This is a genomic window from Amycolatopsis balhimycina FH 1894, assembly GCF_000384295.1.
GTDB lineage: Bacteria > Actinomycetota > Actinomycetes > Mycobacteriales > Pseudonocardiaceae > Amycolatopsis > Amycolatopsis balhimycina.
The window spans coordinates 2525484-2583154 of record NZ_KB913037.1 but is presented as its reverse complement, the minus strand read 5'-3'; the positions used below and the strand labels follow the sequence as shown (position 1 = coordinate 2583154).

Genomic DNA, 57671 nt, shown 5'->3' with positions numbered 1-57671 from the left:
GCCCGTCCAACAACGACATGCCTGCCTCCCGGTGCCGGTGTGCGTCCCGGACGAAACCCTATGCCCGCCCGCGTCTCCTTGACAGTCCCGCGTCCGAGGGTGTTGTCTTAATGTCGTAGGACAATAGGAGGGTGGGCAGGTGATCGAGTTCGTCCTCGACGGCCGCTCCCGGGTTGCCACGTACATGCAGCTCGTCGTGCAGGTGAAACAAGCGCTTCGGGTCGGCCTGTTGTGCCCCGGCGACCAGCTGCCGAAGGTGCGGGAAGTGGCCCAGGAGCTGGCGATCAACCCGAACACCGTGCTCAAGGCCTACCGCGAGCTCGTGCTGGAAGGGCTGGCCGAGGGCAAGCCGGGGGTCGGCACGTTCGTCACCGGCAGCCTGGCCGGCCCGTCCTTGGGCAGCCAGGCGCAGCTGCGGGACGAACTGGTGGCCTGGCTGGAGCGCGCCGACGCCGCGGGGATGTCGGCCGACGACATCGCGGCACTGATCGAGACCACGATTCGCGGCACCCGGGTGCCGCACGAACTGGGATAGGGAGTCCGGAATGGAACTGGCGCTGGAAGCCCGCGTGCTGGGCAAGCGGTACGGGCGCGCCTGGGCGTTGCGGGACTGCGCGCTGGAGTTGCCTGCCGGGCGGATCGCCGCGCTGGTGGGCCCGAACGGCGCGGGCAAGACGACGTTGCTGCACCTGGCCGTCGGGCTGCTGCGGCCCGACGCGGGGGAGGTGCGCGTGTTCGGGCGCGACCCGCGGTCCGTCCTCGCCGACATCGGGTTCGTCGCGCAGGACACCCCGCTCTACCGGGACTTCACCGCGGCGGAGCTGATCACCATGGGCGCCAAGCTCAACCGCCGCCGCTGGGACACCGCGCTCGCCCGCGAACGGCTCGCCCGGCTCGGCATCCCGCCGGACAAGCCGGTCGGCAAGCTCTCGGGCGGCCAGCGGGCGCAGGTCGCGCTGGCGCTGGCCCTGGCCAAGCGCCCCCGGCTGCTCCTGCTCGACGAGCCCATCGCGAGCCTCGACCCCCTCGCCCGCCGCGAGTTCATGCAGACGCTGATGGGTGCGGTCGCCGAGAGCGAGACCACCGTACTGCTGTCCTCCCACCTGCTCGCCGACCTCGAACGGACCTGCGACCACCTGGTCGTCCTGCAGGCTTCGCGCGTCCGGCTGACCGGCGCCGTCGAGGAACTGCTCGACGGGCACCGCACGCTCGTCGGCCCGCGGGCGGGCAGCGAATCCATCGCCGGGGTGGCGGAAGTGGTCCGGGCGAGCCACACCGAACGCCAGTCGACGCTGCTGGTCCGCCGCGGCGACGGCCCGATCGATCCACTGTGGACGGAGCACGAAGTGACGTTGGAAGACGTGGTGCTGGCCTACCTCGACGATGCCGGCGCCCGGGTGAGCGCGGCCGCGTGGGAGGTGCCCGCATGATCTGGCTGACCTGGCGCCAGCACCGCAAGCAGGCGCTGTTCACCTTCGGTGCGCTGATCGCGCTGGCCGCGATCATGGTGCCCACGGGCCTGGCCATGCACGCGAAGTACGACAGCCTCGGCCTGCCCGGCTGCCGGGCCGCGCTCGGCAGCGCGTCGATGATCACGCAGACCGAAGCGACGGCGCGCTGCGAAAGCCTCGGGCACCAGTTCCAGCAGCAGTTCAGCGGCATGGTGTTCGTCGCGGTGCTGTTCGTGGTCCTGCCGGTCCTGGTCGGCGTCTTCTTCGGCGCGCCGCTGGTCGCCCGCGAGGTCGAGCAGGGCACGCACCGTCTCGTGTGGACACAGGGGGTGAGCCGCCTGCACTGGGCGCTGGTCAAGTTCGGCCTGCTCGGCGCGATCACCGCGGTGCTGGCGGTCGGTTACGCGCTGGGGGTGTCGTGGTGGTTCCAGCCGCTGGTCTCGGCGAGCACCGGCCGGCTGACCTACATCTCGTTCGATGTCCAGGGGATCGTTCCCGTCGCGTACACGCTGTTCGCGCTGGCGCTGGGCGTCTTCGCCGGGACGTACTGGCGGAAAGTCCTGCCCGCGATGGGGATCGCCCTGGTCGGGTTCGCGGCGATCCGCGTGGCGATCGAGGTCCTGGCCCGGCCGCGGTACCTGCCGGCGCGGACCCTGTCGTTCGCGCCCGACAGCAGGCAGACGCCGAACTCCGCGTCGGGGGATTGGGTCCTCGACAACGGAGTCCGCAATGCCGCGGGCGAGCTGGTGTTGCCGGGCGCGCAGATCGGTCCCTGCCCACCCGGCGGCTGCGGCGCCACCGAGGCCGGGCCGGGCGCCTACAACTGGCTGCGGTACCAGCCGGGGGACCGGTTCTGGACCTTCCAGGGCATCGAGACCGGGATCTTCGTGCTGCTGGCGGCGGCGCTGGTCTTCTTCGCGATCCGCCGCCTCCGCACCATCGCGTGATCCGTGCGGTGGCCGGCTTACGGCTTGCGGCCGACGACCCCGGCGACGCAGCGGGCCGAGCCGCTCAGCGGCGTCAGCCGGGGGCCGTCCGGCCACCACTCGTCGCACACCGCCAGGCCCGGCTCGGACGTCGCGTTCGGCTGGACCAGCTCGAGGCCGTCCATCATCGCCTCGATCTCCGTGCGGGTGCGGAAGCGGCCGGCGCCGAGGGGGCCCTGGACGAGGATCTGCTCGATGCGCTTGGCGATCTCGGTCAGGTCCGGCACTTCGGGGTCGAAGAAGTGCGACAGCACGACGTACGAGCCCGACGGCAGCGCGTCGATGTACTCGCGCATGATGTCGACGACGCCGTCGCCCTCGAAGTGGTGCATCGTGCCGACCTGCAGCAGCGCGACGGGCTCGGAGAAGTCGATGTGCCGCAGCACGTCCGGGTGGCTCAGGACGCCCTGCGGCTTGAAGATGTCCGCCTCGACCATGTGGGTGAAGTCGTTTTCGACGAGCAGCGCGCGGCCGTGCGCGAGCACGACCGGGTCGTTGTCGATATAGACGACTGTGTTGTCCTTGTCGATGCGCTGCACGATCTGGTGGGTGTTCTCCGCCGTCGGCAGCCCGGACCCGCAGTCGACGTACTGCCGGATCCCGGTCTGGTTCGCCAGCATCCGCAATGCGCGGTTGTGGAACCCGCGGTTGCCGCGGGCGATGTCCACCGCTTCCGGGACCGCCGCGCGGATCCTCTCCATCACCACGCGGTCGACTTCGTAGAAGTTGTGGCCGCCGAGGAACCCGTCGTAGATGCGCGCGATGCTCGGGCGGTCGGGGTCGACTCCCACCGGCTTCTGGCTCGGAGACAGCGCGGGCGGGGTGTCGGACATGGCGACCTCGCAGGACTTCGGCGGGCGGCGTTGCGCCACCCAGCGTAGTAGGCCGCGTCCGGGCGGTAAACGCGAGGTCGCCCGTTCAGCCGCTCGGGCGGAGCCGCTGGTCCGGGATGTCGTCACGGGCGCGGAAGCGCTGGGCGCGTTCCCGGCGCAGGCGTTCCAGGTGCTGGTCGATCCGGCGGTCGAGGTCTCGCACGGCCTCGGACAGCTCGGTCAGGTCGCGGCGGAACGCCGGGTGGCCGACGGCCGGCGTGTCCGTTTCGTCCCCTGACCTGTCCACTCGCCGCGCCTCCCGGATCGGTCGCTGGGTTCCCCTCTTCGGGTTACTGCCCCATCGGCCGGTTGCCAAAACGCGCTTGCCGAAACAGCGACGTGCGGCGCCGGGCGGCCGCGAAATCCCTGGTGGGAATTTCGACCAGGTGGTAGGAATTGGGGACAGCCGTGGCGGGCGGCCGCCACCGTGACCTCAGGAGCCGGGATGAGCCTGCTTTCCGTGCAGCTGTATTCGGTCCGCGACGCCTTCGCGGCCGATCCCGCCGGCACCCTGCGGCGGCTCGCCGCGATCGGCTTCACGCAGGTCGAGCCGTACGGCGTCGTCGAGAACGCCGAAGCGCTGCGGGCCGGCCTGCCCGCGAACGGCCTCACCGCGCCGACCGCGCACGCCCGGCTGATCGGGACCGACCAGCCCGCCGTGTTCGCGGCCGCGGCCGAACTGGGCATCGGCCTGGTGATCGACCCGATGGTCCGGCCGGAGCAGTGGCAGGACCCGGCCGGCATCGCGGCGACGGCGGAGGCGCTCAACGCCGCCGCCAAGCTCGCCTCCGAACACGGCGTCCGCGTCGGCTACCACAACCACTGGTGGGAGCTGGAGTCCCGGATCGACGGCCGCAGCGCCTTGGAAGTGTTCGCCGACCGGCTCGACCCGGCTGTGGCCCTGGAGATCGACACCTACTGGGCGGCCGCGGGCGGCGAAGACGCGGCCGCCCTGCTGCGGCGCCTCGGCGACCGCGTCCGCGCGATCCACGTCAAGGACGGCGGCCTCGCCACCGACGCCACCGGCCAGGTCCCGGCCGGGCAGGGCCGGATCCCGGTCGCCGAAGTGCTCGCGGCCGCGCCGGACGCGCTGCGCGTGGTCGAGTTCGACGCCTTCGACGGCGACCTCTTCGAGGCCCTCGCCGCCAGCCACGCCTTCCTGACCGGCGCCGTCCGGTGACCGGCGGCCCGGTCGGCGTCGGGATCGTCGGCGCCGGCACCATCAGCGGCACCTACCTCGAAAACCTCACGAGCTTCCCGGACGTCCGGGTGCTGCGGATCGCCGACCTCGACACCGGCCGCGCGGCGGCGCGGGCGGACCGGTTCGGAGTGCCGCGTTCGGGCACGGTGGCCGAACTGCTCGGCGACGCGGATGTCGAGCTGGTCGTCAACCTGACCGTCCCGGCTTCACACGTCGAGGTCGGGCTCGCCGCGCTGGAGGCGGGCAAGCACGTCTGGGCCGAGAAGCCGCTGGCCCTCGACCGCCAGACCGGCCGCAAGCTGCTGGATCGCGCACGGGAGAAGAACCTGCGGGTGGCCGGCGCGCCCGACACCGTCCTCGGCGCCGGGCTGCAGACCGCCCGCCAGGCCGTCGACGCGGGGCGGATCGGGCAGCCGCTGACGGCGATCGCGCTGTTCCAGGTGCCCGGGCCGGAGAGCTGGCACCCGGCCCCGGAGTTCCTGTTCCAGGCTGGCGGCGGGCCGCTGCTCGACATGGGCCCGTACTACCTGACGACGCTGGTGCACCTGCTGGGCCCGATCCGGCGCGTCACCGGGGCCGGCGGCCGGGCGCGGGAAACCCGCGTCATCGGGTCCGGCCCGCGGGCCGGGACCGCGTTCCCGGTGACGGTGCCGACCACGGTCACCGCGCTCGTCGAGTTCGAGGCGGGCAGCTCCGCCCAGCTCGTGCTGAGCTTCGATTCGGCGCTGAGGCGGGTCGGGTTCGTCGAGCTGACCGGCACGCTCGGCACCGCCGTGCTGCCGGACCCCAACCGGTTCGACGGCCCGACACGGCTGTACCGGTCCGGGGACGGCGAGCCGGAAGAACTGGCGGCTCACGGGCACGCGGCCTCGCGGGGCACCGGCACGCTGGAACTGGCCAGGGCGATCCGGGCAGGGGTGCCCGAACGCGCGTCCGGCGAGCTGGCCTACCACGTGCTCGACGCGCTGCTGGCGATCAAAGAGTCCTTGAACCGCGGGCAGTCCGTGGAGGTCGGCAGCGCCACCGCCGTCCCGCCCGCCCTGCCGGCGGGCTGGGACCCGTACGCGAAGAGCCTCTAGAACGGGACGGTGAGCACGTTCTGCAAGTAGCTGCGCAGCGAGCCGACGAGGTCGACGTCGCCGGGCATGGTGAGCCACTGCACCTGCAGCCCGTCCATCAGCGCGATGAACGTCAGCGCCGCCATCCCGGGTTCGACGCCCGCCCGCAGCTCGCCGCGGGCGGCGAGGGCCGCGAACGACTCGTGCACGCCGGCGCGCGCGGCCTGGTAGTGGCGCACGAAGTACTCGTGCGCCGGGTGGTCCGGGGCGACCGCTTCGGCGGCCAGCCGCGAGTAGAGGTCGACGATGCCGGGGTGGCGGACGTTGTACCCGGCCAGCGCGACGAAGTGGCGCAGGACGTCCAGCCCGGGCGGCACCGTCAGCTGTTCGCGCTCGGAGTCCTCGGCGTCCCGCCGTTCGAGCACGGCGGCGAGCAGGGCCTCCTTGGTGGGGAAGTGGTAGAGGAGGCCGGCGTGCGAAATCCCGACGCGCTTGGCGATCGCGCGCAGGGAAGAGCCGTGGTAGCCGAGTTCGCCGTACACCGTGGCGGCCGCCGTGATGATGTCCTCGCGGCGGATCCGGCCCTTCAGGTAACCCCCGGTCACGGGGTCGCGGTCGTCTCGGCGGCGTGCACGGCCCCATCATGCCGCACCGCGCGTTCGCACAACCTGAGTGATCGGACGAACAATTTGATTGTGCGAACGCGTGCGGCTTGCGAGCATCACGGCGTGAAGAGCGCGGAACGGCAACGGGTCATCGTCGAACGGTTGCGTGCCGCCGACCAGGTCGGCGTCGCCGAGCTGGCCGAGGCGACCGGCGCGTCGGAGATGACCGTCCGGCGGGACCTCGACCAGCTGGCCTCCCGGGGTGTGTTGCGGCGGGTGCACGGCGGGGCCGTCCCGGCGTCGCCGTCGGGGATCGAACCGCCGTTCGCCGCCCGCGCGACGGCCGCGATCGAGGCGAAGCGGGCCATCGCGGTGGCGGCGGCCGAGCTGATCCGCGACGGCGAGACGATCGTGCTCGACAGCGGCACCACCGCGCTGGAACTGGCGCGGCTGCTGCGCGGGCGCACGATCACGGTGATGCCGCTTTCCCTGCACGCGGCCCGCGAGCTGGCGGACTCGCCCGGTGTCCGGCTGCTGCTGCCCGGCGGTGAGCCGCGGCCGGGGGAGCAGTCCCTGGTGGGGCCGCTGACGCTGGCGTCGCTGCGGGCACTGCGGTTCGACGTCGCGGTGCTGAGCCCGTGCGCGTTCGACGTCGGCTCGGGGCTCACCGCCTTCGACCTCGGCGACGCCGAGGTCAAGCAGCAGGCCCTGGCCGTCGCGGCCCGCGTGATCGTGCTCGCCGACAGCGCCAAGTGGGGCCGCGCCGCGCTCGCCCACGTCTGCCCCGCCGACCGCCCGGACGTGGTGATCACCGATCCGGGCGCGCCCGAGGACCAGCGCGCGGCGCTGGCCGAACGCGGTGTGCTCGTGCACGTCGCCGTCCCTACGGAGAGCCGATGACGACCGCCCTGTCCCGCCCGCGCGCCGCCCGGTTCGCGACCTTCATGTTCTTCGGCCTCAACGGGTTCGGCATGGGCATGTGGGTGGTGCACATCCCGAACGTCGAGCGCGCGACCGGCATCTCGCACAGCACGCTGGGCGCACTGCTGCTGGTGCTCGGCGGCGCCGCGTTCGCCGGCATGCAGGTGGCGGGGCCCCTCGCCGACCGGCTCGGCCACCGGCGGCTGGTGCCCGCCGCCGGGATCTTCCTCGGTCTTTCGCTGTGCGGCCCCGGATTCGCGAACTCCTGGTGGACGCTGGGACTCGCGCTCGCGCTGTTCGGCTTCGGCAACGGCGCCATCGACGTCGGCATGAACGCGCACGCCGTCGTGGTCGAGCGCGCCTACCCGCGCCCGATCATGGCGGCGTTCCACGCGATGTGGTCGATCGGCGGCGCGATCGCCGCGGTCATCGGCGCGGCGACGCTCGGCGCGGGCGTGCCCACCGGCGTCACCCTCACCTGCACCGGCGCGCTGTGCCTGCTGCTTTCCCTGGTCTCCGCGCGGTTCCTGATGGAGCCGTCCGACGCGCCGGCGCCGGCGGGCTCGCCGGAGACACCGCGGCCGGCGCGCCGCCGCCCACCGGGCAAGACGGTGTGGCTGCTCGGCCTGCTGGCCCTCGCGCTGATGCTCTCGGAGGGCGTGGCGAACGACTGGGCCGCGCTGCACATGGAAAAGGTGCTCGGCACGTCGGCGTCGACCGCGGCCCTGGCGTACGGCGCGTTCGCGGTCGCGATGACGACCGGCCGGTTCCTGACCGACCGCGTCGCGGCCTGGGCGGGCCCGGCGGCGATCGTCCGCTACGGCGCGGCCTTGGCGGCGGCCGGCCTGACGACGGCCGCGGCGGCTCCGTGGGTGCCGCTTTCCCTGGTGGGCTGGGCGCTGTTCGGCCTCGGCCTCTCGGGCGGCGTCCCGCAGCTGTTCACGGCGGCGGGCAACCTGGACACCCGGGCGTCGGGCGCGTTGATGGCCCGCGTCGTCGGCCTGGGCTACGTCGGCTTGCTGGCGGGTCCGGCGCTCATCGGCGGGCTGACCCGGTGGATGCCGCTGAACGTCACCTTCGCGGTGCCCGTGGTGCTGTGCGTGCTGGCCGCGGTGTTCGCCGGGGTGCTGAGCCCGAAGCCGCAGCCGGCGGAACAGCCCGTCTGCTCCTGACCGGCGGTGCTCACCCCGCTGCCGCCCGGCCCGGGCCGCGAGCGAATACGAGAACCCGATCATATGAGTTTCATATGATCGGGTGTACTGTCGGGGTATGACATCAGCACAGAGCTACCGCCGGATGGTCAACGCCGGCAACAAGATCGTCGTGGGACTGCAGCGGCTCGGTGTCGCCTTCGGCCCGATGCAGCTGCTCACGGTGCCCGGGCGGCGCACCGGCGTCCCGCGCACGTTCCCGATCGCGGTCATCCCCCTCGACGGCGACCGCTACATCGTCCAGGCCTACCCGAAGGCGGCCTGGGTGGCGAACGTGCGGGCCGCGGCCGAAGTGACGCTCACCCGTGGCCGGCGCTCGTCCGCCGCACGGCTGGCCGAGCTGCCGGTCGAGGAGCGGCGGCCCGTCCTGCGCAAGCTGGTGGAGACGAGCCCGCCGAGCGTGGGGAAGCGGTTCGTCACGACCGGCCTCGCGGAAGCGCCGACACCGGACGGGGTCGCGGCGGCAGCCGGCCGTATCGCGGTCTTCCGCGTCGAACGGGCCTGAGTCAGTTTCGCGCCGGACGGGCTCCTTCGAGCGCGCGCAGCACCTGCTGGGCGGCATGACGCGCGAGCGGGCCCGGGCGGATCGCCCGGTCGCCGTCCGGCTGGCTCGCCGGGGCCCCGGCGAGCAGTTCGACCAGCGCGACGGCGAGTTCACGCACCTTGACGTTGAACTCCTGGCTCGCCCGCCGCGGCGTGGCCCAGGCTTCGTCGGGGTCGCAGCGGCGCAGGGCGATGACGATGCCCTTGGCCTCCTCCAGCGCGGCTCGCGACTGCAGGAACTCCAGCATCTGGCCGGTCCGGTCCGGCCGCGCCGCTTCGGCGACGACCAGTGCCATCGCGGCGAGCCTTTCGTGGCGCCGCAACACGTTCACCGTCTCCTGGGTGGCGGGACGGTCGAGTGCCACGGACAGCACCAGGCTGCTGTCGGCGTCCCAGATGGCCGGTACGGCCGCGACACCGCGGACGCGCGACCAGTCCGCGGCGAGGGAAGGGTGGTACTCGATCAGGCCGCTCAACGTCAGCGACGGCCAGCGTTCGTCGGCGAAGACGTCGGGGTCGATCCGTTCCAGCAGCTCCGCCAGCAATACGGTCACCGGGGCCTGGTCGGCGATCATGGCTGTTGCGGTCAACGCAAACCCTCCTCGGCACGGTGGAGGTGGGGCCGCGCTCGCGGCCCCACCTCGGGCGGGTCAGGCCTTGATCTCCTTGCGGTCGCCGGCGCCGTCGATTTCGATGCGCCGCGGCTTGGCCTTTTCGGCGACCGGGATGCGCAGGGTCAGCACGCCGGCCTCGTAGCCGGCGGTGATGTGCTCGGTGTCCAGGGTGTCGCCGAGGAACAACTGGCGGGAGAACACGCCCAGCGGCCGTTCGGAGACCTGCATCCGGACGTCGTCACCGGTCGGAAGGGGCCGTCGCTCGGCCTTGACGGTGAGGACGTTGCGCTCGACGTCCAGCTCGATCGCGCCGGGATCGACACCGGGCAGGTCGAAGCAGACCACGAACTCGTCGCCGGCGCGGTAGGCGTCCATGGGCATCGCGGACGGCTTCGACCAGGTGCCGGGGGCGCCGAAAACCTGCTGGGCGAACCGGTCGAGGTCGCGGAACGGGTCGGTGCGCATCACCATGGGGATCCACCTCCTGGTGCTTTGACGACTCTGGTGTCAACACGCGGTTCTGTTCTAGCATGTCGTCAAAACGATGACAAGAGACAAGTCGTCGAAAGGATGACGTGATGGAAGGGATCGATCCCACCGGCGCGCTGCGCCGGCTCCAGGAGGTGGTCGCGGCCGCCCGGACGGGCTCGGCGGACCCGGACCAGTTGCTGACCGCGTTGTCCGGGCTTCGCCTGCTGCGCGAGGAACTCGCGGGCTGGGAACCGGAGCTGATCACCGCGGCGAGGGCGGCCGGTGCCAGCTGGGTGGCGCTGGCCCCGGCGCTGGGCGTCGCGAGCCGCCAGGCCGCGGAACGGCGTTACCTGCGGCTGCAGCCGTCGCACACGGGGGAGAGGACGGGGGAGGCGCGGGTCGACGCGGAGCGTGACCGGCGGGCGGGCGACCGGGCCGTCGCGGACTGGGCCCGGCGCAACTCCGCCATCCTGCGCCAGCTCGCGGGCCGGGTGAGCGCACTCGACGGCCTCGGGCCGGCGGCCGACCGCATCGGCGCGGCCCTCGGCGACGACGACCCGGCGCGGCTGCTCCCGCCGCTGGCCGCCGCGCAGCCGCACCTGACCGGCGCCCTGGCCGAGCAGCTGGGGGAGATCTCGGCCCACACCGACCAGCTCCGCCGCGACGCCGCCGGGAACCGCCGCGCACGGGATTGAGCAGGTGTCTGAGACAGCACCGGCGCGGGTACCCACCGGACATGGCACGTGACGAGATCGCCGAGCGGGCCGAGACCCGCGCCGAACTCCTGCCCGAAGAGCAGGCCGTCGACAGCGCGGACCCGCAAGGCCAGGCACGCGAGGTGCTGCGCGACTCCGACCGCCGCACCGAGCACCCGGAAGCAACGCTGGGGCGCCGCCGTCCCGAGGAAACGACCTAGCCGCCGCTGTGTGCCCGATCAGACGATGCCGCAGCGGGCGCCGTTGAGGGTGAACCCGCCGGGAGCAGGGTTGCCGTGGTCGAAGGCGCCGTTGAATCCGATGTCGACGGTCGCGCCGGGAGCGAGGGTCAGGTTGTAGGAGACGGCGTTCATGGTGACCCGGGAGCCGCTCTGCGAGTAGTCGCCGTTCCAGCTGTGCGTGACCCGCTGGCCGGCGGTGAAGGTCCACCCGGCGGTCCACGGCGAGAGCGTCTCGCTGCCGGTGTTGGTGACGGCGACGCTCGCGGTGAAGCCGTTGTTCCACTGATCGGTCACGGCGTAGTGCACGGTGCACGAAGCGATCCGGACGGGCGGGGGCGCGGCTTGCGACGTGGACGGGGTCGACGGCGCGGAGGAGGTCGCCGAGGCGGAGGTGGCGCTCTGCCGCAGCACAGTGGGTACCGGCGCCGGACTGGCACTGGAGGCAGGGGTGCTGGGCACGGCCCGCGGAGTCGTGGTCGCGGGAGCGAGCGGGTCGGCCGCGAGCGCGGTTTGCCGCGCCGGCGAGCTGTCGGAGGTGACGGCAATGATCACGAGACTGCCCAGAACCACAACGGCACCACAGACAGCGGTGACCCACCGAATCCGCCGCCCGGCCCGCTGCTGAGCGGCGGCGGCCTCACGCGCGCGCTGCTCGAGCCGTTCCCGGTAACCCTCACCGGTGTCGTCTTCACGAACCCGCAGGGTCGGAACGGACCCATCGAGAGAGCGCGGAACAGCCCCGGTCTCCCGAAGAAGCTCATCAACGGAGAACGGATCATCGTCCCGCCGGCCGGCGCGCGCCATACCGGAACCTCCAGTCCCTGCGGGCGCTCGAACGCGCTGGCTTGCCCGGCGAATCCTAGGAAGCCGGAACGGTCTTGTAAACCACGAAAAGTGCCGGGCATCCCAGCCTCGTCCGCTGACCCGGAACCGCACCCCTGCGGCATGGACGTGATGCCCTCTGCCGTCGAGTCCGGCGAGAGCGTTCCGGGCGTACTTCCGCGGCGTTCGCCGAGGTGGGGAGGCTGAATCGATACGGGAGGCGGGGAACTCGCCGATCTTGCCAGAGCGTCCGCGGGCGTCGACCCGCACCCCCCTGAACGCCGGGGTCGGGTGGCCGTATACTCTTTCTTCAGCAGGTCCGAGTGGCGGAATGGCAGACGCGCTAGCTTGAGGTGCTAGTGCCCTTAACGGGCGTGGGGGTTCAAGTCCCCCCTCGGACACAGTATTACCCCACGGATCGCGAAACGCGATCTTGACGCTGGGGCTATCGTGGCTCAGCTTGAATCGATCTCCTGTAGTCGCCATCCGACGCTGTCACAGACGATGATCTTTCCTGAGTCGCGCAGCGCTGCTGCCACACGTCTGTGTCGTATTCGGTCAAGCTCCGGTGTGGCATGGCCGTCGTTGCCTTCATCTCCGAGCCGGATGCTGATCTCCTCGACGAGGTGGTCCTCGCGGATGTAGAGCGTCTTCGCTCGCCCTTGGCCCGCGCGTTGGGTGCTGGTGTGACTGTGGCGGCACCGGTAGGTCGGACGCCGATGGTTCCAGTGCGAGTCCAGCCGCCGGTCGCAAACACCGCAGTGGATCAAACCGGCCAGGGCGAAGCGGTGAGCGTGGCCGTCGGTGGTTGGTCGGGCCGCCCGGATCTGCTGAGCGGCGATGAAGTCCTGCTCGGTGACGAGCGCACGATGTGCAGGCTTCGCCGACAGGGCCGGCGTTGCGGCTGGGCCGCTGGTGTCGGTGGCGCGGCGGTTCCAGGTCTGGCGGCCGGTGTAGCGCGGATTCGTCAGGATCACGGCGACCGTGCGCAAAGTCCAGGCCCCGCGTGTCCGGTGGCGGTTGCGGTCCGCGCCCAGCGGACCAGCCCTGCGTGCGCGGGGACGACCGGGTCACGCAGCGCGTGCCAGATCTCGACGGGACCAGCCCCGCGTGCGCGAGGACGACCACACCCCAGGCTGCACCTCACGCACGTTGATAGGACCAGCCCCGCGGGTATGACTGCCGGATGCCGCCGGCCTTGAGTCGGTCGGTGGGACCAGCCCCGCGTGCGCGGGGACGACGGCCCGTACGAGGACGGCATCGGCTGCGAGCGCGGACCAACCCCGCGTGCGCGGGGAGAACTGGAACAAGATCACCGGCTTCCTCGGCGGCGTGGGACCAGCCCCGCGTTCGCGGGGAGACACAGCCGCCGAGACGGTGAACGCCTGATATGCAGGAGCAGCCCCGCGTGCGCGGGGACGACGAGGACACCGACGAATGCGGCGCCGGCCTCCACGGATCAGCCCCGCGTACGCGGGGCTGACTGCAAGTGGCAGCCCTGACAGGCGGCGAAGAGGGGACCAGCCCCGCATGCGCGGGGACCACGCCACCTACCGCCGTGGCGTCCCCTACATCATGGGACCAGCCCCGCGTGCGCGGGGATCGCGAAGACCAAGGGGCTCGGCGCGATCGAGGGCGGGCCAGCCCCGCGTACGCGGGGACAACAAGCCCATGGCGGGCGCGTGATGCGCGAGAAGGGACCAACCCCGCGTGCGTGCGCGGGGGACAACAGCCAGGTGTCCGAACCGGACGCCCGCGCGACGGGACCAGCCCCGCGTGCGCGGGGACAATTGGGAAGAGCCGCTGGCCCGTGGCATTACCGGCGGACCAGCCCCGCGTGCGCCGGGACAACGTCGCCAATAACCCCGTCGAGCTGTCCAAGCGGGGACCAGCCCCGCCTGCACGGGGACGACGGCCTGCCCCGCTGCGCCGCCGCCGTTGACGAATGGACCAGCCCCGCGCGCGGGGACGACGGACGCTCGACCAAGCATCCCGACCTGACCATGGGACCAACCCCGCGTGCGCGGGGACGACCCGCGCTGCAGGGCGATCAGCCCGCCGAGCGCCGGACCGGCCCGGCCTGCACCGGGGACGACATCCCGCCACCGATCCCCGACGGCACTGCCACGGGACCAGACCCGCGTGCGCGGGGACGACGGCGACTACACCGGCCGCAAGGACGGCATGCACGGACCAGCCCCGCGTGCGTGGGGACAACCGCCACGTCCCGGTGTCCGGGTCGATGTCGTGAGGACCAGCCCCGCGCGCGAAGACTACAGCGGCGAGCTGGACGAGGTGCCGACGACCTGCGATCAGCCCCGCGTGCGCGTGGACGACTTCGATCCATACGGGCCTGCCGACTTGGTCGAAGGAACAGCCGCCGCTTATGCGGGGACGACCTGCGGCTGCTGAGCATCGCCGGCGTGCTGCTGGGATCAGCCCCGCGTGCGCGGGGGCGACACTTGCTAACCTGTGAATCTACCAGGAGAAACAGTGTTTCTGTTCAGTTTGGTCGGACGTTCGCTGGTTGTCCCGGAAGTACCGGCACCGTGGGTGCTGAACCACGCCACGACGTCCCCCGCTCCTTCGCCCACGGCGCCCGGCGCTTCGCCACCCGCACCGTCCTTGTCGGCGAAGTCCCGCTGACCGACAACATGATCCCCGCCGGAGACACCACGTGTTCCTGAGCAAACTCACTATCAACGTGCATTCGCGCACCTTCCGCCGCGACTACGCCAACGTCCACGACATGCATCGGACCCTGATGTCGGTCTATCCCGACGTCCCCGCCGACACCCCGAAACGGCAAGCCCACGGTGTGCTCTGGCGCCTGGACAGCAACCGTGGCAGCTACGTCCAATATGTCCAAAGTCACACACGCCCCGACTGGGGCAAACTCCCCGACGGACACCTGACCGCACCCGCCGAAATTCGCACCCTACAGCCGGTTCTCGACGCCATCACCGCCGGCCGGAAACTTGCATTCCGCTTCGTCGCCAATCCCACCAAGTGCGACAACAAGACCCGCCAGCGCATTCCTCTCCGTCAACCGGCCGACCAGATCGACTGGCTGATCCGCCAAGGCCAAACCCATGGCTTCGTCATCCCCGCCACCGCAGCCGGACCCGACATCGCCATTACCCCCACCGCCACCATCACCGGACGCAAAAATGAACCAAGCAAGATCACCATCGAACCCGTCCGGTTCGACGGACACCTCATCGTCACCGACCCCGCCGCCTTCACCGACGCCTTCAGCAACGGCATCGGACGCGCCAAAGCCTACGGCTGTGGGCTGATTAGCCTCGCATCGCCGCGAATTGATTAAACTATAACTAAAACGGTCAGCTGCCTTTGTGGCTTATGGTAATGCCGCTGCTGATATTGACATCGTCGTTGCAATTCCCTGCCGCCGCGGGGATGGTCCTTGGACGATCAACGATAGTGGCTTAGCTTTGAAGTGCTCCTCGCGCCTGCGGGGATGATTGTAAGACGAGGTGCAGGTTGTCGCCGCCGCCGAGTTTACTGTGGCGATGAGGATGATCCGTAGGGTAGTTCGGCGCCTGATACGTCGCGAGCTCGCGCATACGTGTGAATGAATCGCGCCAATTTTCATGTCTATTCGTACGGTAGGCGTGCTCTCCGTGCTCGCGGGAATGAGCCGCTCGTGCAACTCCGGTGTGCGGCGTTCGTAATTGTGGTACTGTGTCCGGGATTGCTCCTCAGGACGGTCCGTTCGCAGTGATCGACGCCATGTGCTCAGGTAATCGCAGGGATGGCCTGTCCGGATCGCCGCCGTCAGGGATCCAGTCATTGTGCTCTACGCGCTGCCGGGAATGACCGCGGATCAGATTCGTCGCGGCCGAAGTTGCGTCGTCGCCTCGTGGCTTCGGGAATTGTTCGTGGCCAGGCTGGAGTCCGCCTGTTGATTGGCGTGGTCCTCGGGCCTTTGGATGACCCGGACTCTGATTTGTCCGCGTCCGTCCAGTCGGCCCGCAGTTAGCCGGCGTATCCCGAACAACGCGGACACTGTCGTCAACGGACCAGCCCCGCGTGCGGGGACAATTGCTGCCATTCTTGCCGGCCAAGGAGGGCCGGGACCAGCCCCACGTGCAGGGGACAAACCAAGCCATCGAACTCGGACCGCTTCTGAAGGGGGATCAGCCCCACGTGCGGGAACAACGATCTCGACGCGGCCGCAGCGGTCGTGTCTCGGGTACCGTCCCTCCTGCACGACTACCACGAGAAGGGCAGTCAGCGAACGGATGGCGGAGCAGCCCCGCTTGTGCGTGGACGACCGCCCACGAAGGCTACGCCGGCGCCTGCTCGCCGGGAACCAGGGCCGTCTGCGCGGGGTACGACACCGCGGGCGAGTTGTCTTCCGCATGGAGCTGGGACCAGCCCACGTGCACGGGACTACCTCACCTGGACGGTGGACGGCGGCCGTTCTGACAGAGAACCTGCCCCGCGTGCGCGGAGAGGACCTGGACGTCGGAGTGAGCGCGTCGATATCACCGGGACTAACCCCGCCTGCGCGGGGACGACTATCGCACTCCGGCCATTCCGGCAGCGATCGCGGGACCAGCCCCGCGGTGAGCGGAGACGACCACCTGGCTTAGCTCCTTCTCAACCACGTTCAGGGAGCAGCCTCGCGTGCACGGAGGCGGCATCCGGAGTTCCTTGTTGCTGTGATACGGGTCGAGACCAGCCCCGCGTGCGCGGCGACAACCTAGCTACGAAACGCGCCTGGGCTACCTGCCGGGACCAGCCCTGCGTACGCGGGGGCAACGATCGGCAAGAGCGAGCAGCGGGTGGTGGTGGAACCAGCCCGCGTGCGTGGGGACAACTCGGCTCCGAGCTGCGCGGCGATGCTGCGGCTCGGACCAGCCCTGCGCGTGCAGGGACAACGGCCTGCTACCCCGCGACGGACTCATGCTGGCAGGAGCAGCCCCACGAGGGCGGGGACGATCATCGACCCAACTTCGCTGTTGATGCTACCGGGGGACTTGCTCCGCGTGGGGACAATGACGTCCGGAAGTCGAGATATCCGCCAGTCATGGGGACTAGCCCCGCCTGCGCGGGGACGATGAGCGGCGCGAACGGCCCTGCTGATTGAAGGAGGGGCCAACCCGGCGTGCGCGGGGACGACCGCCGGACCAGCTCCAGGCCGGTGATGACCTCGGGACCACCCCGCGTGCTCGAGGACGGCAACGCCTCGATCGGCCGCCATGGACAGGCGACCAGCCCGCGTGTGCGGAGACAATCCGGCGCCAGAGCTCGCAGTCTTGGCCGCGGAAGGGACCAGCCCCGCGTCCGCGGGACGATAGCCAGGTGGATCGTCGGCCACAATATCCACGCAGGACCAGCCCTGTGTGCCCGGGGACGACGGGTACGCCACGAACTACGCGGACGTGGGGCTAGGACCAGCCCAGCGTGCGCCGGGAAGACTTGAACCCGAGGAAGGTGTCCGGCCACGGCCAGGGACCAGCCTCGCGTGCGCGGGGACAGCCCCGCCTGCGCGGCGACGACAAGCCGGTGCTGGTGCCAACAGCGACGGGTCGAGGATCAGCCCCGCTTGCGCGGGGACGACATCGCCCCGCCGACGACGAACACCTTCGGGTCTGGGTCAGCCCCGCCCGCGCGGGGACGACTAGATCGGCCGAACCGTCGACACCGCCGTGTTCGGAACTGTCCCGCCTGCACGGAGCGACCCCGCGTCCGCGGGGAGCACGTCAACGTACCGCCGGCGCCGGTGTAGATGTCTGGATCATCCCCGCGTCCGTGAGGAGTACAGGATGCCTCACGCACTGGAGTTGATCACGTCCAGATCATCCTCGGCGTACGCGGGGGTTTCGGTTTCAGCAGGGCTGTGGGTACGGCGAAGCAGGAACCAATTCCGCGCACGCGGGGATGACTACTCCAAGAACGTCTACCCGGCGAAGGTATCTCAGGAACCAGCCCCGCCGGTGCGAGGACGACGACACCGACGGTATGCCGGTCATCGAGGAGGCCGGACCAACCCCGCTTGCGCAGGGACGACACCGGGACCGATGGTACTCGGGGCATTCTCGGGCCAAACCCGCTTGCGCGGAGACGACAAGCGAAGCCCGCCGATGGTCTTGCGTCGGCGAAGACAACCCCGCCTACGCGGAAACGAGGACAGCGGCGTCGATTACGGCACCACGAACCCCGGATCAATCCGCTTGCTCGGGGACGACGGAATCGCGCCGAACCTGACCGAGCAGCTGCCGGGACCAGCCCCGCGTGCGCGGGGACGACGCTGCACGGCAGACCGACGATCGGACGATCATGGGACCAATCCCGCGTGCGCGACAACGACCCGATGTTCTTCACCGGCATGTACGCCGGGGCGGGACCAGCCCCGGGTGCGCGGGGACGACACTTTCGTGAAATAGGCGTGGCGCTGTTGTCGGCGTCAGCTCGACTCATGCTCCGACCGACGCGCCGGCCATGACCTCGATCGGCCAGCCGTGGAGCTTGCCCGCGACGTCGCACACGTTGCTTTCGGTGCTGCTCTCAACTGCCGCAACCGACGGAGTGCTGGTAGTCGCACGCTCGCCCAGTCAAGCTTCTGAGAGTCCTCCTACTTCTGCTTCGTGGCCGTCCAGCCGTGACCGTGGCGCCGACGTCGAAGTCTGAGGCGGATCCACGCTGGGACAAGTCCGCACACCAGGGTAAAGAATGCGGCGCCGATCAGCGCGGTCAGCCATCTGGGCAGGCCGCTCGGCGGACCGAGTGTCAGTACTGACACGAAGTCGAGCGCGGCCCATGCCAGCATGAACCAGAACAACCAGTCCTGATAGACCGGCGCGTCGAACAGTCGCAGCACTGCGTTCATCCGCTTCGGCAACGGCGCCGGCGGACCCGGAAATGGAGTACCGACATCGTCGCCAGTCCGGAGTGCGGTCCCTCTTTGTTCTGGCGTCATTCTGTCGGAAGGGACTGTATCGCCTGATGAATTTGATGCGGTCGGGCCAGAAACTGCGCCTGGGTCGCTACTCTTCTGACGGTTCTTCGGCAGCGGACCGGGAGTCGGACGATCGCCCATTTCTTTCTTGCTGGTATCAGTTATGGGCCGTGTGGCAACAGTCGCCATCGCGAGATCCGCGTGTAGTCCGATATCGCCCAGCTCGGGTGGCAACCGCGCGCGAATGACAGCAAACGACATGCGGCCACGGCTAGTCGTAGCCTGGTAGGCGGCTAGGTACAGGTCACCGTTGACTGCCAACGCAAGCTCAGTGACCGAGGGCGCTAGCGCGACTCGCGCTAACTCTCGACTGGTCCATGTTTCAATCTCAGTCCAGCGAAGGGAAACGCTGTCGCCAACGGTCAGGAAGGAGGTCTCATCGAGCGCGATCAATCCCATGGGATTCGACTGCGCGTCGGTATGCCGTGACTCCTGATCGGTCGCTGGCGACGAGACAAGATAACCTGCGTTTCCGACCGTCAGTAACGCATCGGCAGAAAGCCACGCCGAGGTGAATGCATTGGCGGGCGAGTAATTTATTTTATGCCTTTTTTGAAGGCCGAGCTTGTTGTCCAGTCTGGTTACGGAGGCGCTGTGGTCGAGCAGCCCGCCGTTGTCGAAGATCCAAAGACTGCCATCTGGATGCCGGCATAGGCAGCTGTTCCCAGAGAGACCGCCACCGACTGTCGTGATCTGGCCATCGCGAAAGAGCCCCACGCCGGATCGACGGAGAAACACGATCGATCCGTCCTCGTTGGCTAGCACGTTCCGCTGGCAGTCAGGCACCGGTGCAGCCATTGTCACCCTGTGCGCCTCGAAGTCGACGTCGAGAATTCCGTGTTCAGTCGTCACCAGCAGACTGTTCTGGCCGTGACAGGCGATCCCGAGTTGACCGGATTCGATGCCGGACAGAACGACCTGCGCGTCCAAACCGTCGACAGCTTCAAGCAGGGGGCCGTCAGTCATCTCGCTCGGCGGCCCGAAGCGGATGTCGGGTATCTCGGCGGGCGCGAACAACTGGGCGAGGGGCGTGTACGGCTCACCGTAGAACGAGGCCCGATCGCGAACCAGGTTGAACAGCTCCTGTGGCGGCACCAGTCCGCCGAGCATGGCTTCCCAGTGTTCGATGCTCAGGAGGAGCACTTCGAGCCGGTCGCCGTCGGCTATATCGTCGAGAGCTTCTGGGCTGTAGCCCGACATGGAGAGGAATACACCGTAGGTGCCGGACAAGCGCTGCCGGACGCGTTTCTGCAGCTTGGCGATACGTCCGGTGTCCGCCTTGGTCTTCTCCCACTTGGCCTCGACGACGAAGCGGACGCCGTCGATGGCGAACGCGACGTCGATCTCGCCGGCGGCTCGGACATTGGCCGTGGCCTGGATGCCCCAACATTGTAGGAGTTCAGCGATCATGTTGTTGAAGCGCTGACCACGTGTCTGAGGTGTGTGCCCGGTTAGCTGCTGTAGCTGCCCGTACTCACTGATGAGTTGCCGCCATCGGTCCATGTCAGGTAACACCCGGACAGTCTTGCGCATCCGCACGGCTACCTCACTTTTGACCCCAACTCGCGGCGAACGCAGTTTCAGATAGTGCGCTCGGCGGAGAGCTATTGTCGCTCTCCGCCGGACCGGCCCCGCGTGGGCGGGGGGACACTACGCGCCCTGTCCTGGTGTGTTGATGACGCAGGGACCAGCCCCGTGTGCGGCGGCGACGCGTACAACCATGCGACGCACCTCTTCTGGCGGGACCAGTCCAGCGTACGCGCGGACGGCCCTACGCCGAACGGATTCCACGTCCAGTCGGGACCAGCCCCACATGCACGGGGGCGACCGGTCGATGCTCTTGGTGTTGCCCAGGATCGCCGGACCAGTCCCGTGCACGGGAAAGACCTCGGCTTGCCGGCCGAGCTGGTCGTCCGCTTCGGATCAGTTCAGCGTGCGTGGGGAAGGCTCAACGGATAGGAGCGGACCGGGTTCGTGCCGGGACCAGCCTCGCTTGCGCGGGGGCGACTGCACGCTCGCGACCTGCTCGCTCCCGGCGATAGGACCAACCCCGCTTGCGCGAGAACGACGGGAGTTTCTGATTCGGGCCCCTCCAAGTCCCGACCAGCCTCGCGTGTGCGGGGGACGACCCCGATGGGATCTCCGCGCAATCCCGCTACATAGGACCAGCCCCGCGTGCGCGGGGACGACATCCTGCCCGGCTCGGACGAGTTCAACGCTCTGGGACCAGCAGCCCCGCGTGCCTGGGGACGACGACCCGTCGAGCCCTACGTACTTCAACGGCCCGGGACCAGCCCCGCGTGCGCGGGGACGACCCGATGATCCGCCACGACACCACACCGTTGAGGGGACGAGCCCCGCGGGCGCGGGGACGACGACCTCGTCACGTTCCCGCCCGACGTCGCGGACCAGCCCCGCGTGCGCGGGGACGACACGGGGATCAGCTGCCCGCGCCGGGGACTGCGGCGCTGCTCGTGCACTATTCCTCGTTGTGAATGGCAGGCGGCCAGGTTCCTCATGGCTGTTTCGTCTGGGCTGCGCGCCAACGGGCGTTCAGTTCTTTCTTCCACCCCTTCGGGGGCGGCCACGCCACGCCCCAGACGGCAAGTTGCGCGCGGGTGAAGCCACCTGCGGAAGTGCGAGCGTCTTCGATCTCTGCCGGAGACGGCAGCAGAGGATGATCTTGCCGGCGTAGTGCGCTGGACGGCGGCTCTGTCATCCCGTCCTGATGGCGCGGCTCGGTCGACAGGCCGGGAACGGGACGATGTCGGGACGTTCGCTCGGTCGGCCGGAAGTCCGCGGTGTCGTGAATGTCGACCAAGCCGACCGTCTCGGGTATCTCGACTTCCGTGCGTCCACGCCAACGCACCCACAACGCCACGCACCCGGCGTCGACCTCGGCCAGCAGCTTCCGCAGAGACCATGCTTTCCCGAACTGGTCGATCTCGATCGCCACAGCGGGCAACTCCGCCGGCCGCGTACAGACCACACCCAGCCGAGCACGCTTGATGCCGTTCCCCGATGGCCGCGCGATCCGCCCCTGAACCTCACGCGCGACAGTCCAGCCCTTCTCTCCAGCCCAGCACGCCGTTCGGTCGGTCAACAATCTGGTCGCCTGCGGTGCGCTCAGCCCGCTCAACCGCACCGGCTCCAGGTACCGGCGCAGCGATGCTGCCAAAAGAACAGTTTCGTCGCACACGGAAGCCATGAGGCCACGATAGTTGCGACCGCCTCCGCCCGTCAGCGAAGGTGATCCGTTCGGTCGGCAGGCATCGCGCCTCGCCGCTGGACCCGCGGGCGAAGACTGGTCGCGGCAGGCCGACCTGATGGGATGCGCCGCGCCGCTGCCGTCCGACGGCGACGTGGTCGGCCAGACCCTAAAAGAGAGGCTTCTACACGAGACCCAACCACCATCCCAGAGTGTCAACAACCAGAAGCAGCAGCACACTCAAGAGCCACACAAAGCCATGGCGCGTAACGCCTCCTCTCCCGGCTACGACATACTGCTGAACTCAAGAAGGAGGAATCATGCGCGGCGTCGGTGTCTTCCTGCTGGTGGCCGGTGTCGTCGGCTCGCTCGTTCTTCGATTCAGCCCGGAACCGCTGTCCGTCCTCGACTTCCTCCCGCTCCCGGTCATCTTCCTCGGCGGGTACCTGTACTTCCGCGGCGGGCAGCACGCCGCCCTCCACCTCTCCCGGCAGCCTCACAGCGGCGGGGACTTCGTCCTCTACCTGCGAGCGTTCAGCACTGATCCGACCGCGCTCGGGAGTACGTTCCGCAGCATGTTCTGGGCGGGGCTCGCGACCATGAGCACCGATGTGGAATGTATGGCGACGGCGCTGCTTCCGTTCGGCCGCCTGCACGTGATCGGGCGGCCGGGAGAGGGTCTGCCGCGTCCCGGCGGGAAAACTGTCTACTCGGGCGACGAGGCCTGGAAGCAGGTCGTCCAGGAGATGCTGCTGACCGCCAGACTGGTGGTCGTCCGCCCGGCCGCGAACCCCGGCGTGCTGTGGGAGCTCGCCAGGGCACGCGAGATCGTTCCCGCCGACCGGCTGCTCATCGAGGTGCGCGGCCTGTCCAGCCGTCGGTACCGCGAAACCGTTCAGGCGATGGCAAAGTTCGGCTTCACCATGCCCGAGCGGCGTCCGCGGCGCGGCGGGTTCATCCGGTTCTCCCCGACGTGGCAACCGGAGCTCCTTCCGCTGTCCGGCCCTCTCGTGCGCCGGGGACTGGTCAACGTCTACCGGAGGATGGCGGTGTTCGCGCTCCGCCCGGTCTTCGACCACCACGGCGTGTCGTGGACGCGGCCTTCGGTGTCCGCCGGCAGCGTGGCCTCCCTGGCCGTCATGGGACTGATCGGCCTGGTCATCGTCATCGGGTTTGTCGTCGGTGTCTTCTTCAGCTAGTGCGCGTCTCCGGACGTTGGCGGGGAAATTTGCCGGTGTGAACACACCACGGATCGGAACTCGTCGGCACCTACACAGACACCGGGATCAGCTCGTCACGACGGTTGAGCCGGGAACAAGTTCTCCGTCCTGCCATCTCCACGTGGTGCGTGCGGTACCGCTGGGACAGCAGGTACTGTCGGCATGGCGGTACCAAAGCTCCTCGACGACGACCGTGCCGCGGGCGATCGACGCCCCACCGGTGAGGGTTGCGTGGCCCGCGTCCTCCGGATTCTTCCGGGTCCCGATCGAACCCAAGGCGCGAAGGGATCCATTCGCCGTTCCGATCACGGCGTAGCCGAAAGCCAGCTGGCCGCTCGCGGTCCCACCGTTGTTGTCGCACTCGAGTCCGACCGCCGCTTCCGGCCGGCCGTCGCCGTCCAGGTCGCCGTAGGCCATCACCCGGTGGACACTGCTCAGTGCAACGTGAACCCGGCCCCACTGGGCCGACATTGCTTCGCTTTCGCCGTTCTGGAGGTGCACCGGCTCCTGGATAGAACAGAACTGCGCGGGCAGGGTGGCGTTCGCCCAGTCGACCTTGCGGAGGTCGTCCGGCGCCGGTCCGAGCGCCTCCGGGGCCGTCGCGGTCGGTCCTGGCACCGATGTCGGCGGTTCCACGTTCGGTGGCCGGTTCGGGATTTTGGGAGCGGCCGGCGAACTGCACGAGGTGACGGTGATCAGTGTGGCCAGGGCGACGAGTCGTGCCCGGGAACGAAGTTTCACTTGAGTTGCCTTTCACTCGCATGGTGGGTCGAACGGGAGGTCCGGCAAGTAGTGGTTCCAGTCGTTCTCGGAAATCGGCCGGGAGACTGCGCAGTTGCGGCCGAGGATTCCCGCGGCGTCGGTGTTCCACAGCGTGGTGATCGATTCACCCACGGCGGCGAGAACCCGGCCGTCGGGGCTGAACGCTATGTCCTGGCCACCCCGGTGACCGCCGGTGGCGAGGTCCGCGACCTCGTCGACGTGCGCCGGGTCGGTGATGTCCCAGACGAGCACGCTCCCGTTGTCGTCGGCGGAGGCGAGCAGATGACCGGCCGGGTAGACCGACAGGCTCCGCACGGTTCCCCCGTGTCTCGACGACGAAGAAACGAGCTGCGCAGGAGAACCAGGCGAGAGTCGCCAGACGGTGACGGTTCCGGCCGAGTCGCCGGTGACCAGTGTTTTCGAATCGCCGGCGAACACCGCCGATTTTATTCCGGCGGAGGTGGTGATCGTGGACATCCGCTCCGGGTGCGCGAGGTCCCGGATGTTCCAGATCGTCAGTCCCTCGCGGGCGGCCACGGTGACGAGTGAACTGTCCGGGGAAAACGCCACGTCTCCCTCCCCGACTGCGTCGCGGCGGATTTCGCCGGCCAACTTCGGCTTTCCACCCGACACGGTCCACAGTTGCAGCGGAGTCACGTAGCCGGCAAGCGCCAACACCTTCCCGTCCGGGCTGAACAGGGCGGTCTTGGCCCCGTCCTCTTGGCGCCCTTCGGGGGTGAGCGAGCGCGGCTTCCCCCGGTCGGTCACGTCCCACAGGAGCGCGGGTACGCCGGTCGCCAGCACCTGTCCGTCCGGGCTGAACGCCGAGGTCTGACCACCCTGGTTGAACGTCGTCACGGAGGAAAGCCGTGCCGGGCGCGCACCATCGCGCAGGTCCCACAACGTCGTCGGAAACCCGGCCGCGAGGGTTCTGCCGTCCGGCGAAAACGCCGGGCCGAACGTTCCCACCGGCAGCTGGGCCATCGCGGCGGAACGCACCGCGCCCGCGACCGGCCACACCCGCACGGTGCTGTTGTCCTTGCCGACGGCTTGGTCCCCTGCCGCGCCATCGGTGCTGCCTGACGCAAGATAACGCGAATCACTCGTGAAAGCCAGCACTCGCACGCCGTCCGTGTGGCCGGGCAAAACCGCTTGCTGCCGGACCCGGAACGGATCGCTCACGTTCCACAGGCTGATCGTGCCGTCCCCCGCGCCGGTGGCGAGCGTCTTGCCGTCCGGGGCGTAGGCGACCGCGGAAATGCCCAGGGATGGCCCGGCCATCGTGCTGTACGGGACGGCGTGGCGGGGATCGGCGACGTTCCACAACCTGGCTGTGTCATCGAGGCTGCCACTGGCAAGGGTGCCGTCGTCCGGTGAGAAGGCCAGCGCCGTGACCCCGTTGGAGTGTCCGTTGATGGATGACGCCAAGACCGGGTTCGCGGGATCGGAGAAGTCCCACAGGTTCACAGTTGAGTCTTTGCCGGAACTGGCGAGGTGCCGTGCGTCGTGGCTGAGCGCCATCGCCGCGTCGGAACCGCCGAAGTCCGGTCGCTGCACGACGAGGCGAGGCTTACCGGGGTCCGCGATGTCCAGGACGGACAAGACACCGCCCCCGAGCACGAGGAGCACTGGCGCTCGTGGATCGAACGCGAGCACGCCGACACCTCCGTTCGCGATCGGCGCGCGCAGAACCAGCTTCGCCGACTCCGGCCGCTGGACATCGAAGAGGCGGACAGTGCCGTCCGAACCACCCGTCGCGAGCAGGTGGTCGTCGGGGCTGAACGCGACCGCCGACGTCGACTTGCTGCCCTCCAGGGCGGCGACTGATCGGGGGAGGTTCAGGTCCTGGAGCTTGACACCGAAATCGCCGGCGATCGCCAGGATGTCGCGCTTCGGACTGAAGACGACACCACGGGACAAGCCAGGCGCGGGGAAGACCACCGGGAGCTTGGCGCTGTTCAGCAGCGCACCGACGACCTGCGTGCTCGGCGAGAGCCGGTAGGCCTCGGCGAGCAACTGGCGCGCGAGGTCGGGCTGGGTGTCCTCCATCCGGGCCGCCTGGGCAACGAGCTGCCGCGACGTGGCGTTCATCGTCTGCACTTGCGCCGTGTTCCGCTGCTCTACTGCGACAACCGCGGCCACGGTCGAGGTCGCCAGAAGGACGACCAGGCCGAGTACGCCGACGATGAACAGGCGCATCGCGCGGCGGTGGTACCTGAGGTGGGCGCCGACGAGGTCGTCCTTCGGCACTTCGCGAACAGCCGCCGCGAGATCGGCGACGGCATCGACGAAGCGCGGTGCCCGTCTGCCGATTTCCTCGGCCTCGCGCAACGGGCGGAGGTCCACCCAGCGCGGCTCGGTGAACGGGATGGCGCGCAGTGCGGGCGGAAGGACATCGGCGGAGACGCCGTCGGCGGAGGCGAACTCCCCGTCGGTCAAGCCGATGACGAGCCGGCGCGGCGAACGGTTCGCCAGCCACCAGCCGACTTCCTTGTCGACCCACGGCGAGGCTGCGGCGAGCGGAGAGGCGAGCAGGATGAACCACTTCGAGGCGGACAGCCCTTCTTCGATCGACTCCCACAAGGCACTGCTGGCGGCGAGGTTGGCGTTGTCCCGGAATATCCGGCTCGACCGCAGCCGGTACCAGGGCGTCGCGAACCGCTCGACCTCGCGTTGCAGGAGCGGAGCCAGGTCGCGGTCGCGCGCATGGCTGTAGGACATGAAGGCGTCGAAGCCCGACCCGGTGCGCCTTTTCATCTCAGTTCGTGATCGTCGTGCGGGACGCCCGCCAGGCCAAGTGCTCCCGGCTTATCGTCTCCTCGGCCTCGGCGACCGTCGTGGCCCAGGTCCCCTCCTCGGTCGCGAGGCTGATCCGGCCTTCGACGATCGCGAGCTCGTTCGTCGCGTAAGCGTACGACTGCGCCAGTTGTTCGTACTTCTTCACGGCCAGCCAGGCGACACCGGCGCCCGCCACCGCCGCGACTATTCCGGCGATGTCGAGGTCGACCGCGCCGACCGCGCGCAGAAGAGCGCCGGTGACGCCGGCGGCTTCCGTGAGGACGAGCGCAGTCCGCCAGCGCGAGGCAGCTTTCCGGTTCCCAGCCGACTTCCCGGCGTACCAAGCGGCTTGGTCGGCGAGCCGGTCACGGAGGTACACGTCGCGGCGGTCCCGTAGCTCCGCGTCGCGCAAGGCCTGCAGCGACGGGTCGAGCACGGGTCCGACACGCGCCGTCAGCACCATCGGCGGCGCGCTCTTCAGCATTTCGGCGAGCTGGGCGACGAAGGCCTGCTCGGCCTCCCTCGTCGTCAGGGTCCGGGGGAACGGGTGCGCTCCCATGCCGAACCGCCAGGCCAGCGTTCTGGCGGCCTCGGCCACGACACGCCCGTCGTACCAGGCGCGCTCAGGCTTCTCCCGCACCAGCCGGGCCTCCAGGACGATCGCGCCGACGAGCGCCAAAGCGGTCGCGAAACCCGCGAGATCGGATCCGTTGCGGGTCTTGACCGTCAGCGCACCGGCGACCGCGGCCGAAACCAGGAAGATCAGCCGCAGCGCGGAAATGCGCAGAAATCGCCGTTGCATGCTCACGGAAAGATCGTTCGCGCTGTGAAACAGCGCAGGGAGAGCGGCTTCCGGAAACTCCATCGAAAAGATCCTCTCGCGCCCGGGCCGATGCGCCCGCACAGGGACTACAGTCGTTCCGCACCTCGGTTCGTTACCGGAACCAGCCGGTCAATTCCGGATCATGCTCCGGTCCGGCCGACGGCACCGTGCAGCAGGGTGGACAAGCGTTCGCGAACGGAGGCGTGGTTCCCCGCGTCGACGACGTGCGTGATCGGCGACGCGGCGATCGCGCGCACCCGGGAATCCGGTGAATCCGCAGCAATGCGGTCGGCGGTGCGGCCTGTGCCCGCCACGACCAGGACCGGGATGCGCCGGCTCAGGCTGTGCTCGACGTCGATGACGGTCACATCGCCACCGTTGAGGACCAGTGTCAGGGTTGCAGCCCGGTCGGCGATGGCGGCGGCGACGGCGAACAACCACGGTGACTCGTCACCCCACTCACGCCCAGGAACGGTGAAGAAGTGGGTGTGGTTCGGCTCGAGCGGTACCGAGGCGCCCGCGGCCGCCGTGAGGCAGACTTTCCCGGCCGGCGCAACGCCGATCAACGGAAAGCCGGCGCCTGCCGCAGCGTACGTCGTGCCCATGGCACGCATCACGCCGGAGTCCGTGCCGCCGTAGACCACAGCCGCGCCCAGCCGTTCGAGCAGGGGAACCACGACGTGGCCCAATAAGTTCTCGACAACGGACTCGATGCCCTCGGTCACCCCTGCCGCACCGCCGACCAGTGCCAACACCGGGACGTTCGTCGCAAGCCCCAGCCGGGCGAACACCCGCGGCAGTTCCGCCATTTCGCGCACGGTGGCGGCAGTGTGCGGCCCGGTCATCATCGGACTGTACCGCAGCTCGTCCGGCGGTAACGACTTCTCGCAACCGAGTGACTGTCTTGCCGTCGACGCGGGGAAAGCGGGAGACGCATGCGGGCAGGCAAGACATTAAGCTTCGACGCGTTGATGTCCTACAGCCATGGACGTGACGGTCAGCTGGTGCCCTTCCTGCAGCTTGAGTGACCCGCATCCGCGCGGAAATCGTGGTCCGGGCTCGGCGGGACACCGCATTGTGGACAGGGCTTGGCCGCACAGGCCGGTTTCGGTGGAGCCGGCGCGATCGCGGGTCCGGTGGCTCCGCCGCGCGCAGGGCCGCTGGGTCGCGCAGCAGGTTGAGCAGGTCGGCGCGCCGGTCGTTGTCGCCGAGGCCGGCGAGCAGTTCCGCGGGGTCGGCGGCGGCCAGGCCGCTGGTCTCGCCGTGCCCGCCGGCATTTCCGATCACGACCGCCGGTGCCCGGCTCGCCGAATCCGCCGAGGTTGACCTTCACCTTCGGGGAAGCCGCAGAGTGGTCGTGACCGGGCGCCACGCCCGGAACGAGGAGCCCTCCATGAACATGGTCAGCATCGGCGAGTTCTCGCGGCTGTCACGGCTGTCGGCCAAGGCCCTGCGGCTCTACGACGAACTTGGACTCCTGGTGCCGGCCCACGTCGACGCGGAACCGGATATCGCTGGAACGCGGTCACGCAGCTGGACCACCGGCGCGGTGGTCCCGTCAGGCAGTTTGATCGTCGTGGTCGCCCAGATTGCCCCGCGGTGTTTGCGGGCGAGACGTAGGAGTGGCGCTCCTGTCTGCTGCTGCTACAGTTCGACCACTCCGTCCGTGCTGGAGGTGGTCACGAAGGTGTTTTCGTCGGCGGTCGTTGGAAGCCATGCTGAGTATATCGACGGTCGTGGTGTGCGACCCCAGTTCGCCAGGCGAACGGCACCTTCGCGGCGAACGCCCGTGCCAGCATCGCCATGGCTTGACGCGGCTTGGTCTCGAACTCCGTCCCTCCGGGATCCCCGCCCGCCGGCACCGACCCTGGTCGGCGATCCACGGCTCCGGCAGATAGAGCTCCCGATCGATCAGCGCATGCCCGCGAGCACCGGCATAGGCCAGGAACGTCCCTATCTGGCAGTTCTCGATCCGGCCCGCAGTCCCGGAGTACTGCCGCTGCGCCCCGGCCGACATCCTGCCTTTCTTCAGGAACACCGTCGATGTCCCAGTCCGCCCAGCGCAGCAACCGCTGCATCCTTTCCGGCGACACCTCGCCGGCCTGCTCGGCCAGCGTCCAGCCGTTCTTCCGCTTCAGACCCGCGACCAGCCCAGACACATACTCCCGCGCCCGAGCCCGCGGCTCCGACCGCGCGAACCACCCCGCGATCCGCTCATGCACCCGATCCAGCTGATCCAACACCACATCGACCACCACCAGGGTGATCTACCACAACACCACTAACTGCCGTTGCAGTACTAGGACACGAGTCGCCGAAGTGCTCGTTGACTCCGCACGGACCGACAATCCGCCCACACAGGTGCCATACCCGACGACCGACGACGTGCGACAAGTCATTGGGTACTTTCGTCTTTCTTGGCGGAGGTGAAGCGCTCGAAGTCATCCTCGGCTTTCTCAACAAGCTCTACCCAAGTGCTGAACGGAATTGGGTTCGACAGCGCAGCCTCACCGTTTCCCAGCGTCGCCTCTGCGACAAAGAATTCCACGGTGCCTTGCTCATTCTGATCGAGTCCGTCGAGAAGTTCGATAAATTCGATCTCATATCTCCGCATCGACCCATGTTCGATTCGGACGGGCGCCTCGGGAGGTTGGAGAGCCGATTGGCCATAATGCAGGCGAGGACCACGAACGCTGAACAATACATCCACCAGATCTATCGGCGATCTGCCTTTGTTGAATATTTCGACAACAAGATGGATGGATCGAACAAGATGCTCGCCTTCGGCAGAGGTGCCGAGATATCCCCAGGCGGGGGCATTTTCAGGCTTTTCCTTTACCCTTTGACTCATTCTTGAGTGTGACATTCTCATTTCGATTATCGGCCCAGTTCGACGAAACGAATGAATATTCCAGACGAGCGAACCAGTCGCTGCCATCAACGAGAGTGCAGATACACCTAATGCCCACCACGCAACGCTCACCTAACCCCCTCTGATCGGGCGATCAGTCTATCGCTCTCGTTCAACGATGCCTGACCGCACGAGGAGGCTGAGTGCCAACTGATCGGCGAGGTGTCAGCCCGAGCCAGCTTCCAGGTCGGCACGGGGCTCAGCAGGCTGTACTTCACGCTGTTCCGGAAACCGGTCTCGACGTTCTCGTCTCCGGGCTGACGCAGCGCTCCGCCTGGCGCTGCGCACCAGCGCCGCGACACCTCATTGTTGATCACGGGGGATAGTGTCGCGACGATCGTCTTGCCCTGAACCAGACCAGCGCCGAGGTGCGCAGGGCGACGTCGACGGCCGGGTCACGGTCGCACGGTCGGCGGCCGCGAGGAGCGCGCCGGTTGCGGCCGGCGTGAGCGACCTGGTGGTGGACTTCGTGCCCTTCGGGATGTCCACGCCGAGGTTCGCCCGGTCGATCAGCAGCATCGGGTTGAACTCCGCCAGTCCGGCCTTGACCGCCCACGTGTAGCCTGCCGAGCGCGCCGCGGGGGCAGGCCTTCGCCGTGGGCGGCGCGCGGCTGCGGGTGTTGAGGGTGATCTCCCGGCCGCGTGGCGCCGATGATGTCGGCTACCAGATGATCGCCCGTCCCCTGCTGGGGCGGCTGGAGGCGGTGCGTGGCCAGGTCGAGCTGGTGGTGCTGCGTCCGCCGACGCTCGAGGCGCTGGTCGAGACGTTGCAGGCGGCTCGTGCGGTGGGAACCCGTTCCAGGTCGTGCACTTCGACGGCCGTGGTGTGCTGGCCGGTGCGCTGTTGAGCTTCGGTCAGCCGGCGGGTGAGGGTGTGCTGGTGTTCGAGAAGCCCGAGGGTGGGGCCGACCAGGTGCCGGCGGAGCGGATCGGGCAGGTGCTGGCCGATGCCAAGGTGCCGGTGGTTGTCCTCAACGCCTGCCAGTCCGGCGCGGTCGGCAAACAGCTGGAGGCGGCGGTCGCGACCCGGCTTTTGGCCGGTGGTGCGTCGGCGTTGGTGACCATGGCTTACAGCGTGTACGCCGTGGCCGCGGCGGAGTTCATGACCGCGTTCTACGAGCGGTTGTTCGCCGGCGACACGGTCACCAGCGCGGTTCTGGCCGGCCGTGCCCGGATGGCCCGCCGGCCGGAGCGGCCTTGCCCGAAGGGTGAGTTGCCGCTCGCGGACTGGGTCATCCCGGTGCATTACTGGCGCCGTGAGGCGTCGAGGACACAGGCCGGCGGTCTCCTTTTCACGACTGTTGCCCGGCATTGAAGGTGAGCATGTCGGCGGCGTTCGCGGTGAGCATGTTCAGGGATGAATCGACCCCGCTTGGCTGGCGCCGGGCGGGGTCGTGGTGTTCAGGGTGTCGGTGTGGTGCTCACTCTGCCGTGACCTCGGTGACCGCGATGCGGGCGGAGGATTCGTCGACGATGGTCTTGTCGTCGGCGAACGCGGCGACGAGGGCTTGGAGGGCGAGGTTGTTGACCGCGCGGGGATAGCCACGGCTGGTTTGGTGGATCAGCGCGGCGGCGTCGTCGGAGAAGAGGGTGTCGCTGCGTCCGGCGAGGCCGAGGTGGTGGCGCAGGTAGCTGCCGGTTTCGTCCGGGGTCATGGGTGGCATGGCGTAGCGCAGGCCGATGCGCTGGTCGAGCGCGGCGAGGGCTCCCATTTTCATCCGTCGCCGCAGGGTGGGCTGGCCGACGAGCAGGCAGGCGAACGGGCTGGTGGAGTCCATGTCGTGGTTGGTGAGCATCCGGATCGACTCCAGCTGGGCCTGGTCGAGCAGGTGGGCCTCATCGATCACGAGGACAGGTGTGCGGCCTCGTTCGGCTTGCTCGGTGGCCAACGCGTCCGCGGTCTGCGGGACAAGGGTGGCGTGGTGAACCAGCGGTTGCCCGCCGAGAGCGGCGACGACCTGGTGGTGGATGCCGCGGACCCCGACCGTCGGGTTGGGCAGGTAGATGATCGTGTAACGGGACTTGTCCAGGGTGGACAGTGCGGCGCGGACGGCGACGGTTTTGCCGGCGCCGACTTCGCCGGTGATCACACCGATGCGGCGTTCGGCGACGCACCATCCGATGCGGGCGACGGCTTCGCCGTGGGCGGCGTGGCGGTGCAGCATCCCGGGGGCGAGGTTGCGGCCGAAGGGGGTGCTGGTGAAGCCGTAGAAGTGCTGCATTTTCTCGATCATCGCGCGGTCTCCTCACCGGTGAGCAGGTCCAGCTGCCCCGGAATCTCGGCGTTGTCGCCGCGCCCGGCCAGCGCGGCGTAGTTGACGCGCTGGGCGAGTTCACCCTGGTGAGCCTCGTCGAGCAGGCGGGCGTAGTTGATCCCGGTCGAAACCGGCGGTGGCGGCGGGGTTTCCGGGCGGGCCTTGGGATGAGCGTGCCGCCCGACGCGGTGCGGGACCGCGGTTCCGCGGGGAATGCCGTCGAGACGGACTTCGACGGCGGTGAGGTCGAACGGGTCGAAGACCAGCTCGACCTTGCGTCCCGCCAGTATCGGGTCGACCTGATAGATGTTGCTGTGCAAGGAAACGGTGGCGGTCTTGGTGACGGTGCGGCGTTCCTCCCAGAGGAACGCCTCAGTCAACACGGCCGGAGCCGGCAACTGGAACGGGCCTCCTGTCTGCCAGCGGTGCAAGGGTGGCTGCCCGGTCTCAGAATGCACCGCGTGGTGATATGAGGTCTCGACCCAGGCCGCGAACAACCGGTTCAGCTCGAGCAGATCGCTCACCCGATGCCGGCCAGGTTGATCTGCTTCGCCGGTGATCTCGACCAGGAACTGGTCCCGGACCGTGCGAAATACTCTCTCGATCTTCCCGCGGCCTTGCGGGCGGCCCGGGGAAGAGTGGGTGAGCCTGATGCCAAGTTTCGCGCAGGCGCGCAGCAACCAGGCATCGACGAAGGCCGAGCCGTTGTCGACGTAGATTCCGGCCGGAACCCCGCGCGAGGCCAGCGCCGGGCGCAGCGCGGCGGCGAGGCGGACGGTGTCCTCCGCATAGCCGAACCGGTAGCCGACCAGCGCCCGGGAGTGGTCGTCGATGAAGGCGAACAGGTAGGTCTTGCGGCCGCCGACATGAGGGCCGTGCAGGGCGTCCCCGGTCCAGAGCTCGTTCGGGCGCTCAGCCTCGAACCGGCCGAACACCGACGGCATCGCAGCCGCCGAGCGGGTCAGGCCGAGCCGGGTGAAGTGCCGTTGCAAGGTCCGTTCGTCCGGGGACCAGCCCAGCTGAGCGCGCAGGATCCGGCGGATCCCGGCCGCGGTGCGGTCCGGGTTCTCCCGCCGCAGCGCCACCGCCAGCTCCATCACCTCCACCGGCGTCCGCGCGGTGGCTTGGCGCGGGCTGGGCACCAGCGCGTCGAACCCACCGGCGCGCCAGTCCCGGATCCAGCGGTCCAGGGTCTGGCGCGAGACCCGGACCCGACGCCCGAAGGGATCGGTGTGCTCAGTCTCGGCGATGGCGCGGATCATCCGGCCGCGTTCCTTGGTCGAATGCTGCTGATCCGCGGCCTCGCGGATCAGCTGGTAGCGGAACAACCCGATCGCCCGGGCGCGTTCGGCTCGTGTCTTCTGCTCGTCCTCGGCGCTCACGCCGCGAACCTCCTCATACTCGTATCCACAATGGACCCGAGCAAGACTCACGGCGTGGTCACGATCGTGTCAGGGTGAACTCGTGTTGATCCACTCGCCCGGCCAGCCCGGTGCCAGCAACCGTCCGCCCGAGACCGCGACGGCCACCTCCCAGGGCGACACCATGAGCACGAACCGACGTGCCGCCGCCGTGGTCGCCAGGCTGATCGCGATCATCGCGTCCGCCCAGGCACCGCCACCGGGATCGGGCATCACCGGATCCGGGTCCAGCGCTCGCAACCACACCGTGAACACGCCGCGCACCGCCTCCAGCCGACCGGCGAACCGGCGCAGCCAACCCCGCACCGTCTCCGCCGGCCGCTCCAGCGCCTGCGCGATCCGCCGATGACCCGCACCGGCGGCCTTCGCCGCCAACGCTGCCCCGATCACTGCGGCCAGATCCGCTCGCCGCAGCAACGCCACCACCGGCAGCAACACGTGCGTCACGCCGCAGCCAGCGCACCGGCATCGACGCGGGCGAAGCCGCATCAGCCCCGCTGGTCCCCGCACCGACCGTTCCCGGCCGTGTCCCCAGCCCACCACCGCCGAAGCGCAGTCCGGGCAACTCAGCCCACCCGCCGTGAGCCGCCGCTCGACGGCAGCCGCGTCCGCCTCTACCGTGATCAATCGGTGCCTCCGCACCACCCTCACGGCCCTCCCGCGACACTCCGGCAAGAGACAGCGGGAGGGCCGTGGCCTACTCCGACCTGCTCACGGTGCCGCCGAACACGATCACCGGCAACCCCACCCCGCCGAACACGGACGCGTGCTCACCCTCAACGCCGCTGCATTACCCCAACGTCCTCACCCTGAGTGCCGCCCAACACACGACGCGGCTTCAGCGGTCACCCGGACCAAGCGCTCAAGCCACTCCCGGGCGGTCGGACCCACGCATGACGCTGTTCGCGTCGCCTCCGCCAGCGCCGATGGCTGAAGCAAGCCGGTAGTGGCGCGGATCGCCGCGACGTCGAACAACCAGTGGTAGACCCCGTCGTCGGCCTCGGTGCAGAGTGCTTCGAGGAGCTCGGCCGAGAAAGCGGGGGACTGGTCGGTGATGCTGCGGAAGCAGCACATGACATAGCGAAGGTAGGGGTCCGGGTCGGTGATGGCGGCGGCCGTCCAGGCTGGGTCGTCCAGTCGGGCGAGTCCTTCGAGTGCGAGCCTTCGGACGGCGGGGCACTCGTCGTGCACGGCCGAGAGAAGCAGGGATCTCGTTTTCGGGACTGTGCCCGCTCGGGTGAGGGCCGTGGTCAGCGCCGCCACCCGGACGATGTGCGGTTTCGGTGACTGTTCGCCGAGAACGTCGGCCACCTCCTCGTCTTCGCCCCACCATGACGCCAAGATCACCAAGTCGGCGGCGCCTCGTGCGGCGAGGAGGTTCGCGCGATCGGGGATCCCGGTGGTTCCGGCGTTGCTCAGGCGTTCGTAGGCCATGTAGTGCAGCCATTCGAATGACGAACAGACTGCCCAGCCGAGAGCGTCACGCGTGTGAGCGCCCAGGGGCCAGCCGCTGACCAGCGATTGAACAGCTCGGTTGTGAACGATGATGTCGTCGTCCTGGGCCGCCTCGAGCAGAGCTTCCAGCGTCTCCGGGGTCCGCCACAGGGCGAGCATTTCGACGGCGTTCTGCCGATCCGAACAGAGCGGACGCCGTGCTGCCGCACAGAGCATCCGAACGGTGTCGGGCGAGCCCGGGTGCATTCGTGCCAGTTGGTCCACCCCCGCTTCGCGCACGTGCGGGTTGGCGTCGTCCAACGCCTTCGTTAACGCTGCTCCGGTCGCCGGCCAGTTCGGCCACCGTCGCGCCAGCACTTCCAGTGCCTCCCGCCGGCTCCACCAATCAGCCGACCTGGCCAGCTCTAGAACGACGTGCTGGGATCTCGGGGCGTCAGGGATTCGCAAGTCGGCATTTTTGAGCTGTTCGAGTGCGGAAAAACGGCGGGTGTCGACCGGTGTCCGGGTCGAAGCGAGTTCGGGACGCAGCCGCTCGAGTGTGCGGCGGGCGAAGTCCAGTATGGGCGGCGTAGCGTCGGTTGCGGCTTCTTCCAGGGCATCCGTCGTCACAGGGTGCCGGGGCTGACAGATCGTCAGTACTTCCAACGCTGCTCGCTGAACGGTCGCAGCGTAGTCGTGTGCGGCTGAGGCCAAGCAGCGAAGAGTCGTCGGTTCGTTGAGCCAGCACGAGGCGACGAGCCGGATGGCGGCGGACCGCACGGACCAGATGGGATCGCCGAGTGCCCGGACGGCGATGTCGAGGGTGGACGTAGTGATCGGCTCGGTTTCGAGGAGCAGGTTCAGCGCTGCCTCGCGGACGACGTAGTGGACATCGGTCAGGGCACGCTGGATCGTCTCGCGCGATTCGGGCGAGTCGGGCCAGCGGGAGGCGTGGACTTCGAGGTTGATCATGCGCGATCGGAAGTTCGGGTTTGTCCCGGCGTTTCGGAGGATCGCCTTCACCTGGTGGTCGTCCAGGCCGGTGATCAGCGCGAACCGGACCGCGGACCGGACGACTTCATAGTTGTCGCGGATTGCGATGCGGAACAGGTCCTGGACGTCGTCGGTGACCGACGGCAGACGTGCGAGGCGTTCCGCAGCCAGATGCCGCGGAACGACGTCGAGATGGCGTATCGCCGCGGCTTGGCACGTCCTGTCGAAGGCTTCGCTGTTCACCGCGCCGCGTTGGAGCTCCCACGCCGCCACGGCCACTTCCGCATCGGCGTCACAGCGGGCGATCTCTATCAGCTCCCGGACCCGGCTGTCGTGCGGTCGCCTGGTTACGAGGTAGCGCAGGATTTGGATACGGAGGGCCGGTTCCGGATCGCGAGCGCTGTCCGCCAACGCGACGAAGGCGGGCTCGTCACCGGGGTAGGTCCCCTGCAGCGCGGCGGCGGCCGACTTGCGGACGTTCTGATTTGCGTGGTGCCGCGCCGCGCACAGCCCAGCAAAGGTTTCCGGATCGTCGCACCACCGGACGCACACGGTGTCCACCGCGAGCCTCCGGACGCTCGAGTCGGCGTCGGTCATGGCCGCGGTAACGGCACGGCGGGTGGTCGTCTCGCCGGGCTCGTTGACGATCAACGACTCCAGCGCGAGCCGCCGGATGTCGGCCGATGGATCGGTGAGCCCGCGGTCTCGTGCGTTCCTGGCCTCGTCGCGGTCCGGCCAGGCTGCCAGTAGGACCGCTAGGCCGTGTGAGCGGATCTCCGCATCTTCGTCGCGTGAGAATCCGGTGACCAGCTCGAGGGCGTCGGGGAAGGCCTCGCGCCGGGCGCCCACGGTTTCGGCGGCGGCGAACCGGACGTCCGGATCGGAATCCGCGGCCGCGGTGCGGACCGCGGCGATGGCGCCTTCGTCCAACCCGGCCCGCACCGTGGCGTGCAGGGCAGCCCGGCGAGCAGGCGAGCTTTCGACGGCTCCGGCGGCCCAGGCGGTGAGCCCGTCTGCACCTGCGGTCACGGAAGAGGCCAGAGAACCCGCCCATCGCCGCAGCCGGGTGTGAGGGTCGGTGATGGCACTGTCGATGACGGCGGTGAGTTGTTCCACGTCGGGGGCGAAACTCGCCAGTATGGTCGTTGCCGCGTAGCGCACCGCATTCACCTGGTCGCGGCGGCCTCGGTGGAGAGCTTGCGCTGTCTCGGGGTCCTCCGGCCGGCGCGCGGCCAGCGACTCCAGGGCTGTTCTGCGCAACGACCAGGAGGGGCTGCGCACAACCCGGTGCAGGACCCGCACCGTTTCCGTCTGGTCGCCCCAGAACCGTGCCGCGACTTCGACCGCCTGCTGACGGACGTCCTCGGCAGCGTCCTCGCACAGGCGCCGGACGGCCGGCCGGAAGCCGGACAGCTCCGGTGTCACTCCCGAAAGACTTTGCAGCGCGGCCAACCGGACGTCCGGGGCCGGGTCGGCGATTCCGCGGTCCAGGGCAGGCCCGCGGTACTCGGCGGAGTTGGCGACGAGATCCTCGAGCGCGGCGCGCCGGGCATCGGCGACCGGATCGCCGGCGACGAGCGATTCCAGGATGGCGACGTACTCCGCCGCATGCCTGATCGGATCGGTCCACGCCGTCAAAGCGGCGACGCGGACGTCGCCGTCGTGATCTTTTTCGGCATGCTTCAACGCCTCGACGACCGCCGGCTCGTCGCGCCACCGGTGCGCCAACACCCGCACCGCGGCGAGCCGCACCGTCGGGTCGCCGTCAAGGATCGCCCCGCAGGCGGTCGCGAAGGACTCGGGAGCTTCCGGCCAGCGACCGGCGAGCAGTTCGACCGCGGTCTGCCGGACGTCCTCGTCGCTGTCCCGCGTCGCGGCGAGCACCCGATCGAACACCGTACGATCCGTGGCGAAGCGGGCAACCACCAGGCGCAGCGCGGACCGCCGCACCTGCCACGCCGGGTCGGAGCAGGCGCGGAGCAGGAGCATCATCGTGTCCGCCGGGCCCGTGGAGCCGGACGCCAGCGCAGTCGCGGCAGCACTGCGCACCGTCTGGGCGGCGTCGCCCTGCAGGGCCGTGACCACCGCGGACCAGGCACCCGCCACCTTGCTCGCGTGTTGGGCCAGCGCCTCGACCGCGCGGCTGCGCACCTGCGGGTCGGGGTCCTTCGTCGCGTGGTGCATCAGGTCGTGTACGCGCTGGTCGTCCGGCCAGTTGGTGACCAGAATGTCGAGGCTGGTGCGGCGGACGAACGGTTCCTCGTCGGATAGGCCCTCCACCATGAGCGCCAGAGTCGCCGGGTCGTCTTTCCGGGACTGGGCGATGCCCAGGAGTGCGGCCTCCCGCTGTTGCGGGATGCCGCTTCGAGCGGTCTCGCGCAGCAGTTCGTGCACTTGATCGTCGGCCGGGAACAGCGCGGCCAGGAACCGCGCGCCGAGCTTCGTGGCCGGGGAATTGGTGGCGTACCGGCCGCGCCGGACGAACCAGTCGCGGAACGCGGCGTTCCCGGGCCAGCCGGAGACGGAACTCAGCGCGGGGAGGACGGTCTTTTCGAGGTGCGCCTCACGGTTGTCGTCTCCGAACGACCGGGTGGGTGACTCGAGCAGTTCGATGATCGCGCTCAGGGTGTCTTCGGCCGCGCTGCTCGCGGCGTTGACGTTGCGAATTTCGGCGATGCACTGCGCGGCCAGCGCCACCGTGGCGAGCGGCCGCCGGTCCAGTGCCGAGGAGCGATGGGTGCCGGTGCTGGTGAGCAGGCGGCCGACGAGCCGGGTCGCCACCGTCGGGTCGACCATCCCGACGATCAGCCGGAGCACTTCGGCCCACGCCGGGTCTTCGCTGCGGGGCAGGATGACCTGCTCGATCAGATCGTCCTCGGTCAGGGTGCGGGCTTTTTCGAACCGGTTGACGACGTCGCCCGCGCTGAAGAACTCCAGCAGGGCGCGGTGAACGAAACCGTAGACCCGTGAACCGTACCGGGCGAAGATGAAGTTGCGTTCCCGCAGCTGCTTCACCATTGCCGTGCTGATCGCGGCGGCCTTCGCCGGCTCGTAGCGGAAGCGGTCGATCAGGTAGGTCTGGATGTCCTCGAGCAGGTCGGCCTCCAGCAGGCTGTTGCCGGCGAAGCCGTGGCTTCCCTCCTGCATCCGGATGGCGAGCTTGCGCAGCAATTCCTTCTTGTCGTCCTCGCGGATGACGTCCGCGTCGATGTTCTCGTCGACCAGGTGCTTGTTGACGTCCCAGTGCTGCACGAGCACCCCGGCCGCGTGGTCGTAGACCTTCCAGCGCTCGCGGGGCAGCTCCTGGTGCTTGCCGATGATCGCGAGGATGGTCAGCAGGAGGGGGTTGCCTGCCAGCTCCCGGATGGGCGAGGAATCGTTGATCGCCCGGGTGAGCCGGTCCCGGCGCAGCTCGCTCGCGGCCGGCCGGTCGTGCAGGGCCAGTTCGTACCAGCTGCGCAGGAACGCGTCGATCTTGCCGGTGTCGAGGTCCTGCACGGTGTACTGCACGAACCCGGCGCCGCGGAAGACCCGCGGGCGGTAGCCGACGACCCGGGACGTGACGACCACCCGGGTGAGCGGGAACTGGGCCGCGAATCCGGCGATGCGCCGGGACACCGTCTCGCGCAACCGCGGTTCGAAGATCTCGTCCAAGCCGTCGAAGACGACCAGCGCCCGCCCGTCGTCGCGGAGGTAGGTCTCGGCCGTCGCCTGGTCGATCCCCAGCCCGTCGGTGCGCTTGCGGTAGCCGAGGTAGCTTCCGAAAGTCTCATAGTCGTCGCATTTCAGCGCGTAGTCGCGCAGCTCGATCAGGATCGGCCGCCACCCTTCGAGCACGGCGAGCGCCGGTCCGGTGCGCTGTTCGGCCAGTGCCAGCGCCAGGTAGCGGGCCAGCGTCGACTTGCCCGCGCCCGGGTCGCCGAGCAGCACGCAGGTCCGTGCCAGCGGCGAGGTGAGCCCATCGAAGGCGCTCCGTGCAGGCCGGCGCCGGTACGAATCGCGGGCCTGTTCCACGAGGTGGCGGTCCAGCCCCCGGGGCAGCTCGGAGCTGGCCGGGTCCGCGGCCTCGGCGAGCTTGCGCGCCAGTTCCTTCGGCAGCTCGGTGTCCGGCATGTCTTCCCGGACGTCCGGTTCGACGAAGACGTCCCTGAGCGCGATCTGCAGGTGCTCGTCGCGGTCGGGCGGGGTGAGCGCTTCGAGATCGAGACGGCGGTACTCCTGAACCAGGCGCGTGCAGTACGCCTCCCATGCGGCGTCCACTCCCACCGTGATTCCGTGCTGCTCCTGCAGTTGCCGGCCCACCGCCTCGGCGACCTTGGCCCGCAGGTCGTCCGCGGAGGTGAAGGGGTCGCACAGGTGCGCGTCGAGGACGTGGTCGCGAAAGGCATCGATCCGGTCGGAGTCCTTGTCCATGGCCGAGCGCGGCCAAGGCGCGTCGACTTCCAGCACGAACATCAGCCGCGGCACGCCGGCGTCACCCGCAGCGCGGTATTCGAGCTCGGTGATTGAAGCGTTCTGGCCGGCCGGCACGAACCCGTAACGCCAGGCCAGTACCCCGACGTAGACGTCGGCCGAACAGACGTCATCGAGGCACCGGTCCAGTGGCCGCTCTTCGCCCGCGGTATAGGTCTCCATGGCGATGTCGTCCAAGCCCATCCGCTGCAGGGCAAGCCGGATCGCGTGGCGGCAGTCCTTGAGGTCCTGGTAGGTCGAAGACACGTAGACTCGCGCAGCACTCATGCGGGCTCGGCGCAACCGTGCGGTGGTTTTCTCATCGCTCCTTCAAGGCGCCGGGTGACGCGGGTGCGAGGGTCCGGGCGCTTGTCGTAGTCGGTCGCCGGCACGGGTGTGTTACAGCACCCCATAAAGGTAACCGGTCCGCTTGGGCGTAACCAAGCGGCGGAGCACGCCGATAAAGCCCGGTAAGCCCGTCGGCGGACGGAAATGGGGACCATAACGATCTTCCGGTCCTGAGCAGCCGAGACGGGGACTCGTCCGCCGGCTCGCGGGTGACCTCGACCGTGCGTCGATCGGCGTGTGGATGGACGAGCGGCAGCTGCACGTCGACGAACAGCTGACCTCGTTCGGTGAAGCCAAAGCCGGTCTTCGTGCTTGCCGCCCACCCGGGCGTGGTCGGGCCATGAGTACACTCCGCATGCCAGGATTAGTTCGCGATCGTGGTGCGGGACGCTCGCCAGGCCAGGTGCTCCCGGCCGATGGTTTCCTCGGCTTCGGCCACCGCCGATGCCCATGTTCCCTCCTCCGTCGCGAGGGTGATCCGGCCTTCGATGATCGCGAGCTCGTTCGTGGCGTAAGCGTACGATTGCGCCAGTTGCTCGTACCTTTTCAACGCCAGCCAGGCGACGCCGGCGCCCGCCACCGCCGCGACTATTCCGGCGATATCGAGGTCGACGGCCCCGGTGGCGCGGAGGAGGGCGCCAGCGACACCGACTGCTTCCGTGAGAACGAGCATAGCCCGCCAGCGCGAGGCCGCTTTCCGGTTCCGGTTCGATTTCCCGGCGTACCAGGCGGCCTGATCGGTGATCCGATCACGGAGGTACACCTTGCGGCGGTCCTGCAACTCCGCTTCGCGCAAGGTTGTCAGCGACGGGTCGAGTGCGGCGCCGACACGCGCTGTCAACACTGTCGGCGGCGCGCTTTTCAGCACCTCGGCGAGCTGGGTGATGAAGGCCTGCTCGGCCTCCTTTGTTGTCAGGGTTCGCGGAAACGGGTGTGTGCCCCCATGGCGAACCGCCAGGCCAGCGTCTTGGTTGCTTCGGCGAGAACCCGGCCGTCGTACCAGGCGCGCTCGGGCTTCTCTCGCACGAGCCAAGCTTCCAAGACGATCGCCCCCACCAGAGCCAGAGCGGTTGCGAAGCCGGCTAGGTGGCTGGTGTCGAACGGGCCTTGACGTGCGTGAGCTGGGCTGTGGGCGTCGAATAGGGCGCTGCGGTTGCCTGCTCTGATCGAGGCGGATCGGCAGGTCAGGGCGCCGTCGTGGCTGGGTGTGGGCTCGGTAACGGCCGTTGCGGGCCATGATGGCCCGCCCCACGCCCGGATCAGGCGGTGGCCACTACCCATTTCCCTGCCGTGTGGGTGATTCCGTGCGTGGCGAGCCGCGCGAGGTTGACCGCGGCGGCCAGCAAGGAGAAGTCGGCGGCGACTTTCACGCGTCCTCGGACACGAGCACGGCGTCCGCCGTGACGGCGGCGCATCAGGTGACCGATCTTGCGTTCCACTTTCGGGCGGGTGGCCCGGTAGTCGGCCTTCCAGCCGGGGTCGTGTTGGCGTTCGCGGGCGGCGACCAGGGTCCTCTCGTGGGGGCCGATGGTGATCCTGCGGCCGTCTTTGGCCGTGGTGCACTGCGCGGCCAACGGGCAGGTGGCGCACAGAGCGCCGAACAGGGCCTGCCCGGTGTGACGCTCGCCGGTCCGGGCGCGGATGGGCACGGTGTTGCCGGCGGGGCAGGTCACGGTCTGACCTTCGAGGTCGATATCGAAGCGATCCTTGGGAAAGTGACCTTTCACCGCCGCGGGCGGCTGCACCTTAAGTCCATTGTGGATACCGGCGTTGTCCAGCCGCTCCAGCAGTTCCCCGGCTCCGTAGGCCGCGTCGCCGTAGGCCGCCGCCTGTTCTGCGGGCTCGACAGGCACTTCGGCTTCGGCTTCGGCTTCGGCTTCGGCTTCGGCTTCGGCTTCGGCTTCGGCTTCGGAGGGCAGGATGTCGGTCAGCAGATCCTCGGCGACCTCGGCGTCACCGCTGTTGCCGGGCGTGACCTCGGTGGCGGTGATGACCTCGGTGTCCGGATCGATCGCGATATGCCCCTTGTAGCCATCGAAACCGCGGGCGTTGGTCTTGTGGCCGTGACGAGCCTGGGGATCCACCGTCGAGATGACCCGATCCGCGGCGACCCGCCGGGCGATCCGAAACACCCCGTCGTCGTCGGTCAGATCCTGGCCCAGCACCGTGGCCACCAGACACGCGGCCTGGTCCACACCCCGCTCGAGTTCGCAGCCCGCCAGCAGCGCCAGCATCGCGAACCCGTCCCGCGCCCGGGAATCGACCAACGCCTCCCGGGCCTCCCGGTCGTCCCAGTCGATGTGCGGCTTCGCGGTGCCGGCGTAGTCATCCCCACTCCTGATCGCGCCGCGCAGCACGGCGGCCAGATCGGCGCCGGCTGCCGCGAGCAGCCCCCGGATCGCCGAGCGGATCAGGGTGATGGTGTCCATCGTGGCGACCGCGTCGTAGATCGGGGTCGAGTCCAGCACCCGCCGCCGCCCGACCAGACCCGCCTGACGGGCGACATCGAGCACGACCTGGAAGATCCGGTCCGGCCGCGGCGAGCGGGCCAGCCGGGCGCGCATGTCGACCAACACCGTGTGCACGAACCCCGGATAGTCGAAATCCAGCCCGCCGGCGGCGTACTTCCACCGCGCGTCGAACGCGAACCGGTCGACCGCTTCCCGGTCCGAGAGGCCCTCGACGCGTTGCAGGACCATCACCACCGCCACGATCATCGGCGGCACCGACCGACGCCCGATGTCGGTGAACAGGTCCGCGAACATCTCGTCCGGGAACAGCGCGAAGCACTCCCGGTGCAGGATCCCGTAGATCGAATCCGCGGCGACCCGGTCCGCGCAGTAGTCCACGGTCGAGCGCAACAGGTCGGTCTGACGGGGTGTGCGTCCCAAAGCCACGACGGTCATCCTGCCGGGCTGATCACCTGCTCAAGGCGACCGACACGCACTGATCCTTCACGACCTAAAACACCAGCCACCTAGATCGGTGCCGTTCCGGGTCTTGACCGTCAGAGCGCCGGCGACCGCGGCCGCGACCAGGAAGAGCAGCCGTGCCGCGGAAGTGCGCAGAAATCGTCGTTGCATGCTCATGGAGAGATCATTAGTGCTGTGGAACAACGCGGGAAGGGCTGTTTCCGGAAACCCCATCTAAGATCCTCTCGCGCCCGGGCCGTCGCACCCGCACAGGGATTACAGTCGTTTCGCACACGGTTTCGTTACAGGAAACCGGCCGTCTTCGTACTGGGTCAGGCTCCGGTACGGCCAGCGGTGCGCAGCAGCGCGGACAGGCGTTCTCGGGCAGAGGCGTGGTCCCTCGCGTCGACGACGTACGTGATCGGCGACTCGGCGATCACGCGTGCGCGGGCGTCTGGCGAGTTCACGGTGATGAGGTCGGCGGTGCGGCCTGTGCCTGCCACGACCAGTACCGGAATACTCCGGGCCAGACTGTGTTCGACGTCGATGACAGTCACGTCGCCGCCGTTGAGGACGAGCGTCAGAGCCGCGGCCCGACCGGCGATGGCGGAGGCAACAGCGAACAACCACGGTGACTCGTCGCCCCAGACGCGTCCCGGAACGGTGAGGAAATGGGTGTGGTTCGGCTCGAGCGGTGCGGCGGTGCCCGCAATCGCCGAAGGGGCGACTTTCCCTTCCGGAGCGACGCCGAGCAGCGGAAATCCGGCGCTTGCGGCCCTGCGTGTCGTGCCCATAGCCCGCATGACGCCAGCGTCCGTGCCGCCGTAGACGACGACCGCTCCCAGTCGTTCCAACAGCGGAACCACGACTTGGGCCAGCAAGTCCGTGACAACGGGCATGATGTCCTCGGTCAGCCCGGCAGCGCCGCCGACCAGTGACAACACCGGGACATTCGGCGTCAGCCCGAGCCGGGCGATCACCTTGGGCAGTTCCGCCATGTCTTTCACGGAGGCTCTGTTGTCCGGCCCGGTCATCGTCGGACTGTACCGCACTTCGTTCGGCGGTAACGACTTCTCAGAGCCGAGCGACTGTCTTGCCATCGACGTGCAGCGAGGCTGGAGAACGGATGCAGGTAGCCAAACAGTCGGGTTTCGATGCGTTCATGTCCTACAGCCATGAACGCGATGGCGAGTTGGCCCCTTTCCTGCAGAAAGAGGTTGAACGGTTCGCCACGCCGTGGTATCGGCCGCGGTCGTCCCGGATATTCCGCGACAATGCCAACCTCACGGCTAACAACGCTCTCTGGAAATCGATCGAAGAGGCACTCCGGACATCGCGATGGTTCGTCTACTTGGCCTCGCCCGAAGCAGCGGCGTCTCGATGGGTGGACGAAGAGGTGGCGTGGTGGCTCGCGAACCGGTCACCCGAACGGCTCATCATCGCGCTGACCAGCGGCGAGTTGAGCTGGACCGGTTCAGGTGACGGCAGCGGAGTGCTACCGCCGGCACTTCTCGCTGCGAGCCTGCCCGAGCCCAGATGGGTTGACGCGCGCTCCCTCGTGGGTGTCGACACCCTGGACCGGCGTGACCCGGAAGCCACCGGGGTGATCGCGGACATCGCGGCAGCGGTGCGAGGTGCGTCCAAGGACGAGCTCATCGGAGCACACCTGCGCTACCACCGTCGGGCCATGCGTCTGCTGGCGGGTGGGGTTGTCGGTCTCGCGCTCCTGCTTGTGGTCGCACTCGTCGCCGGTGTTGTCGCCGTTCAGCAGCGGAACAATGCGCAGGAGCAAACCAGGATCGCAACGGCACGTGAGTTGGCCGCACTGGCTGTGGCGAACATCGAGAGCCGGCTGGACTTCGCTCAGCTCATCGCCGTTCAGGCATTCCGCCAGGATCCCAATCCGCAGACTCGTTCCGCCTTGTTGCGAACGGTAAGCGCAAGTCCGCACCTGGTCCGGTTCCAGTCGACCGACGCCAGGATCACGGCCGTCGCGGGTTCCGCGGACGGCCGTTTTGCCGTCGCCGGAACCGCCGACGGCCGGCTGCTCCGATGGCAGGCGGGCGGAGGCGAGCTGCTCTCGACGAAAATTTCCGAACAGCGAGTGGCTCAAGTCGCGATCGACGCGACCGGTCACCGCGTCGCGGCCCTCGACGGCCGGCAGGTGGTCATCTGGACTCCCGAAACGGGAGACGCTGTTCGCAGCGTCTCGGTGGAGACCTCGTCCGAGTTGATCGCGTCGAGCGGCGAACAGTCCCGCGTGCTCGCGATTTCGCCGAGCGGGCGGACCATCGCCGCTGTGGCGACGTCTCCCCCCGCCGAGACTAGCCTGGTGGTCATCGACGGTGAGAAGGGTTCCGAGGTGCGCAGATCACCAGGAGATGCGGGTTACGGCGGGATCGGCCTGCCGGATGACGAGAACGTGATCGTCGACAGCGGAACCGGAATGTGGACCCGTGTGTCGCTCCGCACGAGCGAACGGGAACAAGGGGGCGAGCAAACCACTCCAGGTGACCTCTACTACTGCTGCGGGTTCTCCGCGGATGCCCGCTACTTCGTCTGGGCCAAGTACGGCGCGGTGAGTGCCGAACCTATGGCCAACGCGCCGCGACCCCTTGGCGCGACGACAACACCGCCCCTTTCGGTCCCCCTTCAGCAACCCAACCGATTCGCCGCCAGTTCGGACGGGAAGCGGGTGGCCGTGGCCGGTGGTGGGGCCCTCTACTACGGCGACGTGCAAGGCACCACCATGGAGCAACTTCCTGGCACGGGGTTCGTCGAATCCATGAGTTTCCTCGGCGGCAGCCGGTGGCTCGTTTCCGCATCTGGCAGCACACTCGCTCTGTGGGACCTGGACCGCTCTTCAGCCCTCTTGGAAGGCGACGCGATCGACGCACCGGATTCGCCGAACGCCGGGGCACCGCCCAGGCTGGCGATATCGCCGGACGGCAAACGGCTCGTGGCGACCGGTGTTCAGGGGGATCCGTTCATCCACCAGGAACTGACGGACGGAAAGGTGACCTCCGTGCCACAACCGGTAGGTGACGCCTTCCCTCTCTGGAGCGCGGACAGCAGCCGTCTCTACCTCCTTGGTGACGACGGTGCTGGTCACGGTGCTGCCGTCTGGGCCGACGGCGCGATCGACCGGCGCTGGGATGGACTCACGACACGACCGGGTCCGAATTCCGGTCAAGTGGTTGCCGCACGGCTCACTCCAGACGGCAGAAATGCGGTGGTCGTCGACGAGTATGGAGACGTCCAAGTGCGCGACACGTCATCGGGTCGACTGGTGAACTCGTGGCCCGGCGAGCCGGAAGAGCTGGCCCCCGCGTGGTCCGCGCGGCAGAACGTCGCGGCGATCAGCGAAGACGCCACGACCGTGGCTGTGGTGCTACCTGAAGGGGCAGTGCGGATGACCGACGTCGCCACAGGGAAGAAGAACAATCTCCCGATTACCGGCGGCGTCGCGACCTTATTCTCGGGAAACCGTCTTTTCGTGAGCCGGTCTGACAACAGCGTCGAGATCTGGGACGGGAAAGGACATACCCGATCGGGTTCGCTGCCGGGCGGGGCCGGCTACGCGAGAGCGATGACGGTGGTCCCCAACCTGAACGTCCTCGCTAGGCTGACCGAGCAGGGCAGCGTCGAGCTAGTGAACCTGGACGACCACCAGGTACTAGTGTCGCTTCCCGTCTCGACACCGGTGCACAGCGGCGAGCCCCCTTGGGAGGCGACGACATTGACCGCGAGCAAGGACGGCTTGATCGTCGTGGCGACCGGTGCTGGCGCGATCAGTAGGTGGCGGCTCACACCTGATCGGTGGATCGAGACAGCGTGCCGGACGGCAGCCCGCGAGCTGACAGCCGCCGAGTGGGCAGCGGAAACCGGCGTTGACCCACCGGCAGACCTGCGCTGCCGGACCTGAGTCGCCTCGGCAGCCGCACAGGGTCCGCGACCGGCCGGTGATCGAACACGTCATCCGGGAACAGCCGTTCGCCGATGTTTCGTACGCCATGATCCGGTACGCCGACGCACCCGGCGCGGAAAGACCAGAGCGTCCGTGACTGTCGCTCTCCACCTCGGCACACGGTTGCCGCCTTACCGCGCAACTATCTCGTCACCCGCCGGCTAGCCGGGCGTTCCGCACATAAGGGTTGATCAGCATTCGGGTGATCACGGAGTTTGGCTTTATTTGATCATCGTGGTCGGGTGGGGTCAACGTCGAGCAGTTCCAGCAGCTGTTCCAGTAGCGGAGGTGGGTGGGGGATGCCGGCTGGCTGGTCTGGGGTGGCGGGGATCATGCGGAGCCGGGCGAGTGCTTCGAAGATCAGCCGGCCGGTGGGTTTGGCGGGCCTGCCGACATACAACCCGTCCAGGGTGACCGCTGGTGCGATCGCCTGCCGTACTTGCCGTTCGATCAGGCAGAAGATCAGTAGTGCCAGGCAGATCACGGTGACCAGGGCGGTGATGCGCCGGTTGTTCTTCAGGAACATCGGTGCGACCGCCAGGGGGCCTTTGACGGTGCTGTAGCGGCGTTCCACGACTTCCTGGCCCTTGTAGCGGATCAGGACCTCGCTTGCGTCGGCTGTTGCGGGGCCGAGGTTGGTGAGCAGGGCGTACCAGCCGTCGGTGGCTGCCTCGGTATCCAGCGCGGCTTGGTCGAAGGACCACGCGAGGGTGGGTTTGCCGGTGTCGGGATCGGTGCCGGCCTGGGTCTGCAGGTAGGCGCTGACCCGGCGGGCGGAGCGGATCGCGGTGATCCGCGCGGTCACCGCTTTCTCGTCGGGATAGTGCCGTGAGCCCAGCCCTCGGGTCAGCCGGTCGAGGTCACCCGTGGCCCGGTCGAGTTTCTTGACCCTCGCCGTGGCCGCCGCAGTGGCTCGCGCGGTGGAGTGCACGAATACCCGGCGTAGCGTGTGTACCGGGTCTTTCTTCCGTTTCCCGGTCAGAGCCATGGTGTCTTCGATGACTCGCCAGGTGCCGCGTTCGGCGGCCGGTTTGGCGGTGTCTCGTTCGGCGGTGTAGTCGACCACGGTTGCCGAGTTGAGGTCGAGGGCGCCCAGCACGTCGGCGGGTACGTAGTTTTTGGAGGCGGGGGCGATGAACTCGGCACCGGAGGCGATCATGGCCGAGACGTTGGTGTAGGACACCAGCTTGGAGTCCCCGATCAACAGGAAATCCCGTGGTGCAGACATTTTCCTCAGCGCGGTCATCGCCCCGACCACCTGGGTCACCTCCCCGGCTCCGCCGTCATAGGCGCGGTGAAACACCGGGATGCCACCATCGCCGGTGACCGCGAGCCCGGCTTGGATCTGTTTCAGGTCGACCCGCCGGTCCTTGGGGTGCCCGAATTTTGGTGCGGGGTAGTCGTCTTCGGTCTGCTCGTAGGCCCCGTACAACGACACCGACGTCATGTCCCAGTGAAGGCGGGACACGTCGATCCCGAACGTCGAGATCGCTTGTGCGCCCACGGATCCGATGATGTGGTCCAGCTGGGGTGCGATCGCGTCCAGTGCCCGCCCGATCCGATCGTCGTTCAGGAGGTCGGGGTCGACACCGAACACGTCGGCGACTGCCCATTCTCGTGCCCAGTCACTCACCCGCACCAGGGGTGCTGGCGAGGTCAGCCGGTTCGCGATCAGTGTTTCGATGACCTGCCCGTGGGTGAGATCCGCGAGCTCACGGATCGGGGCGGCCCGGTCGATGATCCCGGCCAGGTCCAGACGGCGGCAGTAGTCGGCCACCACCGGCAACGCACCCAAAGTCTTTTCCACACTTGCCGCGACATACCGGGCCTGCCGCCGCTTACGCTGATCCACAACGCGACACTCTGACAGACCCGCAGGTCAGACACGCCACCGACACACCTGATGCGTTCACTCCAACTCATGTGCGGAAGACGGGGCTAGCGCTCGGGGCTGGTGTGACATGAGCGGCGGAATCTCATGCATGCACCGAGTGCGGATGCTGGAGTCCGGATCGCGATCGACAGGTCCGTGAACGGAAGTGCAGGCACGGTGACTCTGAGCTACAGTTGATGCATGTTCTCCCCAAACACGGGAGATATCCCACGTATGGGGGTTCAAGTCTCGGACACAGTATTGCCCCACGGATCGCGAACGCGATCTTGAAGCTGCGGCGATCGTAGCCTAGCTCGAATCAATCTTCTCCAGTCGCCATCCGGCGCCGTCGTAGACGATGGACTGTCCCGAGCCTCGTAGCGCTGTCGCGACGCGGCTGCTTCGTGTCCGAACTGACTCCAGCGTGGCGTGGCCGTCACCGTCTTGAACGCCGAGCCGGACGTGGATCTCGTCCACGAGGTGATCTTCGCGAATGTAGAGCGTCTTCGGCCGCGGTTGGCCCGCGCGTTGGCTGCTGGTGTGGCCATGGCGGCAGCGGTACGTCGGTCGCCCGTGGTTCCAGTGCGAGTCCAGTCGCCGGTTGCAAACGCCGCAGTGGATGAGCCCGGCGAGGGTGAATCGGCGCGTCTGGCCGTCATCGGCGGGGCGCGCTGCCCGGACTTGCTGCGCGGCGACGAAGTCCTGCTCCGGGATCAGCGCCGGATGGGCAGCCTTCGCCGACAGCGCGGGCGTTGAGGCGGGGCCGTCGGTGCCGGTAGCCCGGCGGTTCCAGGTCTGGCGACCGGTGTAGCGCGGATTCGCCAGGATGACGGCGACGGTGCGTAGGGTCCAGGCACTGCGGGTTCGATGCCGGTTGCGGTCTGGATCGGCGCTGGACGGACAGGGGATACCGCGTTCGTTGAGGTGCCGGGCGATGCTGGCGACGCTGTGCCCGGCGAGACGCTGGCGGAACATCCAGGCGACGTGGGGTGCGGTTCGTGGGTCGGGGGCGAGGCGCTGGAGGCGTCGGCCCCAGCGGGCGTCGGCGGGGTTGGGGTGGGGGCCAGCATCGACGAGCTGGTAGCCGTAGGGTGGTCGGCCACCGAGGTAGCGGCCTTGCTGGGTGACCTGGTTATGCATCGCCGCCAGCACCCGGTGGCGGGCGCGTAGCACTTCGCGCTGCGACTGGGTCGCGAGAAGCGACAACAGCGCCCGGTGATCGCGGTTGGCGAGGTCGACTGGACCTCCTGTCTCGGGCAGCCACAGCTGGATGCCGTGCCGCGTGCACCAGGCGTAGAGGGTCGCGAACTGGGTGCCGGTGAAGGCACGTTCGTACTCCCCGACCACGATCGCATCGATCACGGATTCTGGGCTCGAGGCCGCAGTCATGAGCTGGGCGGCCTGAGGGCGTTGTCGCCAGGGGATGCGGCGTGAGGCGCCGGCGTCGAAGTAGGTGGCGACGACTTGGCCGTGGCCCGCGACCAACTCGTCGGCCATGTCGCGTTGCCAGCCCTGTGATGAGACGCGGTCTTGATGGCGGGTGGTCGAGGTGCGGCCGTAGAAGGCGAACCGCAAGTCACTGCCATGGTCGGGGCGGGTAGAGGTGGTGGTTGCCGGCTTCTTGCCGTTCATCCACTGTGCCAGCAGGTCGGCCGTGCCAGCAGGTGGTGCGACCTGAGGCGAGGGCGGGTGCGGTGGGATCACGCTGGACGGATGTCGCGGCCGTTGGGTCATGACGGCGGGTGCCGAGCGGTTCATCCGATCAGCGCAGTCGCGATGCGTCATTGAGGACTGTATAACGCCCTATGCGGCGACGATCTCCAGTAGCCCCGCTGTCTGTTGGGCCGCATGGCGCTCGACTGGCGAAACGTTATCGATTTCCTTCGAGGGGGTTGTAAAAGCGGATGGCCTGCTCCTTCCGATGTCGAGCACGGAACCGCCCTGGCCACGTGGGCGGTGATCGGCATGGGGCCTTCGCCGGCTCGATGTTCCCGATCGTGTGACATGACTGTTCCCAGATCTCTCGCGTGGGAGGGCGAGGCGAAGCAGCGTCCGACGGCGTCATAGCGCGGAATTGATCATATTCGAGTCTAGTCGTGATTGCCCCAACGCCGAATCTGAGCCTCGGAGCGATGTGAGTGGGCGTCAGCGCGACCCACTGACCAGGCCAGGGGCTGCACCCGGTGGGAATCGAACTTGCGGCACCCGCTTTTGTGGATCATGTCTTTCGTCGACCATCGAGCATGATCGACATGGGCCATGACCAGCTGATTCAGTGCGAGCGGCGATGGCTGGTGCGCGGTCATCGGTGATTGTCTCGACCATTTGGCGTCGAATTTGATCACGGAAAATGTCAGGCGGCAAGGCTGCGCAGTGATGTAGGTATGTCGAAGGGCGCCTCTACTATGGACGTATGGCCCAATGCACAGCACCGTCCCGAGGTCACCGCACTGCGAGCGGGGCCGCGAACTGCCCAGCGTGCAGCAGTCGGGGAAGGTCGCCCTACCGCTCGTCCTACTCCTACTCGTCGCCCCGGCCGTCCTACGGCGGTGGCGGCGGGTCGAGCTACGGCAGCTCGTCGGGCGGTAGCGGAGGCTCCCGTCGGACCAGGACCGGCAGGTCGGTGTCGTACACGCCGACGGAGTGGCGCACCGTCGAGCCTTTCACCGAGAAGGCCAGCGAGCAGGCTCAGGCGCACCCGGAACGCCGCGACCTCTTCTTGTGCCACGCTTGGCCAGACCGAGAAGGCAGCGCGAAGGAGCTGAACGCCCACCTGAAGTCGAACGGTGCGTCGGTGTGGTTCAGCGAGGAGGACCTGCCCCTCGGCTCGCTCATGATCCGCGAGATCGACAAGGGACTACGGAACTCCCGCGTTGGCATCGTGCTGGTCACGCCCGCGCTTCTCAAAAGCATCAACGACGAGGGCGTAGCGGAGAAGGAACTCGCCGTGCTGCTGTCCACCCGGCGCGTCATTCCCGTCTTACACGGGGTGGGCTTCAACGACCTCAACGACGTCAGCCCGATGTTGGCCTCGCACGCTGGGCTGAGCACAGCGGAGTCGTCGCTCGACCTTGTCGCAGCCAAAGTCGCTGCCGCTGCCGCCGCGCTCGCGGACTGAGGCCAGTCGACCCTCCGCGAGCAGGCGAGCCAGTTGCTGCGATAAGCGCTGATCCTCGCCGACCTGCAGACGGTGGATCGAGGACGTGCTGGCTGGCGCGCCTGTTATCCGCACATGAGGCCCGACCGACGGGTCGATCTCGGCGCGTCCTGCTGGGCGCGAACGGGAAGGTCGGCCGGGCGAGCGTCATGAAACTGCTTGCCGCCGACTGTCCGGCTCTCGGTGAGCATCCGAGCGGGCCGGTCGAGCTCGAACTGGCCGAATTTCTCCGCCGATCTGACACTGCGTGGCCTGGAGGCCCGGCTGTCGGGGCCGGGAGGTGGTGAGGTCGAAGAGGGAGCGCTGTGACACTCGCGTGCTCAACTGCCCAGTGACACCGTGAACACGTCTCTCATCCGCGGCTTTTTTTAGTCGACGATCACTCTGGCCCGCTTCAGCCGCGCGAGGATCTTCTCGAACGCCTTCCGGTGCTCGGCCTCGAAAGGCACGTCGAACTTCCCTCCGCTTCTGGCCCTCAGCTTGTCGTAGGGCGCGCCTAGCGTGTTCAGTGACGAGACGATTTCGTCGGGCGACAGCGTGCCGACGCTCAACAACTGCATCGTCAGGTTGGCGTCCCGGGTCGCTGCCGCGACCCGGGACGTCTCGATCGGCGGGAGGCCGCGTCCTTGTTCGATGACGTACCGGGCAGCGGCGTCGAACGTCGTGGCGTCACCGTCGCTGGCGTACTCCCGGAGATTGCTGATGATCTTGTCCCGGATCTGCTCGGGCAGGTGCCGCGCTCCGAGGACGGTTCCGGTGAAGCCGTCGATCAGGTCAGGAGTCATGAAGTCGACGAAGCCCTTCGACTGCGGGATCGCACGATCAAACGCGCTCCAGCCGCAGCCACGGAAGTGCCAGAATGTCTCGAGGGAATCCGCCACCAAGCCGTGCTTGAGCAGGAGGGCCAAGAGGTCGCCGGCCTCGGGAGTCAGCTCCGCCACGGGCAGCGGGAGGTCGACGGGGAGACCGCGCACCAGCGAGACCCTCCGCCGCGCGTCGGGGATCACGGCAGCGGCGTTGAGCACCACAATGGCGACACGCGTGCCGGCGTCGACGTCGGCGTGCGGGGCGTCGATGCTCCCCGCCTCGACGATCAAGTCCGCCAGCGATTGGTCGAAGGAACCGACACTGTCGAGGTAAGCCAGGACGTTCCCGGCGGTTGCCCGGAACAAGTGGTGTTCGGCGAGGATGGGCCACCACACGACTGGCGCCGAATCCAGCTGTGCCACTCGGCAGCTGGGTGCGGCCTTCGCGATGAGTTCACGGGCGTGGGTCTCGGCCCAGCTTTCGGCGATCTTCGTGAGGGTTTCGACCAAGGTTGTCTCGGAGACGACCGTGTGGGGAGTGCGGTCTGCGTCGTTCGCCGCCGCGGCCAGGTACTCAGCCGGGGAGCTCAGGCAGAACTCGTGGACGTCGGCGTTCTGTCGCACACGGTCGAGGCTGATGTCGCCCGCGCCGTTGAGTGCCTTCCGCAGGTTGTCCGCGGTCAGCCGATACAGGTGTTCTTCGACCAGGCAACCCCGGATGACCGCATCCATCCCGCCGAGGTCGGGGATGATGACTCCGATGTGCTTCAGCAGCCCGACGATCTTGCTCGCACTCTTGACCGGCATACGGGACGTGAAGACCGGCATTGTGCTGTAGTGCTCGACGATGAAGTCCCTGAGTTCGGGGCCGAGCCGGTAGTTTCCGGGCTCGGTGGCTGCCTGCAGCGCAGCGCCGACGAGCTCCGGCGTGACGTCGCTCGGGATGTCCGCGGCCTGTGTCAGGTAGGTGAAGACGTCTCGCCAAGGTCGCGCCGTCAACCACATCACGAATTTCACCCGCCATGTGCCCGAGTTGAAGTAGGCGCTGACGAACTTCCGGGCGTCGTCGCCGAAGTCGGCCACGATCGTGCCGACGATCCGCTTCGCCCGCGCATCGTCTCGCTCGAGGAGGTAGTCCAGCACGGCCGGGTGGTAGGCGCTGATCGTGTCGGGGAAGTAGGTCGGGGCTTCGTCGAGGAGGTTGGCGATGGCGGCCGGCCCGCTGAATGGGTGGTCGATGTCCATCGAGTTGGTTTGTACGGTCTGCACGATGAAGTTGGCGACATCGACGCCAGTGAAGTCGCCGTAGAACTGCGCCGCGTAGAGTGCGAAGTTCCGGTCCAGGTAGCCTTGCTTGACGAGCTGGACGGCCAGCTCAGATCGCAGCTTCCGCTCGATGAAATCACCGAACGCTTCCTCGTGGGCCGCGGGCGTCATGAACCGGGTCCGGCCGGCCAGATCCTTGAAGTCTGCCCCGCGCAGGAACGCGATGTCCGATTCGATCTTGGCGATCTCCTCTTGTTGCCGCTTTCGGTCGAACTCCGCCCATCGGTCGGCGTCGGCTGCTTCGGGGAACAGCGCATCGATGTGGGCACGTGTCAGCCGCCAGGGCAGGCCGGTCTGAACGTTCTTCGGATCGTTCGAGGCTGCCAATGCCAGTTGGTCCGACTCGCTTACGGCGGCCCAGAACTCCGACTTCCGGGTCTCCTCCTCGGAATTCCACCGAGCACCTGCGTTGAACAAGACATGCCGGTATCCACTGTGTCCCGAAGTGTCCTTGAACAGCTGCGCGGCGGCGACGAGGCGGTCGCCCAGCTTCCTCGCCAACGCCTGCCTGGTGTCGAATCGCCGGACCCCGTCGACGATCTCGCGCCGTCGCCGCTCGCAGTCTTCGATGGCCGCACGGACCAGCTCGCGGCGCTGGCTTTGCAAGGCATCCAGGTCGCTTCGGCGGCCGGCGATGTCCTCGAAGTCCTTGAGGTGGAAGTTCTTGTACACCACTAGTGCGAACAAGGCGCTCGGTCGTAGCCCGGGAGCCGTCTTCCCGTTCAGCAGCAGCCGTTCGGCGAACACGGCGAACTCGTTGCAGATGTTCTTCAGCAGCCGCATGTCGGTGGCGTACTGAGCGACGAGCGTGACGAGCTCGCGGTCGATTCCCGTGAACCCGCCGTCAGCGATCAGGCGGGCGAGGAGCTCACGGGCGTTGTGGTGGGAGATGAACGGGACGACCGGGATGACGACGTCGAAGAACTTGGTGCGGTTGGCGCGAACGGTCTCGTCCGCGGTGGCGTCTTCCGGCGGCCCCCCTGCCTCGCTACCCAGCCGCTCAAACAAGCTATCTTTCACGGCGTAGACGAACCGGAGCGGTTTCTTCTTGACGCGCTTCGGCGTCTGGTTGAGAAGGGTGTTCAGCTCTCGGACTGCTTCGAAGATGTGCGGGTCGTCGAAACGGTCGAGGTCCTCGAAGATGACCACCTCGGTCTTCCGCTGGTCGAAGAAGTAGACGATCTCTTCGAGGTACTCGTCGAAATAGGTCGACGAGTCCTTTGTGAGCTTCACCGAGGCACCGGCGGCGGAGACGTCGGAGATAAGGAAGCGTCCGTAGATGACCAGTCTCAGGGTGGTGAGCACCACGATGATGAGCACCGCGAAACCGGCCCAGGCCAGCGCGCGGACCGCTCCCGAATTGCCCGGCCCGGTCCAGATGACGTCCGGCAGCCAGCCGAGCGATGCCAGGATCGCACCGGCGACCGCCACCGCCGCGGCTGTTTCCACCGCTGCGCGCGTCCGGGACAGGGCGACGATGCGGTTGAACCGCGAGAAGCGGGACTGCCGCGGCACAGCCTGGTAGAGCAGTTGCTTGACCAGCTCCTTCTGGATGCGGTTGGTGATGTCCTTGCTCTTGTCGTCGATGTTGGGTCCGAGTGTGGAGATCGCGATGCGCATCGTGGTCTTCTTGTTCAGCGCCGCGAACCGGTCGAGCACGCTCGACTTGCCGGTGCCGTACCGGCCGGCGAGCGCGATGTTAAAGTTCTTCGGCTCCGCCACCGCCTCCTGCAGGTGCCGCAAGTAGGTCCCGTGCTGGTCGGTCACGTACTCGGAGGACAACGACAGCAGTTTGAAAGGTGCGGGGGCGGGCTCGGTCCGCGCGCCTTCGAGCGACGGCTGGTCGACGTCGGTGTTGGTCATCCACGTTCCTCGGTTGTTCGGCTGTGCTGTTCCGCGCTCTACGAGTGTGCGGGATCTCGGGTTCGTGAGACAGGTCGACACGCCTGGAGGCGCCGATCACGATCCAGGCCGTCAGGATCGGCATCCTGGCCGCGTCTCCGGCAACGCCGCCCTTCTGTGGAACCGTGATCTTCGGAAGCTTGCGATTCCCGCGGTTAGGCCGGTGGCTTCCTGGTGTGAGCAGGAGTTGTCACCGAAAGGCAGGGCTACTGTATCGACGTCTGCGAGTGCCTGCGAGCAACCGGCGCGACAAGTTGCTCTCACCGCGAGCGTGGCTCGCTTGTCGTTGGAGATCGGGACGGGCATCATCGATCGGTGGAGTGGACCGACGACCTGACTGTGCGCGTTGCCCGTGGAACGTCAACGGGCGGCCTTGTCTCGTATCTGCGAGCGGCGCCCGCGGAGGGGGCGTCCCGTCGCGATGTCCTTGCCGTCTTGACCGA

47 protein-coding genes, 1 tRNA gene and 3 pseudogenes (2 of these 51 cut by a window edge) are annotated in these 57671 nt (G+C 68.3%); 22 read left to right on the top strand and 29 right to left on the bottom strand.

Going from position 1 to position 57671, the window contains the following annotated elements; translation table 11 throughout:
• Positions 1-19: the beginning of a cyclase family protein gene (locus A3CE_RS0110845; protein ID WP_020640105.1), read on the bottom strand. It extends 755 nt beyond the left edge of the window; only the first 19 of its 774 coding nucleotides appear in the window; its start codon is at positions 17-19; the stop codon falls past the left edge of the window.
• Positions 20-139: 120 nt separating this feature from the next.
• Here A3CE_RS0110845 and A3CE_RS0110840 point away from each other — a divergent pair, with 120 nt between their 5' ends.
• From A3CE_RS0110840 to A3CE_RS0110830, 3 genes are read left to right on the top strand one after another with little or no spacing between them, the layout of a single operon-like run.
• Positions 140-535 carry a GntR family transcriptional regulator gene (locus tag A3CE_RS0110840; RefSeq protein WP_020640104.1) on the top strand — a complete coding sequence of 132 codons (396 nt, stop codon included), beginning with the start codon at positions 140-142 and terminating at the stop codon, positions 533-535.
• 10 nt (positions 536-545) lie between these two features.
• Positions 546-1430 carry an ABC transporter ATP-binding protein gene (locus A3CE_RS0110835; RefSeq protein ID WP_020640103.1) on the top strand — a complete coding sequence of 295 codons (885 nt, stop codon included), beginning with the start codon at positions 546-548 and terminating at the stop codon, positions 1428-1430.
• On the top strand, positions 1427-2398 hold the full coding sequence (locus tag A3CE_RS0110830) for a transporter (RefSeq protein ID WP_020640102.1): 972 nt from the start codon (positions 1427-1429) through the stop codon (positions 2396-2398). Before A3CE_RS0110835 ends, A3CE_RS0110830 begins: the two co-directional genes overlap by 4 nt.
• 17 nt (positions 2399-2415) lie before the next feature.
• Here A3CE_RS0110830 and A3CE_RS0110825 read toward each other — a convergent pair whose 3' ends face one another.
• On the bottom strand, positions 2416-3270 hold the full coding sequence (locus A3CE_RS0110825; protein ID WP_020640101.1) for an SAM-dependent methyltransferase: 855 nt from the start codon (positions 3268-3270) through the stop codon (positions 2416-2418).
• Positions 3271-3355: 85 nt separating this feature from the next.
• Positions 3356-3556, bottom strand: coding sequence for a hypothetical protein (locus A3CE_RS0110820; protein ID WP_020640100.1), 201 nt, complete (start codon positions 3554-3556; stop codon positions 3356-3358).
• Between the two features lie 198 nt (positions 3557-3754).
• Between A3CE_RS0110820 and A3CE_RS0110815 the strand changes: the two genes are divergently transcribed.
• A complete protein-coding gene (locus A3CE_RS0110815; protein ID WP_020640099.1) occupies positions 3755-4489 on the top strand; it encodes a sugar phosphate isomerase/epimerase family protein in 735 nt (244 codons plus the stop codon).
• A complete protein-coding gene (locus tag A3CE_RS0110810; RefSeq protein WP_020640098.1) occupies positions 4486-5589 on the top strand; it encodes a Gfo/Idh/MocA family protein in 1104 nt (367 codons plus the stop codon). The genes A3CE_RS0110815 and A3CE_RS0110810 overlap by 4 nt, the downstream gene beginning before the upstream one ends.
• Here A3CE_RS0110810 and A3CE_RS0110805 read toward each other — a convergent pair.
• Positions 5586-6173 (bottom strand): TetR/AcrR family transcriptional regulator, encoded by a 588-nt coding sequence (locus A3CE_RS0110805; RefSeq protein WP_020640097.1) that lies wholly within the window; start codon positions 6171-6173, stop codon positions 5586-5588. The two genes, A3CE_RS0110810 and A3CE_RS0110805, sit on opposite strands and share 4 nt — an antisense overlap.
• A 123-nt stretch (positions 6174-6296) precedes the next feature.
• Between A3CE_RS0110805 and A3CE_RS0110800 the strand changes: the two genes are divergently transcribed.
• The 3 genes from A3CE_RS0110800 to A3CE_RS0110790 all read left to right on the top strand — a co-directional run bounded on the left by A3CE_RS0110800 (position 6297) and on the right by A3CE_RS0110790 (position 8810).
• Positions 6297-7073, top strand: a complete 777-nt coding sequence (locus tag A3CE_RS0110800; protein WP_020640096.1) for a DeoR/GlpR family DNA-binding transcription regulator — start codon at positions 6297-6299, stop codon at positions 7071-7073.
• Complete coding sequence (locus A3CE_RS0110795; protein WP_020640095.1) at positions 7070-8266, top strand: MFS transporter; 1197 nt, start codon at positions 7070-7072, stop codon at positions 8264-8266. The genes A3CE_RS0110800 and A3CE_RS0110795 overlap by 4 nt, the downstream gene beginning before the upstream one ends.
• Before the next feature lie 97 nt (positions 8267-8363).
• Positions 8364-8810, top strand: a complete 447-nt coding sequence (locus A3CE_RS0110790; protein WP_245589489.1) for a nitroreductase family deazaflavin-dependent oxidoreductase — start codon at positions 8364-8366, stop codon at positions 8808-8810.
• 1 nt (position 8811) lies between these two features.
• On the opposite strand, the gene A3CE_RS0110785 is transcribed toward A3CE_RS0110790, so the two are convergent.
• Together A3CE_RS0110785 and A3CE_RS0110780 are read right to left on the bottom strand one after the other, a co-directional pair.
• A complete protein-coding gene (locus tag A3CE_RS0110785; protein ID WP_245589488.1) occupies positions 8812-9438 on the bottom strand; it encodes an ANTAR domain-containing protein in 627 nt (208 codons plus the stop codon).
• A gap of 60 nt (positions 9439-9498) precedes the next feature.
• Positions 9499-9933 carry an Hsp20/alpha crystallin family protein gene (locus A3CE_RS0110780; protein WP_020640092.1) on the bottom strand — a complete coding sequence of 145 codons (435 nt, stop codon included), beginning with the start codon at positions 9931-9933 and terminating at the stop codon, positions 9499-9501.
• Between the two features lie 107 nt (positions 9934-10040).
• Here A3CE_RS0110780 and A3CE_RS0110775 point away from each other — a divergent pair, with 107 nt between their 5' ends.
• Both A3CE_RS0110775 and A3CE_RS0110770 read left to right on the top strand, forming a co-directional pair.
• Positions 10041-10628 (top strand): DUF3156 family protein, encoded by a 588-nt coding sequence (locus A3CE_RS0110775; protein WP_020640091.1) that lies wholly within the window; start codon positions 10041-10043, stop codon positions 10626-10628.
• A 41-nt stretch (positions 10629-10669) separates the two neighbouring features.
• On the top strand, positions 10670-10849 hold the full coding sequence (locus tag A3CE_RS0110770; protein ID WP_020640090.1) for a hypothetical protein: 180 nt from the start codon (positions 10670-10672) through the stop codon (positions 10847-10849).
• Positions 10850-10867: 18 nt separating this feature from the next.
• Here the strand turns inward: A3CE_RS0110770 and A3CE_RS0110765 are convergent, their stop codons facing one another.
• Positions 10868-11440: a cellulose-binding domain-containing protein gene (locus A3CE_RS0110765; RefSeq protein ID WP_245589487.1), complete on the bottom strand. Its 573-nt coding sequence runs from the start codon at positions 11438-11440 to the stop codon at positions 10868-10870.
• A 569-nt stretch (positions 11441-12009) separates the two neighbouring features.
• On the opposite strand from A3CE_RS0110765, the gene A3CE_RS0110760 reads away from it, so the two are divergent.
• Positions 12010-12093: transfer RNA gene (locus A3CE_RS0110760), tRNA-Leu, on the top strand.
• 54 nt (positions 12094-12147) lie between these two features.
• Here the strand turns inward: A3CE_RS0110760 and A3CE_RS55040 are convergent.
• Complete coding sequence (locus A3CE_RS55040) at positions 12148-12729, bottom strand: recombinase family protein (protein ID WP_084641488.1); 582 nt, start codon at positions 12727-12729, stop codon at positions 12148-12150.
• Positions 12730-14241: 1512 nt separating this feature from the next.
• Here A3CE_RS55040 and A3CE_RS55035 point away from each other — a divergent pair.
• On the top strand, positions 14242-14379 hold the full coding sequence (locus tag A3CE_RS55035; protein WP_020640088.1) for a hypothetical protein: 138 nt from the start codon (positions 14242-14244) through the stop codon (positions 14377-14379).
• A complete protein-coding gene (gene cas6e / locus A3CE_RS0110750) occupies positions 14370-15020 on the top strand; it encodes a type I-E CRISPR-associated protein Cas6/Cse3/CasE (protein ID WP_020640087.1) in 651 nt (216 codons plus the stop codon). The genes A3CE_RS55035 and cas6e overlap by 10 nt, the downstream gene beginning before the upstream one ends.
• 3276 nt (positions 15021-18296) lie before the next feature.
• Here the strand turns inward: cas6e and A3CE_RS58515 are convergent.
• Positions 18297-20213, bottom strand: a complete 1917-nt coding sequence (locus A3CE_RS58515; protein WP_245589485.1) for a restriction endonuclease — start codon at positions 20211-20213, stop codon at positions 18297-18299.
• A gap of 982 nt (positions 20214-21195) precedes the next feature.
• Positions 21196-21888, bottom strand: coding sequence for a hypothetical protein (locus A3CE_RS57965; protein ID WP_211231844.1), 693 nt, complete (start codon positions 21886-21888; stop codon positions 21196-21198).
• A 320-nt stretch (positions 21889-22208) separates the two neighbouring features.
• Between A3CE_RS57965 and A3CE_RS0110730 the strand changes: the two genes are divergently transcribed.
• Positions 22209-23087 (top strand): hypothetical protein, encoded by an 879-nt coding sequence (locus A3CE_RS0110730; RefSeq protein WP_020640083.1) that lies wholly within the window; start codon positions 22209-22211, stop codon positions 23085-23087.
• An 87-nt stretch (positions 23088-23174) separates the two neighbouring features.
• On the opposite strand, the gene A3CE_RS0110725 is transcribed toward A3CE_RS0110730, so the two are convergent.
• From A3CE_RS0110725 to A3CE_RS50810, 4 genes are all read right to left on the bottom strand, one after another.
• On the bottom strand, positions 23175-23726 hold the full coding sequence (locus tag A3CE_RS0110725) for a hypothetical protein (protein WP_125591983.1): 552 nt from the start codon (positions 23724-23726) through the stop codon (positions 23175-23177).
• A gap of 135 nt (positions 23727-23861) precedes the next feature.
• Positions 23862-26627 (bottom strand): WD40 domain-containing protein, encoded by a 2766-nt coding sequence (locus tag A3CE_RS53440; RefSeq protein WP_051183762.1) that lies wholly within the window; start codon positions 26625-26627, stop codon positions 23862-23864.
• Position 26628: 1 nt separating this feature from the next.
• Positions 26629-27513, bottom strand: coding sequence for a DUF4231 domain-containing protein (locus A3CE_RS0110715; RefSeq protein WP_020640081.1), 885 nt, complete (start codon positions 27511-27513; stop codon positions 26629-26631).
• A 98-nt stretch (positions 27514-27611) separates the two neighbouring features.
• On the bottom strand, positions 27612-28262 hold the full coding sequence (locus tag A3CE_RS50810; RefSeq protein ID WP_245589484.1) for a hypothetical protein: 651 nt from the start codon (positions 28260-28262) through the stop codon (positions 27612-27614).
• A gap of 319 nt (positions 28263-28581) precedes the next feature.
• On the opposite strand from A3CE_RS50810, the gene A3CE_RS0110705 reads away from it, so the two are divergent.
• Together A3CE_RS0110705 and A3CE_RS59560 are read left to right on the top strand one after the other, a co-directional pair.
• Positions 28582-28797: a hypothetical protein gene (locus A3CE_RS0110705; RefSeq protein WP_020640079.1), complete on the top strand. Its 216-nt coding sequence runs from the start codon at positions 28582-28584 to the stop codon at positions 28795-28797.
• A gap of 67 nt (positions 28798-28864) precedes the next feature.
• Positions 28865-28921, top strand: a pseudogene (locus A3CE_RS59560) (hypothetical protein); the annotation flags it as partial.
• Between the two features lie 253 nt (positions 28922-29174).
• On the opposite strand, the pseudogene A3CE_RS55025 reads toward A3CE_RS59560, so the two are convergent.
• Positions 29175-29729: pseudogene (locus tag A3CE_RS55025) on the bottom strand (transposase); the annotation flags it as partial.
• A gap of 37 nt (positions 29730-29766) precedes the next feature.
• Between A3CE_RS55025 and A3CE_RS60055 the strand changes: the two are divergent.
• Positions 29767-29901 (top strand): annotated as a pseudogene (locus A3CE_RS60055) (phage tail termination protein); the annotation flags it as partial.
• Here A3CE_RS60055 and A3CE_RS56405 read toward each other — a convergent pair.
• Positions 29867-30454 carry a hypothetical protein gene (locus A3CE_RS56405; protein WP_125591986.1) on the bottom strand — a complete coding sequence of 196 codons (588 nt, stop codon included), beginning with the start codon at positions 30452-30454 and terminating at the stop codon, positions 29867-29869. The pseudogene A3CE_RS60055 and the gene A3CE_RS56405 overlap by 35 nt on opposite strands.
• A 231-nt stretch (positions 30455-30685) precedes the next feature.
• Positions 30686-30901 (bottom strand): hypothetical protein, encoded by a 216-nt coding sequence (locus A3CE_RS56400; RefSeq protein WP_125591988.1) that lies wholly within the window; start codon positions 30899-30901, stop codon positions 30686-30688.
• A 77-nt stretch (positions 30902-30978) separates the two neighbouring features.
• On the opposite strand from A3CE_RS56400, the gene A3CE_RS0110685 reads away from it, so the two are divergent.
• Positions 30979-31230, top strand: coding sequence for a hypothetical protein (locus A3CE_RS0110685; RefSeq protein WP_020640075.1), 252 nt, complete (start codon positions 30979-30981; stop codon positions 31228-31230).
• A complete protein-coding gene (locus tag A3CE_RS0110680) occupies positions 31188-31697 on the top strand; it encodes a CHAT domain-containing protein (protein WP_084641486.1) in 510 nt (169 codons plus the stop codon). Before A3CE_RS0110685 ends, A3CE_RS0110680 begins: the two co-directional genes overlap by 43 nt.
• Positions 31698-31803: 106 nt before the next feature.
• On the opposite strand, the gene A3CE_RS0110675 is transcribed toward A3CE_RS0110680, so the two are convergent.
• From A3CE_RS0110675 to A3CE_RS50795, 9 genes are all read right to left on the bottom strand, one after another.
• Complete coding sequence (locus tag A3CE_RS0110675) at positions 31804-32616, bottom strand: ExeA family protein (RefSeq protein ID WP_020640073.1); 813 nt, start codon at positions 32614-32616, stop codon at positions 31804-31806.
• Positions 32613-34019 (bottom strand): DDE-type integrase/transposase/recombinase, encoded by a 1407-nt coding sequence (locus A3CE_RS0110670; RefSeq protein ID WP_020640072.1) that lies wholly within the window; start codon positions 34017-34019, stop codon positions 32613-32615. The genes A3CE_RS0110675 and A3CE_RS0110670 overlap by 4 nt, the downstream gene beginning before the upstream one ends.
• Positions 34020-34088: 69 nt before the next feature.
• Positions 34089-34505 carry a helix-turn-helix domain-containing protein gene (locus A3CE_RS0110665; RefSeq protein WP_020640071.1) on the bottom strand — a complete coding sequence of 139 codons (417 nt, stop codon included), beginning with the start codon at positions 34503-34505 and terminating at the stop codon, positions 34089-34091.
• Positions 34506-34862: 357 nt separating this feature from the next.
• Complete coding sequence (locus A3CE_RS0110660; protein ID WP_084641483.1) at positions 34863-41225, bottom strand: HEAT repeat domain-containing protein; 6363 nt, start codon at positions 41223-41225, stop codon at positions 34863-34865.
• Positions 41226-41649: 424 nt separating this feature from the next.
• The gene (locus tag A3CE_RS50800; RefSeq protein ID WP_020640069.1) at positions 41650-42153 is read right to left on the bottom strand and encodes an SLATT domain-containing protein; all 504 of its coding nucleotides are present in this window, start codon (positions 42151-42153) and stop codon (positions 41650-41652) included.
• 44 nt (positions 42154-42197) lie between these two features.
• Positions 42198-42566 carry a DUF4231 domain-containing protein gene (locus tag A3CE_RS55020; RefSeq protein WP_084641481.1) on the bottom strand — a complete coding sequence of 123 codons (369 nt, stop codon included), beginning with the start codon at positions 42564-42566 and terminating at the stop codon, positions 42198-42200.
• A complete protein-coding gene (locus A3CE_RS0110650) occupies positions 42545-44182 on the bottom strand; it encodes an IS1182 family transposase (RefSeq protein WP_211231843.1) in 1638 nt (545 codons plus the stop codon). Before A3CE_RS0110650 ends, A3CE_RS55020 begins: the two co-directional genes overlap by 22 nt.
• Before the next feature lie 57 nt (positions 44183-44239).
• Complete coding sequence (locus A3CE_RS59830) at positions 44240-44431, bottom strand: hypothetical protein (protein WP_169523977.1); 192 nt, start codon at positions 44429-44431, stop codon at positions 44240-44242.
• Between the two features lie 98 nt (positions 44432-44529).
• Positions 44530-45231: a hypothetical protein gene (locus tag A3CE_RS50795; protein ID WP_020640067.1), complete on the bottom strand. Its 702-nt coding sequence runs from the start codon at positions 45229-45231 to the stop codon at positions 44530-44532.
• A 92-nt stretch (positions 45232-45323) separates the two neighbouring features.
• On the opposite strand from A3CE_RS50795, the gene A3CE_RS0110640 reads away from it, so the two are divergent.
• Positions 45324-48122, top strand: coding sequence for a TIR domain-containing protein (locus A3CE_RS0110640; protein WP_020640066.1), 2799 nt, complete (start codon positions 45324-45326; stop codon positions 48120-48122).
• A gap of 271 nt (positions 48123-48393) precedes the next feature.
• Here A3CE_RS0110640 and A3CE_RS0110635 read toward each other — a convergent pair whose 3' ends face one another.
• Together A3CE_RS0110635 and A3CE_RS55015 are read right to left on the bottom strand one after the other, a co-directional pair.
• A complete protein-coding gene (locus A3CE_RS0110635) occupies positions 48394-50016 on the bottom strand; it encodes an IS1634 family transposase (protein WP_125592585.1) in 1623 nt (540 codons plus the stop codon).
• Between the two features lie 330 nt (positions 50017-50346).
• Positions 50347-51822 (bottom strand): recombinase family protein, encoded by a 1476-nt coding sequence (locus A3CE_RS55015; protein ID WP_157376778.1) that lies wholly within the window; start codon positions 51820-51822, stop codon positions 50347-50349.
• Positions 51823-52450: 628 nt separating this feature from the next.
• Here A3CE_RS55015 and A3CE_RS0110620 point away from each other — a divergent pair.
• The gene (locus A3CE_RS0110620; protein ID WP_063714202.1) at positions 52451-53155 is read left to right on the top strand and encodes a toll/interleukin-1 receptor domain-containing protein; all 705 of its coding nucleotides are present in this window, start codon (positions 52451-52453) and stop codon (positions 53153-53155) included.
• A gap of 407 nt (positions 53156-53562) precedes the next feature.
• Here the strand turns inward: A3CE_RS0110620 and A3CE_RS0110615 are convergent, their stop codons facing one another.
• The gene (locus A3CE_RS0110615; protein WP_020640061.1) at positions 53563-57189 is read right to left on the bottom strand and encodes a YobI family P-loop NTPase; all 3627 of its coding nucleotides are present in this window, start codon (positions 57187-57189) and stop codon (positions 53563-53565) included.
• A gap of 354 nt (positions 57190-57543) precedes the next feature.
• Here A3CE_RS0110615 and A3CE_RS0110610 point away from each other — a divergent pair, with 354 nt between their 5' ends.
• On the top strand, positions 57544-57671 hold the 5' portion of the coding sequence (locus A3CE_RS0110610; protein WP_020640060.1) for a hypothetical protein. Its footprint extends 835 nt past the window's final position; the window shows 128 of its 963 coding nt (coding positions 1-128); its start codon is at positions 57544-57546; its stop codon lies off the right edge, out of view.

What these genes read in the sequence shown, in the direction of transcription:
- A3CE_RS59830 (WP_169523977.1), bottom strand. Translation starts at nt 44,431, where the DNA reads ATGGGGTTTCCGGAAACAGCCCTTCCCGCGTTGTTCCACAGCACTAAT.
- A3CE_RS0110790 (WP_245589489.1), top strand. Translation starts at nt 8,364, where the DNA reads ATGACATCAGCACAGAGCTACCGCCGGATGGTCAACGCCGGCAACAAG.
- A3CE_RS58515 (WP_245589485.1), bottom strand. Translation starts at nt 20,213, where the DNA reads ATGCGCAAGACTGTCCGGGTGTTACCTGACATGGACCGATGGCGGCAA.
- A3CE_RS0110675 (WP_020640073.1), bottom strand. Translation starts at nt 32,616, where the DNA reads ATGATCGAGAAAATGCAGCACTTCTACGGCTTCACCAGCACCCCCTTC.
- A3CE_RS0110715 (WP_020640081.1), bottom strand. Translation starts at nt 27,513, where the DNA reads ATGGAGTTTCCGGAAGCCGCTCTCCCTGCGCTGTTTCACAGCGCGAAC.
- A3CE_RS50795 (WP_020640067.1), bottom strand. Translation starts at nt 45,231, where the DNA reads ATGACCGGGCCGGACAACAGAGCCTCCGTGAAAGACATGGCGGAACTG.
- A3CE_RS0110815 (WP_020640099.1), top strand. Translation starts at nt 3,755, where the DNA reads ATGAGCCTGCTTTCCGTGCAGCTGTATTCGGTCCGCGACGCCTTCGCG.
- A3CE_RS0110835 (WP_020640103.1), top strand. Translation starts at nt 546, where the DNA reads ATGGAACTGGCGCTGGAAGCCCGCGTGCTGGGCAAGCGGTACGGGCGC.
- A3CE_RS0110830 (WP_020640102.1), top strand. Translation starts at nt 1,427, where the DNA reads ATGATCTGGCTGACCTGGCGCCAGCACCGCAAGCAGGCGCTGTTCACC.
- A3CE_RS53440 (WP_051183762.1), bottom strand. Translation starts at nt 26,627, where the DNA reads ATGAAAAGGCGCACCGGGTCGGGCTTCGACGCCTTCATGTCCTACAGC.
- A3CE_RS55020 (WP_084641481.1), bottom strand. Translation starts at nt 42,566, where the DNA reads ATGGGTAGTGGCCACCGCCTGATCCGGGCGTGGGGCGGGCCATCATGG.
- A3CE_RS0110640 (WP_020640066.1), top strand. Translation starts at nt 45,324, where the DNA reads ATGCAGGTAGCCAAACAGTCGGGTTTCGATGCGTTCATGTCCTACAGC.
- A3CE_RS0110775 (WP_020640091.1), top strand. Translation starts at nt 10,041, where the DNA reads ATGGAAGGGATCGATCCCACCGGCGCGCTGCGCCGGCTCCAGGAGGTG.
- A3CE_RS0110780 (WP_020640092.1), bottom strand. Translation starts at nt 9,933, where the DNA reads ATGGTGATGCGCACCGACCCGTTCCGCGACCTCGACCGGTTCGCCCAG.
- A3CE_RS0110825 (WP_020640101.1), bottom strand. Translation starts at nt 3,270, where the DNA reads ATGTCCGACACCCCGCCCGCGCTGTCTCCGAGCCAGAAGCCGGTGGGA.
- A3CE_RS0110770 (WP_020640090.1), top strand. Translation starts at nt 10,670, where the DNA reads ATGGCACGTGACGAGATCGCCGAGCGGGCCGAGACCCGCGCCGAACTC.
- A3CE_RS0110660 (WP_084641483.1), bottom strand. Translation starts at nt 41,225, where the DNA reads ATGAGTGCTGCGCGAGTCTACGTGTCTTCGACCTACCAGGACCTCAAG.
- A3CE_RS55015 (WP_157376778.1), bottom strand. Translation starts at nt 51,822, where the DNA reads ATGACGCATCGCGACTGCGCTGATCGGATGAACCGCTCGGCACCCGCC.
- A3CE_RS0110795 (WP_020640095.1), top strand. Translation starts at nt 7,070, where the DNA reads ATGACGACCGCCCTGTCCCGCCCGCGCGCCGCCCGGTTCGCGACCTTC.
- A3CE_RS56400 (WP_125591988.1), bottom strand. Translation starts at nt 30,901, where the DNA reads ATGCTGCTGATCGACCGGGCGAACCTCGGCGTGGACATCCCGAAGGGC.
- A3CE_RS0110615 (WP_020640061.1), bottom strand. Translation starts at nt 57,189, where the DNA reads ATGACCAACACCGACGTCGACCAGCCGTCGCTCGAAGGCGCGCGGACC.
- A3CE_RS57965 (WP_211231844.1), bottom strand. Translation starts at nt 21,888, where the DNA reads ATGGCTTCCGTGTGCGACGAAACTGTTCTTTTGGCAGCATCGCTGCGC.
- A3CE_RS0110620 (WP_063714202.1), top strand. Translation starts at nt 52,451, where the DNA reads ATGGCCCAATGCACAGCACCGTCCCGAGGTCACCGCACTGCGAGCGGG.
- A3CE_RS0110730 (WP_020640083.1), top strand. Translation starts at nt 22,209, where the DNA reads ATGCGCGGCGTCGGTGTCTTCCTGCTGGTGGCCGGTGTCGTCGGCTCG.